Annotated in this window: 54 protein-coding genes, 2 pseudogenes and 1 riboswitch (1 of these 57 cut by a window edge); of the genes and pseudogenes, 31 read left to right on the forward strand and 25 right to left on the reverse strand. The window is 63.3% G+C overall.

The features are described 5' to 3' along the window. On the reverse strand, positions 1 to 257 hold a 257-nt coding region (locus FCK22_RS11210; protein WP_136720432.1), incomplete at its 3' end, for an SDR family oxidoreductase. 9 nt (positions 258 to 266) lie between these two features. Beyond that, positions 267 to 1,496: a beta-ketoacyl-ACP synthase I gene (gene fabB / locus FCK22_RS11215; protein WP_067261394.1), complete on the reverse strand. Its 1,230-nt coding sequence runs from the start codon at positions 1,494 to 1,496 to the stop codon at positions 267 to 269. 163 nt (positions 1,497 to 1,659) lie between these two features. Between fabB and FCK22_RS11220 the strand changes: the two genes are divergently transcribed. Together FCK22_RS11220 and FCK22_RS11225 are read left to right on the forward strand one after the other, a co-directional pair. Continuing rightward, a complete protein-coding gene (locus tag FCK22_RS11220) occupies positions 1,660 to 3,039 on the forward strand; it encodes an NAD-dependent succinate-semialdehyde dehydrogenase (protein WP_067261396.1) in 1,380 nt (459 codons plus the stop codon). 71 nt (positions 3,040 to 3,110) lie between these two features. After that, positions 3,111 to 3,707: an SDR family oxidoreductase gene (locus tag FCK22_RS11225; protein ID WP_067261467.1), complete on the forward strand. Its 597-nt coding sequence runs from the start codon at positions 3,111 to 3,113 to the stop codon at positions 3,705 to 3,707. 59 nt (positions 3,708 to 3,766) lie between these two features. On the opposite strand, the gene fabA is transcribed toward FCK22_RS11225, so the two are convergent. Then, a complete protein-coding gene (gene fabA, locus FCK22_RS11230; protein WP_067261401.1) occupies positions 3,767 to 4,276 on the reverse strand; it encodes a bifunctional 3-hydroxydecanoyl-ACP dehydratase/trans-2-decenoyl-ACP isomerase in 510 nt (169 codons plus the stop codon). Positions 4,277 to 4,439: 163 nt separating this feature from the next. Here fabA and irrA point away from each other — a divergent pair, with 163 nt between their 5' ends. Further along, positions 4,440 to 4,859, forward strand: a complete 420-nt coding sequence (gene irrA, locus FCK22_RS11235) for an iron response transcriptional regulator IrrA (protein ID WP_067261468.1) — start codon at positions 4,440 to 4,442, stop codon at positions 4,857 to 4,859. Between the two features lie 31 nt (positions 4,860 to 4,890). Here the strand turns inward: irrA and FCK22_RS11240 are convergent, their stop codons facing one another. From FCK22_RS11240 to FCK22_RS11255, 4 genes are all read right to left on the reverse strand, one after another. After that, positions 4,891 to 5,508: a class I SAM-dependent methyltransferase gene (locus tag FCK22_RS11240; RefSeq protein WP_067261403.1), complete on the reverse strand. Its 618-nt coding sequence runs from the start codon at positions 5,506 to 5,508 to the stop codon at positions 4,891 to 4,893. A 1-nt stretch (position 5,509) separates the two neighbouring features. Continuing rightward, on the reverse strand, positions 5,510 to 6,289 hold the full coding sequence (gene pssA / locus FCK22_RS11245) for a CDP-diacylglycerol--serine O-phosphatidyltransferase (RefSeq protein WP_067261404.1): 780 nt from the start codon (positions 6,287 to 6,289) through the stop codon (positions 5,510 to 5,512). Positions 6,290 to 6,299: 10 nt separating this feature from the next. Continuing rightward, positions 6,300 to 6,992 carry a phosphatidylserine decarboxylase gene (locus FCK22_RS11250; RefSeq protein ID WP_067261406.1) on the reverse strand — a complete coding sequence of 231 codons (693 nt, stop codon included), beginning with the start codon at positions 6,990 to 6,992 and terminating at the stop codon, positions 6,300 to 6,302. Between the two features lie 331 nt (positions 6,993 to 7,323). Then, positions 7,324 to 8,193 carry a hypothetical protein gene (locus FCK22_RS11255; RefSeq protein WP_067261472.1) on the reverse strand — a complete coding sequence of 290 codons (870 nt, stop codon included), beginning with the start codon at positions 8,191 to 8,193 and terminating at the stop codon, positions 7,324 to 7,326. A gap of 122 nt (positions 8,194 to 8,315) precedes the next feature. On the opposite strand from FCK22_RS11255, the gene miaB reads away from it, so the two are divergent. Then, entirely contained in the window at positions 8,316 to 9,620 is a 1,305-nt protein-coding gene (gene miaB / locus FCK22_RS11260) for a tRNA (N6-isopentenyl adenosine(37)-C2)-methylthiotransferase MiaB (RefSeq protein ID WP_067261470.1), read from the forward strand. A 55-nt stretch (positions 9,621 to 9,675) separates the two neighbouring features. Here miaB and FCK22_RS11265 read toward each other — a convergent pair whose 3' ends face one another. After that, on the reverse strand, positions 9,676 to 10,020 hold the full coding sequence (locus tag FCK22_RS11265; RefSeq protein ID WP_067261407.1) for a hypothetical protein: 345 nt from the start codon (positions 10,018 to 10,020) through the stop codon (positions 9,676 to 9,678). A gap of 424 nt (positions 10,021 to 10,444) precedes the next feature. Here FCK22_RS11265 and FCK22_RS11270 point away from each other — a divergent pair, with 424 nt between their 5' ends. The 7 genes from FCK22_RS11270 to metK all read left to right on the forward strand — a co-directional run bounded on the left by FCK22_RS11270 (position 10,445) and on the right by metK (position 16,706). Beyond that, a complete protein-coding gene (locus FCK22_RS11270) occupies positions 10,445 to 11,020 on the forward strand; it encodes an OmpA family protein (RefSeq protein ID WP_136720426.1) in 576 nt (191 codons plus the stop codon). 13 nt (positions 11,021 to 11,033) lie between these two features. Further along, positions 11,034 to 11,357 carry a hypothetical protein gene (locus tag FCK22_RS11275; protein ID WP_197470808.1) on the forward strand — a complete coding sequence of 108 codons (324 nt, stop codon included), beginning with the start codon at positions 11,034 to 11,036 and terminating at the stop codon, positions 11,355 to 11,357. 147 nt (positions 11,358 to 11,504) lie between these two features. After that, complete coding sequence (locus FCK22_RS11280; RefSeq protein ID WP_067261409.1) at positions 11,505 to 12,494, forward strand: PhoH family protein; 990 nt, start codon at positions 11,505 to 11,507, stop codon at positions 12,492 to 12,494. A 4-nt stretch (positions 12,495 to 12,498) separates the two neighbouring features. Beyond that, positions 12,499 to 13,014 carry an rRNA maturation RNase YbeY gene (gene ybeY, locus FCK22_RS11285; protein WP_197470809.1) on the forward strand — a complete coding sequence of 172 codons (516 nt, stop codon included), beginning with the start codon at positions 12,499 to 12,501 and terminating at the stop codon, positions 13,012 to 13,014. Between the two features lie 27 nt (positions 13,015 to 13,041). After that, entirely contained in the window at positions 13,042 to 13,944 is a 903-nt protein-coding gene (locus FCK22_RS11290; protein WP_067261410.1) for a hemolysin family protein, read from the forward strand. Further along, complete coding sequence (gene lnt, locus FCK22_RS11295) at positions 13,941 to 15,440, forward strand: apolipoprotein N-acyltransferase (RefSeq protein ID WP_067261412.1); 1,500 nt, start codon at positions 13,941 to 13,943, stop codon at positions 15,438 to 15,440. Before FCK22_RS11290 ends, lnt begins: the two co-directional genes overlap by 4 nt. Before the next feature lie 31 nt (positions 15,441 to 15,471). Beyond that, positions 15,472 to 15,520: riboswitch (SAM-SAH riboswitch) on the forward strand. Between the two features lie 4 nt (positions 15,521 to 15,524). After that, positions 15,525 to 16,706 (forward strand): methionine adenosyltransferase, encoded by a 1,182-nt coding sequence (metK, locus tag FCK22_RS11300; protein ID WP_067261414.1) that lies wholly within the window; start codon positions 15,525 to 15,527, stop codon positions 16,704 to 16,706. A gap of 45 nt (positions 16,707 to 16,751) precedes the next feature. Here metK and FCK22_RS11305 read toward each other — a convergent pair whose 3' ends face one another. From FCK22_RS11305 to trmB, 4 genes are all read right to left on the reverse strand, one after another. After that, a complete protein-coding gene (locus tag FCK22_RS11305) occupies positions 16,752 to 17,378 on the reverse strand; it encodes a d(CMP) kinase (protein ID WP_067261415.1) in 627 nt (208 codons plus the stop codon). After that, on the reverse strand, positions 17,375 to 17,878 hold the full coding sequence (locus FCK22_RS11310; RefSeq protein WP_067261417.1) for a hypothetical protein: 504 nt from the start codon (positions 17,876 to 17,878) through the stop codon (positions 17,375 to 17,377). The genes FCK22_RS11305 and FCK22_RS11310 overlap by 4 nt, the downstream gene beginning before the upstream one ends. Then, a complete protein-coding gene (gene aroA / locus FCK22_RS11315) occupies positions 17,875 to 19,227 on the reverse strand; it encodes a 3-phosphoshikimate 1-carboxyvinyltransferase (RefSeq protein ID WP_067261419.1) in 1,353 nt (450 codons plus the stop codon). Before aroA ends, FCK22_RS11310 begins: the two co-directional genes overlap by 4 nt. 106 nt (positions 19,228 to 19,333) lie before the next feature. Next, complete coding sequence (gene trmB / locus FCK22_RS11320; RefSeq protein WP_067261420.1) at positions 19,334 to 20,035, reverse strand: tRNA (guanosine(46)-N7)-methyltransferase TrmB; 702 nt, start codon at positions 20,033 to 20,035, stop codon at positions 19,334 to 19,336. Between the two features lie 130 nt (positions 20,036 to 20,165). Here trmB and FCK22_RS11325 point away from each other — a divergent pair, with 130 nt between their 5' ends. From FCK22_RS11325 to FCK22_RS11345, 5 genes and pseudogenes are all read left to right on the forward strand, one after another. Then, on the forward strand, positions 20,166 to 20,918 hold the full coding sequence (locus FCK22_RS11325) for a response regulator (protein ID WP_067261422.1): 753 nt from the start codon (positions 20,166 to 20,168) through the stop codon (positions 20,916 to 20,918). 397 nt (positions 20,919 to 21,315) lie between these two features. Then, positions 21,316 to 23,010: pseudogene (gene rpsA / locus FCK22_RS11330) on the forward strand (30S ribosomal protein S1); the annotation flags it as partial. A 284-nt stretch (positions 23,011 to 23,294) separates the two neighbouring features. Continuing rightward, the gene (ihfB, locus tag FCK22_RS11335; protein ID WP_067261426.1) at positions 23,295 to 23,579 is read left to right on the forward strand and encodes an integration host factor subunit beta; all 285 of its coding nucleotides are present in this window, start codon (positions 23,295 to 23,297) and stop codon (positions 23,577 to 23,579) included. Next, entirely contained in the window at positions 23,579 to 23,929 is a 351-nt protein-coding gene (locus FCK22_RS11340) for a lipopolysaccharide assembly protein LapA domain-containing protein (protein ID WP_067261428.1), read from the forward strand. The genes ihfB and FCK22_RS11340 overlap by 1 nt, the downstream gene beginning before the upstream one ends. Positions 23,930 to 23,938: 9 nt before the next feature. Then, the gene (locus FCK22_RS11345; protein WP_136720427.1) at positions 23,939 to 24,583 is read left to right on the forward strand and encodes a phosphoribosylanthranilate isomerase; all 645 of its coding nucleotides are present in this window, start codon (positions 23,939 to 23,941) and stop codon (positions 24,581 to 24,583) included. Between the two features lie 75 nt (positions 24,584 to 24,658). On the opposite strand, the gene FCK22_RS11350 is transcribed toward FCK22_RS11345, so the two are convergent. The 5 genes from FCK22_RS11350 to FCK22_RS11370 form a co-directional block, all read right to left on the reverse strand. Next, the gene (locus FCK22_RS11350; protein WP_067261431.1) at positions 24,659 to 26,155 is read right to left on the reverse strand and encodes a phosphomannomutase/phosphoglucomutase; all 1,497 of its coding nucleotides are present in this window, start codon (positions 26,153 to 26,155) and stop codon (positions 24,659 to 24,661) included. Positions 26,156 to 26,182: 27 nt separating this feature from the next. After that, on the reverse strand, positions 26,183 to 27,016 hold the full coding sequence (gene kdsA / locus FCK22_RS11355; protein WP_136720428.1) for a 3-deoxy-8-phosphooctulonate synthase: 834 nt from the start codon (positions 27,014 to 27,016) through the stop codon (positions 26,183 to 26,185). Next, positions 27,013 to 28,749 (reverse strand): capsule biosynthesis protein, encoded by a 1,737-nt coding sequence (locus tag FCK22_RS11360; protein WP_067261435.1) that lies wholly within the window; start codon positions 28,747 to 28,749, stop codon positions 27,013 to 27,015. The genes kdsA and FCK22_RS11360 overlap by 4 nt, the downstream gene beginning before the upstream one ends. Continuing rightward, complete coding sequence (locus FCK22_RS11365; protein WP_067261436.1) at positions 28,727 to 29,386, reverse strand: ATP-binding cassette domain-containing protein; 660 nt, start codon at positions 29,384 to 29,386, stop codon at positions 28,727 to 28,729. The genes FCK22_RS11360 and FCK22_RS11365 overlap by 23 nt, the downstream gene beginning before the upstream one ends. Positions 29,387 to 29,617: 231 nt before the next feature. Continuing rightward, positions 29,618 to 30,241 carry an acyl-homoserine-lactone synthase gene (locus FCK22_RS11370; RefSeq protein ID WP_067261478.1) on the reverse strand — a complete coding sequence of 208 codons (624 nt, stop codon included), beginning with the start codon at positions 30,239 to 30,241 and terminating at the stop codon, positions 29,618 to 29,620. Positions 30,242 to 30,706: 465 nt separating this feature from the next. Between FCK22_RS11370 and FCK22_RS11375 the strand changes: the two genes are divergently transcribed. Next, positions 30,707 to 32,110, forward strand: a complete 1,404-nt coding sequence (locus tag FCK22_RS11375; RefSeq protein ID WP_231886275.1) for an ATP-binding protein — start codon at positions 30,707 to 30,709, stop codon at positions 32,108 to 32,110. A gap of 128 nt (positions 32,111 to 32,238) precedes the next feature. On the opposite strand, the gene FCK22_RS11380 is transcribed toward FCK22_RS11375, so the two are convergent. Together FCK22_RS11380 and FCK22_RS11385 are read right to left on the reverse strand one after the other, a co-directional pair. After that, positions 32,239 to 33,270, reverse strand: coding sequence for a permease (locus tag FCK22_RS11380; protein WP_067261440.1), 1,032 nt, complete (start codon positions 33,268 to 33,270; stop codon positions 32,239 to 32,241). After that, positions 33,263 to 33,604, reverse strand: coding sequence for a metalloregulator ArsR/SmtB family transcription factor (locus FCK22_RS11385; protein WP_067261442.1), 342 nt, complete (start codon positions 33,602 to 33,604; stop codon positions 33,263 to 33,265). The genes FCK22_RS11380 and FCK22_RS11385 overlap by 8 nt, the downstream gene beginning before the upstream one ends. Before the next feature lie 109 nt (positions 33,605 to 33,713). Between FCK22_RS11385 and FCK22_RS11390 the strand changes: the two genes are divergently transcribed. Together FCK22_RS11390 and FCK22_RS11395 are read left to right on the forward strand one after the other, a co-directional pair. Beyond that, positions 33,714 to 34,313: a uracil-DNA glycosylase family protein gene (locus tag FCK22_RS11390; RefSeq protein ID WP_136720430.1), complete on the forward strand. Its 600-nt coding sequence runs from the start codon at positions 33,714 to 33,716 to the stop codon at positions 34,311 to 34,313. Next, positions 34,294 to 35,100, forward strand: a complete 807-nt coding sequence (locus FCK22_RS11395; protein WP_067261445.1) for an SseB family protein — start codon at positions 34,294 to 34,296, stop codon at positions 35,098 to 35,100. Before FCK22_RS11390 ends, FCK22_RS11395 begins: the two co-directional genes overlap by 20 nt. A 76-nt stretch (positions 35,101 to 35,176) precedes the next feature. Here the strand turns inward: FCK22_RS11395 and FCK22_RS11400 are convergent, their stop codons facing one another. Further along, positions 35,177 to 35,797: a GcrA family cell cycle regulator gene (locus FCK22_RS11400; protein ID WP_136720431.1), complete on the reverse strand. Its 621-nt coding sequence runs from the start codon at positions 35,795 to 35,797 to the stop codon at positions 35,177 to 35,179. Between the two features lie 363 nt (positions 35,798 to 36,160). Between FCK22_RS11400 and FCK22_RS11405 the strand changes: the two genes are divergently transcribed. The 3 genes from FCK22_RS11405 (at position 36,161) to FCK22_RS11415 (ending at position 39,346) form a co-directional block, all read left to right on the forward strand. Continuing rightward, positions 36,161 to 37,336: an aspartate aminotransferase family protein gene (locus FCK22_RS11405; RefSeq protein ID WP_067261448.1), complete on the forward strand. Its 1,176-nt coding sequence runs from the start codon at positions 36,161 to 36,163 to the stop codon at positions 37,334 to 37,336. A 73-nt stretch (positions 37,337 to 37,409) separates the two neighbouring features. Next, the gene (argF, locus tag FCK22_RS11410; RefSeq protein ID WP_067261450.1) at positions 37,410 to 38,315 is read left to right on the forward strand and encodes an ornithine carbamoyltransferase; all 906 of its coding nucleotides are present in this window, start codon (positions 37,410 to 37,412) and stop codon (positions 38,313 to 38,315) included. Then, on the forward strand, positions 38,312 to 39,346 hold the full coding sequence (locus FCK22_RS11415) for a 2-dehydropantoate 2-reductase (protein WP_067261452.1): 1,035 nt from the start codon (positions 38,312 to 38,314) through the stop codon (positions 39,344 to 39,346). The genes argF and FCK22_RS11415 overlap by 4 nt, the downstream gene beginning before the upstream one ends. Positions 39,347 to 39,365: 19 nt before the next feature. Here the strand turns inward: FCK22_RS11415 and FCK22_RS11420 are convergent. Next, positions 39,366 to 40,846 (reverse strand): annotated as a pseudogene (locus FCK22_RS11420) (inorganic phosphate transporter). A gap of 160 nt (positions 40,847 to 41,006) precedes the next feature. Then, positions 41,007 to 41,435: an NUDIX hydrolase gene (locus FCK22_RS11425; protein ID WP_231886276.1), complete on the reverse strand. Its 429-nt coding sequence runs from the start codon at positions 41,433 to 41,435 to the stop codon at positions 41,007 to 41,009. Between the two features lie 169 nt (positions 41,436 to 41,604). Here FCK22_RS11425 and gndA point away from each other — a divergent pair, with 169 nt between their 5' ends. Then, a complete protein-coding gene (gene gndA / locus FCK22_RS11430; RefSeq protein WP_067261218.1) occupies positions 41,605 to 43,053 on the forward strand; it encodes an NADP-dependent phosphogluconate dehydrogenase in 1,449 nt (482 codons plus the stop codon). 176 nt (positions 43,054 to 43,229) lie between these two features. On the opposite strand, the gene truA is transcribed toward gndA, so the two are convergent. Beyond that, on the reverse strand, positions 43,230 to 44,003 hold the full coding sequence (gene truA / locus FCK22_RS11435; RefSeq protein WP_067261216.1) for a tRNA pseudouridine(38-40) synthase TruA: 774 nt from the start codon (positions 44,001 to 44,003) through the stop codon (positions 43,230 to 43,232). Between the two features lie 89 nt (positions 44,004 to 44,092). On the opposite strand from truA, the gene FCK22_RS11440 reads away from it, so the two are divergent. Genes FCK22_RS11440 through FCK22_RS11450 form a run of 3 tightly spaced genes read left to right on the forward strand, consistent with a single transcriptional unit; the run spans position 44,093 to position 46,985 of the window. After that, positions 44,093 to 45,520: a YcjX family protein gene (locus FCK22_RS11440; protein WP_067261215.1), complete on the forward strand. Its 1,428-nt coding sequence runs from the start codon at positions 44,093 to 44,095 to the stop codon at positions 45,518 to 45,520. Then, entirely contained in the window at positions 45,517 to 45,981 is a 465-nt protein-coding gene (locus FCK22_RS11445; protein ID WP_231886446.1) for a GNAT family N-acetyltransferase, read from the forward strand. Before FCK22_RS11440 ends, FCK22_RS11445 begins: the two co-directional genes overlap by 4 nt. Continuing rightward, positions 45,981 to 46,985 carry a TIGR01620 family protein gene (locus FCK22_RS11450; protein WP_067268031.1) on the forward strand — a complete coding sequence of 335 codons (1,005 nt, stop codon included), beginning with the start codon at positions 45,981 to 45,983 and terminating at the stop codon, positions 46,983 to 46,985. The genes FCK22_RS11445 and FCK22_RS11450 overlap by 1 nt, the downstream gene beginning before the upstream one ends. Positions 46,986 to 46,989: 4 nt before the next feature. Here the strand turns inward: FCK22_RS11450 and FCK22_RS11455 are convergent, their stop codons facing one another. Next, the gene (locus tag FCK22_RS11455) at positions 46,990 to 47,769 is read right to left on the reverse strand and encodes a sulfotransferase (RefSeq protein ID WP_067268029.1); all 780 of its coding nucleotides are present in this window, start codon (positions 47,767 to 47,769) and stop codon (positions 46,990 to 46,992) included. Between the two features lie 152 nt (positions 47,770 to 47,921). On the opposite strand from FCK22_RS11455, the gene FCK22_RS11460 reads away from it, so the two are divergent. The 4 genes from FCK22_RS11460 (at position 47,922) to FCK22_RS11475 (ending at position 53,199) form a co-directional block, all read left to right on the forward strand. Next, a complete protein-coding gene (locus tag FCK22_RS11460) occupies positions 47,922 to 49,973 on the forward strand; it encodes an HAD-IIB family hydrolase (RefSeq protein WP_067268028.1) in 2,052 nt (683 codons plus the stop codon). Beyond that, a complete protein-coding gene (locus tag FCK22_RS11465; RefSeq protein ID WP_248646504.1) occupies positions 49,970 to 51,028 on the forward strand; it encodes a glycosyltransferase in 1,059 nt (352 codons plus the stop codon). The genes FCK22_RS11460 and FCK22_RS11465 overlap by 4 nt, the downstream gene beginning before the upstream one ends. Before the next feature lie 72 nt (positions 51,029 to 51,100). Next, on the forward strand, positions 51,101 to 52,045 hold the full coding sequence (locus tag FCK22_RS11470) for a galactosyltransferase-related protein (RefSeq protein WP_067268024.1): 945 nt from the start codon (positions 51,101 to 51,103) through the stop codon (positions 52,043 to 52,045). Next, a complete protein-coding gene (locus tag FCK22_RS11475) occupies positions 52,042 to 53,199 on the forward strand; it encodes a glycosyltransferase (protein WP_067268022.1) in 1,158 nt (385 codons plus the stop codon). The genes FCK22_RS11470 and FCK22_RS11475 overlap by 4 nt, the downstream gene beginning before the upstream one ends. Here the strand turns inward: FCK22_RS11475 and FCK22_RS11480 are convergent. Continuing rightward, the gene (locus tag FCK22_RS11480; protein ID WP_082852161.1) at positions 53,196 to 53,945 is read right to left on the reverse strand and encodes a Crp/Fnr family transcriptional regulator; all 750 of its coding nucleotides are present in this window, start codon (positions 53,943 to 53,945) and stop codon (positions 53,196 to 53,198) included. The two genes, FCK22_RS11475 and FCK22_RS11480, sit on opposite strands and share 4 nt — an antisense overlap. A 373-nt stretch (positions 53,946 to 54,318) precedes the next feature. Here FCK22_RS11480 and ileS point away from each other — a divergent pair, with 373 nt between their 5' ends. After that, positions 54,319 to 55,858, forward strand: partial view of an isoleucine--tRNA ligase gene (gene ileS / locus FCK22_RS11485; protein WP_067268020.1) — the 5' portion only. 1,430 nt of this gene lie beyond the right edge of the window; 1,540 of the gene's 2,970 nt are visible here — the first part of the coding sequence; the start codon lies at positions 54,319 to 54,321; its stop codon lies off the right edge, out of view.

The following is a 55,858-nucleotide window of genomic DNA, read 5'->3' on the forward strand; positions in this document are numbered from 1 at the left end:
ATGGTGGGCCAACGCGCGCCCAGCTCCTCGAAGGCGCGGTCGAGCGAGGCATCGTCGGTCACGTCCACATCGACCATGAAGTCCGAGCCGACGCTCTGCGCCAGCGGCTCCAGCCGCTTGCCAAAGGCCTCGCCCTGATAGGTAAAGGCCAGTTCCGCCCCGGCCTCGGCCATCGCCTTGGCGATGCCCCAGGCGATGGAGCGTTCATTGGCCACACCCATGACGAGGCCGCGTTTTCCTGCAAGCAATCCAGACATGCCCAACCCTCAGCCTTGGTACTTCGACAGGATCATCGACCCGTTGGTGCCGCCGAACCCGAAGGAGTTCGTCATCACCGAGTCGAGACCCGCGTTGTCGACCCGCTCCAGCGCGATCTCGGACGGATCGAGCGCGGGGTCGAGGTTCTGCACGTTGATTGACTTGGCGATGAAATCGTTGTCGAGCATCAGGAGCGAGAAGATCGCCTCCAGCGCGCCGGCAGCGCCTTGTGCATGGCCAGTCATCGACTTGGTGGAGCTGACAGGCGGGGTGTTGCCCTGACCGAAGACGCGGCGCACGGCCTCGATCTCGCCCACATCGCCCACCGGGGTCGAGGTGCCATGGGCGTTGATGTAGCCAACCTTGCGGCCCTCGGGCAGGGTCTCCAGCGCCAGTCGCATGGCGCGCTCGCCGCCCTCGCCGGAAGGGGCGACCATGTCATGGCCGTCGCTGGTGGCGGCATAGCCGGTCACCTCGGCGTAGATTTTCGCACCGCGCGCCAGCGCGTGGTCGAGGTCTTCCAGCACCAGCATGCCGCCGCCGCCGGAGATCACGAAACCGTCGCGGTCCGCGTCGAAGGCGCGGCTCGCCGTCTCGGGCGCGTCGTTGTACTTCGAGGACATCGCCCCCATCGCGTCGAAGAGGCAGCTGAGCGTCCAGTCCAACTCCTCGCCGCCGCCGGCAAACATCACGTCCTGCTTGCCCAGCATGATCTGCTCGGCCGCGTTGCCGATGCAATGTAGCGAGGTGGAGCAGGCCGAGGTGATGGAATAGTTGATGCCCTTGATCTTGAAGGCGGTCGAAAGGTTCGCACTGACGGTCGAAGACATGCACTTGGGCACGGCGAAGGGCCCGATGCGCTTGGTGGCCCCGGTGTCCTTCACGATGTTATGCGCGGCGAACATGGCGGAGGTCGACGGCCCGCCGGAGCCTGCCACCAGACCGGTGCGCGGATTGCTGATCTGCGCCTCGTCGAGGCCCGCATCCTTGATCGCCTGATCCATGGCGACATAGGCATAGCCCGCGCCCGGCCCCATGAAACGCAAGGTCCGCTTGTCGATGTGATCGGCCAGATTGATCTTCAGCGTCCCGGCGACGCGGCTGCGGAACCCGTGTTCGGCCATCTCCGGGCTGGCTTCGATCCCGGAGGTGCCGTTTTTCAGTGCTTCGAGCACTTCTTCGGCGTTGTTTCCGATGGATGAGACAATCCCCAACCCTGTGACGACGACGCGGCGCATGCGCAGCACTCCTTTGTTTTGGCAGCCCCGGTGTATGCCAGCACGCCCATACGGCGCAAGCGGTTTGCCGATCCTCTGCGCGCGAAGGTCGCGGTCAAGGTTCTGTGATGGAACGGGGCAATGGCAGGCGGTGTTGGCTTCACGAGACATAAAGGAGATTAGAATGCCCAAGATCAATACGGTAAATCCCGCCACTGAAGAGGTGCTCGACACCTATGACGTGATGTCCGAAACCGAAGCGACCCAAGCGGTCGAGGCCACGCATGAGGCGTTCAAGGAATGGCGCAAGCTGACCCATGAAGAACGCGCGCCCTATCTGAAAAAGATCGCCGAGAAGCTGCGCGAGAATAAGGAAAGCCTGTCGGAATTGATGACCCGAGAGGTCGGCAAGCTCTACAAAGACGGGCTGACCGAGGTCGAACTCTGCGCGCAGATCTTTGAATACACCGCCGAGAACGGCCCCGAAATGCTGAAGGACGAAGAGCGCAAACACGCCGGCGGCAAGAAGCGCGGTGTGGTGACCTATCAGCCCATCGGCGTGATCTATCAGATCCAGCCGTGGAACTTCCCCCTCTACCAGCCCGTGCGCGTGCTGGCCGCGAACCTGATGACCGGCAACGGCTGCGTCCTGAAACACGCGGAAATCTGCACCGGCAGCGGCTTGCGTTTGAAAGAGCTTTGCGAAGAAGCGGGCCTGCCCAAAGACCTGTTTAACGTTATCATCATCGACCACGATACCTCCGACAAGCTGATCGGCCATAAGCTGGTGCGCGGCGTGACCATGACCGGCTCTGACAGCGCGGGCAGCCATATCGGGTCCGAGGCCGCGAAACATCTGAAGAAATCCGTGCTCGAACTGGGCTCGAACGACGCCTATCTCGTGCTGGACGACGCCGATATCGAAACGGCGGTGAAATTCTCGACCATGGGGCGGCTTTATAACAACGGCCAGACCTGCGTCTCGGCCAAGCGTTTCATTGTGACCGAGAAGAATTACGACGCTTTCGTGAGCGCCTATGTCGATGCGATGAAGGCGATCCCGATGGGCGATCCGATGGACGAAGACACCAAGCTCGGGCCGCTGTCGAGCCAAGAGCAGTTCGAATCCGTCCGCGATCAGGTGAAAGAGAGTGTTGAGAAGGGGGCCAAGGTGCTCTGCGGTGGCGAAGTGCCCGACCGCACGGGTGCCTATTATCCCGCAACCGTACTGGCCGAGGTCAAGCCGGGCATGCCAGCCTATGACGATGAGATCTTCGGCCCCGTCGCCTCGATCATCCGGGCGAAGGATGACGAAGACGCGATGCGCATTGCCAATGACAGCCGCTATGGTCTGGGCGGCGGCATCTTCTGCACGGATGAAGAACACGCCCTGCGCCTTGCGCGGGATGAGTTCGACACCGGCATGGTGCGGATCAACAACTTTGGCGCCGCCGATCCGAATATGCCCTTCGGCGGGGTGAAGAATTCCGGCTATGGGCGCGAACACGGCGGCTTTGGCATGAAAGAGTTCGTCAACGCCAAGTCGATTTTCCTGCCGTCGTAACCGGCAAAGGGCGGGCGGGCGAAATGCCGCTCGCCCGTATCAAACTAAATTCGGAGAGGTTCCATATGACCATGAAAGTACTTGTCGCCGGTGCGACCGGCAAAACCGGGCGTCTGCTCGTCAGTGAATTGAAAGACCGCGGGGCCGAGCCCATCGCACTGGTGCGCGACGGCTCCGATACCTCTGTTCTGCCCGAGGGCACCGAAGAGCGGAAAGGCGATCTGACCAACCTGCAAACGGGCGTGTGCGACGGTGTCGACGCCGTTGTTTTCGCCGCCGGGTCGGGCGGCAGCACGGGGCCGGAGATGACTGAGAAGGTCGACCGCGAAGGCGCGCAGCGTCTGGTCGATCTGGCCCGCGAGGCCGAGGTCGACCGCTTTGTAATGCTGAGTTCCGTGGGCGCTGACAACCCGCCGGAGGATCATGAGATGACCCATTACCTCAAGGCGAAACAGGCGGCGGATGAACATCTGCAAGCCTCTGGCCTGACCCATTCGATCCTGCGGCCCGTGGCGCTGACCGATGACCCCAAGACCAATGCGGTCAATCTGGGCGAGGGTGTCGATCAGAAGGGCGAGGCGCATCGTGCCGATGTGGCAGCCGTGCTGGCCGAGGCCGCAGTGACCGGGCGTCATGACGGTAAGGTTCAGGAAATGCAGACGCTTTGAGCGACAATGCCAAAGGGGGCCGTGTGGCCCCCTTTTCATATCCGTAAAGTCGCAGCGCTTCAGCTCTCGCTAAGGGCGACTTTCATGTCTTTCACCTGATAGATCACCTCACCATCGGCTTCGACGATGCCGTCGGCCACGCCCATGGTCAGGCGGCGGGTTTGGATCGCCTTGGTGAAATCAATCTTATAGGTCAGCATCTTGCGGTCCGGACGCACCATGCCGGTGAGCTTCACCTCGCCCACGCCAAGCGCATAGCCGCGCCCCTGCCAGCCGCGCCAGCCGAGGTTGAAGCCGGTGAGCTGCCACAGACCGTCGAGGCCGAGGCAGCCGGGCATGATCGGATTGCCGGGGAAGTGGCACTCAAAGAACCACAGGTCCGGGGTGATGTCGAACTCGGCGGTGATATGGCCCTTGCCATGGGCGCCGCCATCGGCCGAGACATCGGTGATCCGGTCCATCATGAGCATCGGCGGGGCGGGAAGCTGTGCGTTGCCGGGGCCAAAAAGCTCGCCGCGGGCGCATTTCAGCAGATCTTCCTTGTCGAAACTCGTGGGGTAGTCGGCCATCCTGCGGCTCTCCTGCTGCTCTGTTATAACATCCGGCCCCGTTTAGCACCCCGCCGCCGCGTGCCGCAAGGGCGCGGCAGGGACGCTGCGACGATTGGTGCGAGGTTTTCAATTGAAAACCGGGGATTTCCTCCTTTATATGACCCTGAAAGGCAGGGAACTGATGTCCGCAGAGGTACAAGAGGTCGGAACGCGCTGGTTGGCTCAGGCCGGGCTGCGCCCCACGCGCCAACGTGTCACGCTGGCAAGTCTTCTGGTAGGCGATGGGCAAGACCGTCACGTCACCGCCGAAAGCCTGTTCGAGGCTGCGAAGGGGCAGGGCGAGGCCGTGTCGCTGGCCACGGTCTACAACACGCTGCGGGCGTTCTGCGATGCGGGGCTGTTGCAGGAGGTGACCGTGGATGGCTCGAAAAGCTATTTCGACACCAACACCCACGATCACCCGCATTTCTTTTGGGAAGACGACAGCAAGCTGACCGATGCGCCCTCGGAAGAGTTGGTGATCGCGCAGCTTCCCGACGCGCCCGAGGGGGCCGAGATTGCCTCGGTCGATGTGGTGATCCGGCTGCGCCGGAAGACCTGAACCGGCGGGGCAGGCCCTGCCGCCTGCGTGATCAGCCGCGTTTTCGCAACACCAGGAAGGTCATCATGCCCATTGGCGGCAGGGCGCGTTCGTCCTCGACCTCCAGCGCATCTTGTTGCAGCACGGTTTCCATCTCGAAATCCGAATGCCAGCCGAGCGTATTCGCAAAGGGGGCCGAGACTTTTTCCAGAAAGCCCAGCAGCCCCGTGGTGCGCATGAAATGGTTGGCGATGACCACCTGACCGCCGGGTTTCAGCACGCGGGCGATTTCCTCCATCACCCGCTCTGGCTCGGGCACCACGGACAGCACATGCATCGCGGCGATCGTGTCGAAACTGGCATCGGGGAAGTCGAGGTCGCGCGCGTCCATCTGGCGCAGGTCAGCTACATGTTGCAGCCCTTCGCGGGTGACGCGCTGGCGGGCCTTGGCAAGCATTTCATCGCTGAAATCGATGCCCGTGACGGAGAGATGCGGCGCGTAGTGGGGCAGGGACAGGCCGGTGCCGACCCCCACTTCGAGGACAGAGCCGCTGCCCTTGTTGATATGGGCCACGACATGGCGGCGACCGCCGCTGGTCAGCGCGCCGAAGGTCTTGTCGTAGATCGGTGCCCAACGGGCATAGGATGTCTCGACCGCCTTGATGTCCATTTCAATTCCTTTTGGTTAAACTCGTTTTCCGTGCTCTCAAAAGCCCCCAGATCACCATGCCGATATAGGCCAAGCAGAGCACGACGAGCGTGGTCCAAGCGTAGGTGGCCAGGGCGGCGGCGAAAATTGCCACGCCTACCAGCAGGTATTTCACATGACGTCGGGAGACTTTGGTGGTTTTGAAAGACCATGTGGGGATGCGGCTGATCATCAGAAAACCGATCAGCACCATATGCAGGCAGATCATCCAATCCGGCAGAATGGGCCGGTTGTGAAAGGCAAAGGACAGGGTCATCGGCAAGAGCACCAAAAGCGCGCCTGCGGGTGAGGGGATGCCGGTGAAGAAGGAGCCGGATTCGCCCACCGCATCGCCGTTCTTGGCCTTGGCGGCTTCGGCCTTGTCGTTGACGTTGAACCGCGCCAGCCGCACCACGCAGCAGACCGCGTAGACGAGCACGGAAATCCAAGCCGCGCTGCGCATGTCTTGCAGCGCCCAGAAATAGAGGATCAGCGGCGGGGCCACGCCGAAGTTCAAAAAATCGGCCAGCGAGTCCAATTCCGCCCCCATCGGGCTGGAAGACCGCAAGAGCCGCGCAAGCCGCCCGTCCAACCCATCCAGCACGCAGGCCAAAAGGATCAGCTGCACCGCCAGCACGTAGTTGCCCTGCACCCCAAAGCGGATCGCCGAAAGCCCTGCGCAAATCGCGGTGATCGTCAGCGCATTGGGCAGAAGCTGGATCAGCGCAAGGTCTGCGCCGGTCTTTTCAGAAGGGGGGCGCATGGGGTCTTTCCTAAAGCGGGGCGGTCTCTATGACCGGCTGTTTCAACTCGGCCAGCACGGTTTCCCCGGCGACCATGGTCTGCCCGATGCGCACCATCGGGTCGACGCCTTCGGGCAGGTAAACATCTAGCCGCGAGCCGAAGCGGATCAAGCCGAAGCGTTCGCCGGCCTCAAGCCCGTCGCCGGATTTCACGAAACAGACGATGCGCCGCGCCACAAGGCCCGCGATCTGCACCACGGCAATGTCGCGCCCGTCGCCCATGCGGATGCACAGGCTGTTGCGCTCATTGTCGGCGCTGGCCTTGTCGAGCGAGGCGTTGAAGAACTTGCCCGGCCGGTAGGCCACGGCCTGCACCTTGCCCGCGACGGGGGCGCGGTTGATGTGGCAGTTAAAGACGCTCATGAAGACGCTGACGCGGGTCAGCGGCACATCCGGCATCCCCAGTTCGGCGGGCGGCACCGCAGGCTCGATGAGTGAGACGATTCCGTCGGCAGGGCTGACGATCAGGTCGGGCCGGTCGGGGGTGACGCGCTCGGGGTCGCGGAAGAAGTAGTAGCACCAGATCGTCAGGCCGACGCCGATCCAGCCGAGGACTTCTTCGATGGCAAAGAGCACCAGCGTGACAGCGGCGAAGATCGCCACGAATTTGATGCCCTCGCGGTGCATCGGTTTGATGAATGTATCGAGCAAGTTGACGGCCATCGGACCCTCCCGTTCAGGCTGTCTTCCGTCATAGGTGCATGGCAGGTGAGTGCAAGGAGGTTTTGGACGGGCGCGGGTTTTGGGCGGTTGCGGGCTGAACGGTGAGGGTAGCGGATACCGGCGGCGTCTTGTCCGGGCATCGAAAATGTTAGCCGCCATGCGCTGAGGGTGTCGCCCTCCCTGGGGGGCGATGAGCGCTTGCGTGATGTAGGGACAGTCATTCTGGACCCTGACTGGCCCGTCCACCGAAACGTTGCAAGATCGCCCTCCGGGGGGAGGGAGGGCGATGCCCGGTGTGCCACCGGGCGGGTCAGTTAAAAGGGGGAGCCTGTCAAAACCACTGCCCCGGCTCCATCAAACCCAGATCCATCAACTGCCGGGAATGCCACTCGAACGGTTCGGAGTTGTGCCATTGGAATGTGGGGATGTCATAGCGGCTGCCGGGATTGCGCTTCAGCGCCTTGGCCGTGCGGAACGAGCAGATCGCCGCCGTGACGTTGTGATGCCACTCGCAGGCGTAGGTGTTGTATTCCTCGTCGTTGAGCGTGTGGTCGCCGCGCAGCTTCAGCCCCGGTTTGGCGCGAAACAGCGGAATACGGTCGATCTTGCGGCTTTGCAGCGGCACATGTTCCTCGAACCGCCAGCGCAGCCCGCCAAAGAAATCAAGCTGCCGTTCCTTGGGGTGCCCCTGCCGGGCCGCATCCTTGCGCGCCAGCGCGTAATAGCCCGATCGGTCCAAATGCGCCTGATCGAGTGAAACGGCATCGGGGTATTGCTTAAGGTCCAGCGCATAGAGGTCCACCACATAGCCCAGCATGGCATCGCGCCGCTCTTCGCTATGAAAGGCCAGCAATTCCTTGACGTTGCGTGTCTCGCTGAAGGGGTGGAACAGATATTCGGCGTTGTAGCAGTAATAAATCCATTGCCCCGGCACCGCCGCGATCATGCGGTTCACTGCCCGCTCCAACGCGGCTTCGGCGGTGGCGTCATAGTCGACCCGCAGCACGCTTTCCTCTAAGTCGCGGGGCAGGTCGAAACCGGGGGGCATCAGCGCCACGACGCTGTCGAACCCCGCCTGTTGGTGGTGACGCAGGGTGGTGTCGACCTCAACCTTATCCTCGACCAAGATCATGGCGATAGGGCCTGTGTTCAACGCCGTGCGGCCCTCTTGGATAAGCTGGTCGAGATCGCGATACCGCATAGGCCCCCGCTGGAATTTGCCGCCGGTAAAGTCGGCCAATTCCGGGTGCATTGCAAGACGCGGCCACCGCTGTTAGACGACGCCATCTGCCCGAAATCCGTCAAAACCCTTGGATGCCCGCCATGACCCAACCGAAAAAGCTGTTCATCAAGACCTATGGTTGCCAGATGAACGTCTATGACAGCGAACGCATGGCCGAGAGCCTGGGCGGGCAAGGCTATGTCACCACCGACCGCGCCGATGACGCGGATATGATCCTGCTCAACACCTGCCACATTCGCGAGAAGGCGGCGGAGAAGGTCTATTCCGAACTGGGCCGTCTGAAACCGCTGAAAGACGCGCGGCCCGATCTGAAGATCGGCGTGGCGGGCTGTGTGGCCCAAGCCGAGGGCGAAGAGATCATGCGCCGCCAGCCTGCCGTCGATCTGGTGGTTGGCCCGCAAAGCTACCACCGTCTGCCCGAGATGGAGGCGAAGGTGCAGGGCGGGCAAAGCGCGCTCGACACCGATTTCCCGGCGGAAGACAAATTCGACCACCTCAAGGGCCGCCCCAAGGCGAAACGCGCCCCCGCCGCCTTCCTGACCGTGCAAGAGGGCTGCGACAAGTTCTGCGCCTTCTGCGTGGTGCCCTATACCCGCGGCGCCGAAGTCTCCCGCCCCGCCGAGAAGGTGTTGGACGAGGCGCGCGATCTGGTCGAGCGCGGCGTGCGCGAGGTCACCTTGCTGGGTCAGAACGTCAACGCCTACCACGGCGGCATGACGCTCGCCGGGTTGATCCGTGCGCTGGCCAAGATCGACGGGCTGGAGCGTATCCGCTACACCACCAGCCACCCCAACGACATGGGCGATGACCTGATCGCGGCCCATGGCGAGGTGCCCGAACTGATGCCCTATCTGCATCTGCCGGTGCAGTCGGGCAGCGACCATATCCTGAAACGGATGAACCGCAGCCACACCGCCGAGAGCTACCTCAAGCTGCTCGAGCGCATCCGCGAAGCACGGCCCGACATCGTGCTGTCGGGTGATTTCATCGTCGGCTTCCCGGAAGAAACCGAAGCGGATTTCGAGGCCACGATGGAGCTCGTCCGGCAGGTGCGCTACGGCTATGCCTATTCCTTCAAATACTCGACCCGCCCCGGCACGCCGGCCGCCGAACGTCCGCTGGTCGATCCAGCCGTGGCCGATGACCGGTTGCAGCGTCTGCAAGGGCTGATCACCCAGCACCAGCAGGAAATCCAGCAGTCGATGGTGGGGCGCGAAGTCTCGGTTCTGGTTGAGAAGAAGGGCCGTCTACCCGGTCAGATGCTGGGCAAGTCGGAGTATCTGCATGCGGTGCATATCGAGGATAGCACAGCGCAGATCGGTGACATCCAGCGCGTGCGGGTGACCGAGGCCAAGACGAACTCTCTGGCCGCCGTTCTGGTCTGATCCGCAGCCCCAAAGGGTCTGCAACGGGTGCGCGTCGCCGCGCACCCTTGGCTTGTCAGTAGTTGTGTTTGCGGTGCGATGCGGCATCCGCAAAGATCCGCTTCATCGTCGCTTTCAGCCCCTCGGGGTTGCCGACGAGTGTGTGATCCCGGCAGACCCGTTCTGCCACGGCATGGGCGGTGGCAAAGTCATAGCCCACGGCCACGAGGCTATCCACGAAGACCGAGTTTGGCCGGTCCCAGATCACGTCGTTCCACGGGCCACGGTAGCAGCTGACGTGGATCACATTGCCCGTGGGATGGGCCACACCTTGGTTGTGATAGGCGTATTTCACACCCCCCGCGAAAGCGGGCAGGGCAAGCAGGCCGGTGACGGCGGTGGCGAGTAGCGTTCTCATCATAAGTTGGTCCCCCAGTTCTCATTGCAGCAATCAAGATCGGCAAAGCCGCGCGAAGTCCCACCCTCGCGATCCGATGGAAAGAGGTTTAGGTCTAAAGGTGCGGTTTTCAAGAAGATTCAATGGCAGGGGCCGGTGTTTGCGAACAATCCCAGGTGCTTGCGTGGGATTGTCGCCAAGCCGTCTTCAATGGCCCGTTTTCGGCGGATCGGGGCAGGGTGAAATGGCCGCGCTCCGAAGCCCTTTTGCCGCTACCCCGCGGCGGATTCGTTGTAAGCCGCTAAGGTTCGGCCACAAAATGTTGATTTCACAGCTTCACAGCGAGACCGTTTTTACCTAACCTGACCCTATACTCAAAAGGCGCGGGTCCGGGGAGGGGTCGCATTTGCCAAAGATAAGAACCAGAAATTAGAATAGGACAAACGCTGTGGGACCCACTATTTCCAAAGCACTGCGCGCCATGGCCAGCCTGACGATGGCAGCGGCGCTGACCGTGGCCAGCACCTCGGTCGATGCGCAGACACCCTCGCAACAGGGCCGTGACAAGGGCGTTTACACGCCGACCATCTGGGTCGACCCGGATGGCTGTGAACATTGGGTTATGGATGACGGGGCCGAGGGCTATATGACCCCCCATGTCACCCGGCAGGGCATTCCGGTGTGCCGCCGCGGCGATGTCTGCGGCGTGATGGAGGCGGATCAGTTCTTTGCCACCGACAAATACAGCATCTCGCCGCAAGGTCGTGCGCGTCTGGCGAACTTCTTCCAATCGACCGGGGCGGTGTCCTACATCATCACCGGCCATACCGACAGCCGCGCGTCGGACGCCTATAACATGCGCCTGTCCTACAACCGGGCCAATGCCGTGGCGCGCATCGCCAATCAAGTGGGTGCCAAGATCGCCGATGTGCGGGGCTATGGCGAACGGATGCCCGCCGTGCCGAACAATTCCGCTGCGAACATGGCCAAGAACCGCCGTGTCGAAATCATCTGCATTCGCTGAAGGGACCGTAAAAGTGATTAAGACGAAACTTCTCATGGTCACAGCCTGTGCCGTCGGCCTTTCGGCCTGTACCGATTACGAAGGCGGTCTGGGCCGGGGCTACCCTTCGGACAAGACCTTTGACCGGGGCATCGACAAAAAGCACCTGAGCAACCTTCAGGCGGGCATCTGGGTCGATCCCAACGGTTGCGACCACTGGATCATCGACGACGGGGTCGAGGGCTATCTTTCGGCGCGGCTCGATAAATTCGGCAAGCCGGTCTGCTCGGGCGTGGCGCCACCGACACATACCGCGGGCCACTTCAAGGGTGGCTCCAACATCAAAGACCCGAACTGACCTTGGCGGGCCATATCACAGACCCCGGGCCGGAGCGCGTTGCGCTTCGGCCCTTTTTGTCGCGACGGGTTGGTAAATCGATCTGGTCTGACTATTTCAACATTTAGTGCTTCACAAAGGATACGCGCATTGCCTTCAACTGATCTGATGACACCGGAAACCGCGGCCGAACGGGTGGTGGAATTTCCCGACAACCGCCTTTTGATCGACCTCTGCGGCGCCTATGACGCGCATCTGGCGGCCATCGAAAAATCGCTTGAGGTGCAGATCATAAGGCGTGGCAACCACTTGCAAATTCTGGGCGAGGGCGAGGCTGTTGAGAAGGCCGAGAGCCTGCTCAATGCACTCTATGTCCGGCTGGAAAGTGGCCGCGCGGTTGAACCTGCGGATGTGGACGGGCTGCTGCGCATGGGCAACTCCGGCGCGGGCACCGGCGTGCGTCAGGGCGACCAGTTGGAGATGCCGATCTCGGACGCGATCGAGATCCAGACCCGCAAAAAACGGGTGGAGCCGCGCACCGATGCGCAGAAAGCCTATGTGCAATCGCTCTTCGACAACGAACTGGCTTTTGGCATCGGCCCTGCGGGCACCGGCAAGACCTATCTGGCTGTCGCCGTGGGCGTGTCGATGTTCATCGGCGGCCATGTGGATCGGATCATCCTCAGCCGCCCCGCGGTCGAGGCGGGCGAGAAGCTGGGCTACCTGCCGGGCGACATGAAAGACAAGGTCGACCCCTATATGCAGCCGCTCTACGACGCGCTGAACGACTTTTTGCCGAGCAAGCAATTGGCCAAACTGCTGGAGGAAAAGCGCATCGAGATCGCGCCGCTGGCCTTCATGCGGGGCCGCACGCTGTCGAACGCTTTCGTGGTGCTGGACGAAGCGCAAAACGCCACCTCGATGCAGATGAAGATGTTCCTGACCCGGCTGGGGCAGAACTCTCGCATGGTGATCACCGGCGACCGAACCCAGATCGACCTGCCGCGCGGGGTGCAGTCGGGGCTTCAGGATGCGGAGCGCTTGCTCAAGCAAATTCCCAGCATCAGCTTCAACTACTTCTCGTCCAAGGACGTGGTGCGCCATCCGCTGGTCGCCGCGATTATCGAAGCATATGAGGCCGATAGCGGTGCCGCTTGACGTGATGCTGGAAGATTTCGCCATCGTGATCGAAGACGACCGCTGGGCGGCGGTCGACCTTGAGGCGCGCGCCCATGCCGCGGCGCGGGCTACTCTGGGCCATCTCGGCCTTGATGCCGAAGCCGCTGAGATGACCCTGCTGGCCTGCAACGACAGCCGCATCGCCGCGCTGAACGAAGACTTTCGCGGCAAAGCGCGGGCGACCAATGTGCTGAGCTGGCCTGCGGAGGAACGCGGCGCGGTCACCCCGGGCGGCGATCCGCTGCCTGTCGCCCCCGGCATTGACGGGATGCTCGAACTGGGCGACATCGCCTTGGCTTTCGAGACCTGCGCCGCCGAAGCCGCGGCGGCGGAGAAGCCATTAGATGCCCATGTGACCCATTTAATCGTGCACGGGCTGTTGCATCTTCTGGGCTATGACCATGAAAATGACCCCGACGCGACGTTGATGGAGGGGTTGGAGCGCGAAATACTTGGCAAAATGGGTTATGATGACCCATATAAGGAAAATGGGCCTTGAGGGGCTTTGTAACACAGACGGGACCCAATGGGCGATACAGACGGATCATCTGACGCGGCGCAGAGCGCGCTGACAGATGAAGACAGACATGAGCAGCCGGATGATGGCGCGATGCGCACCGGTAATTTCTTTTCTCGGGTGTTCGAGGCGCTAAGCCCATCGGACAGCGAGGACGACACGCCAGAGACCTCGGCAGAGGCCGAGCGGCCCACGGGCCATGGCATGATGAACCTGCGCCGGATGCGGGTCGATGACGTGGCGATCCCAAAGGCGGATATCACCGCCGTGCCGGTCAGCGCCACGCTGGATGAGCTGGTCTCGGTCTTCAAGGAAAGCGGGATGACCCGCCTGCCGGTCTATGATGGCACGCTCGATACGCCCGTGGGCATGGTCCACCTCAAAGACCTGGCGCTAAACCACGGTTTCAACGGCAAAAACACCAAGTTCGATCTGCGCACCCTGCTGCGGCCCTTGGTCTATGTGCCGCCGTCGATGACCATCGGCGTGCTGCTCACCAAAATGCAGGCCGAGCGGCGGCATATGGCGCTGGTGATCGACGAATATGGCGGTGTCGACGGGCTGGTGACCATCGAAGACCTGATCGAACAGGTCATAGGTGAGATCGAAGACGAACATGACGTCGACGAGGGCACCTATTGGACGGTCGAAAAGCCCGGCACTTATCTGGCACTCGCCAAGACCCCGCTGGGGGATTTTGAGGCTGAGATTGGCCATTCCCTGACCGATCATGAAACCGTCGACGAAGAAGAGATCGACACGCTTGGCGGCTTGGTCTTCATGCTGTCGGGCCGCGTGCCTGCGCGGGGCGAGGTGGTCTTGCACCCCGATGGGCCGGAGTTCGAGGTGATCGACGCCGACCCGCGCCGCATCAAACGGTTGCGGGTCCGCACCCAAGGGGCCGGGGGATGAGGCAACGGCTGGCGATGCGGGGCCGGTTGCTGCTGGCCCCCCTCGCCGGGGCCATCGCAGCCTTCGGGCAAGCGCCTTATGAACTGCCTATTCTGCTCTTTGCCGGGCTGGTGGCGGCGTTTTGGCTGTTTCGCGCGCAATCTGGCGGGCCAATGCGCGCGGCGCTTTTGGGCTGGGGCTTTGGCTTTGGCTATTTCCTGCATGCGCTGCAGTGGATCGTCTCGCCCTTCATGGTCGATGTGGCGCGGCATGGGTGGATGGCGCCTTTTGCGCTGATCCTGCTGGCCGCTGGCATGGCGCTGTTCTGGGGGCTGGCCTTTGGCCTCGCCCGTTGGATCGCGCCGAAGCGTGAGCTAGCGCTGGCGCTGACTTGGGCGGCGGTGGAACTGCTGCGGGCCTATATTTTCACGGGCTTTCCATGGGCCATGCCCGCTCAAGGACTGGTCGGCGTGATGGCGGGGCAGGGCCTTGCTTGGGTCGGCCCCTATGCGCTGAACCTCTGGCTATTCGCCATCGCCGCGATCTTGCTGCTGCGCGGCCCTTTGAGCCTGCGGTTGGGGCAGGGGGCGTTGGCCTTCTCGACGGTGCTGCTGTTGCTGCTGCCCCCGCAAGCGACGCCCGCGGTGCTGACCGAGAACGTGGTGCGTTTGGTGCAGCCCAATGCCGCGCAACGCGACAAGTGGAACCCCGATACCTTTGAATTCTATTTCTCCCGCCAGCTCGACTACACCGCCGCCGCGCCGCAGGACAAAGGCGCCGCCCCCGATCTGGTGATCTGGCCCGAGACCGCGATCCCATGGTCGTTGGACATGGCGGGGAGCGCCTTGGATGAGATCGGCGCAGCCTCGGACGTGCCGGTGGTGCTGGGCGTGCAGCGTCGGTCGAACATGCGCTATTACAACTCGCTTGTTGTGTTGGACGAAGGCGGCGCGGTCGATCAGCTTTATGACAAACATCACCTCGTGCCCTTTGGCGAATATATGCCTTTGGGCGATCTGATGGCGCGTTTCGGGATCCACGGCCTCGCCGCGCAGGAGGGGAACGGTTTTTCCAGCGGGCCGGGCGCGCAGGTTTTGGATCTGGGGCCGCTCGGCGCCGCATTGCCGTTGATTTGCTACGAGGCCGTCTTTGCCCATGACGTGAACGCCGCGCCAGCGCGGCCCGCTTTCCTGATGCAGGTCACCAATGACGCATGGTTCGGCAAGGCCGCAGGCCCGCGCCAGCATCTGGCCCAAGCGCGGATGCGCGCGATCGAGCAGGGGTTGCCCATGGCCCGGGCGGCCAATACCGGGATCTCGGCGATGATTGACCCGCAGGGGCGGGTGATCGCTTCGCTGCCGCTCAATTCCGCAGGCTTCATCGACGCGCCGCTGCCGGCGCCACTGGCGCCCACGCTCTACAGCCGCAGCGGTGATTTGCCTTTGATCCTGCTTCTGACCCTCTGCCTTGCCGGGCTTGCCGTGGCCCGCCGTCGCAGCCCGGGGAATGCCGATTGACCATCCACCAGCGGTTGTCTAAGCCGTTGGGAGAGCACCACAACGGCTTCCTGACGTGGTGCGTAATTTTTATTGGAGCACTACATGTCCCGTCAGAACTATACTTTCACTTCGGAATCCGTTTCCGAGGGGCACCCGGATAAGGTCTGCGACCGGATTTCCGATGCCATCCTCGACGCTTTCATCAGCGAGGAACCCGAAGCGCGGGTCGCCGCCGAAACCTTTGCCACCACCAACCGCGTCGTGATCGGGGGCGAGGTCGGGCTGGCCAACAAGACCAAGCTCGATGAATATCTGGCGGGTGTCGAGGATATCGCCCGCGCCTGCATCAAAGACATCGGTTACGAGCAGGATGAGTTCCACCACGCGACATGTGAGATCACCAATCTGCTGCACCCGCAGTCGGCGCATATCGCCCAAGGCGTCGATGCCTCCGATGGCAAGGAAGAGGGCGCAGGCGATCAGGGCATCATGTTCGGTTTTGCCACCGATGAGACGCCCGAGTTGATGCCCGCGCCGATCCACTACGCCCATGCGATCCTGCGCCGTCTGGCCGAGGTGCGCAAAGACGGGACCGAGCCGACCCTGCGGCCCGATGCGAAAAGCCAACTCTCGGTGCGTTACGAGAACGGCAAACCGGTGGGCGTAAGCTCCATCGTGCTGTCGACGCAGCATGAGAGCGAAAGCCAGACCAGCGCCGATATCCGCGAGATCGTGGAGCCCTATATCCGTGAGGTGCTGCCCGAGGGGTGGATCGACGCCGACACCGTCTGGCACGTGAACCCCACCGGCGTTTTCGTGATCGGCGGGCCGGATGGCGACGCGGGCCTCACCGGGCGCAAGATCATCGTCGATACCTATGGCGGGGCCGCACCGCATGGCGGCGGCGCGTTCTCGGGCAAAGACCCAACCAAGGTCGACCGTTCGGCGGCCTATGTGGCGCGCTATCTGGCCAAGAACGTCGTGGCGGCAGGGCTGGCGAACAAATGCACCATCCAGTTGAGCTATGCGATTGGCGTGAGCGAGCCGCTGTCGATCTATTGCGACACCCATGGCACCGGTGACGTGCATGACGCGGCGATCGAAAAGGCGATCCGCCAGATCATTGACCTGACCCCGCGCGGCATTCGTGAGCATTTGCAGTTGAACAAGCCGATCTACCAGCGCACGGCGGCCTATGGCCACTTTGGCCGCGCGCCCGACGCGGATGGCGGTTTCAGCTGGGAGCGCCGCGATCTGGTCGATCAGTTGAAAACGGCTGTGTAAGTATTGAGGGGGTGGGCGACAGCGCCCACCCTTTTCGCAGCGGGGTTAGCCCCGTTTCGCCTCGACCAAGGCCACGGCGGCGGCCACCGCATCTTCGATCGCCATTTCCGTTGTGTCGATCTGTTTGGCGTCCTCGGCGGGTTTCAGCGGCGCTTGGTCCCGGCTCATGTCGCGCAGGTCGCGCTGGCGTACATCTTCCAACACATCTTCATAGCTGGTCTCGATCCCCTTGCCCGACAGTTCGGCGAAACGGCGCTGTGCGCGCACTTCGGGGCTGGCGGTGATGAAGAGTTTGACCGGCGCGTCGGGGCAGATCACCGTGCCGATGTCGCGCCCGTCGAGCACCGCGCCGCCCGCGCGGGTGGCAAAGCTGCGCTGGAACCGCACAAGGGCGGCACGCACTGCGGGGATCACCGCCACTTTGCTGGCCTCTTGGGCCACCTCGGGGCTGCGCAGAGTAGGGTCTTCCAGATCGACGGGGGCGAGGGTCTGGGCCGCTTCCTCGGGGTCCATCCCGGTGAGGGTCTTGGCCGCGACCGCGCGGTACAAAAGCCCGGTGTCGAGATGCGCAAAGCCGAAATGCGCCGCCACCGCCTTGGCCACGGTGCCTTTGCCCGCAGCGGCGGGGCCGTCGATGGCAACGGTGATGCCGTTGGTTCTGTTATCTGTCATTGCAAATTCCTTTTGTTCCGGGCCCGTAGGCCAAGCAGCAGGGCCGCCGTGAAACAGCCCGCCAGTATCACCCATTTCGCCTTTGTGAACAGGCTCGCCGTTGCGACGGCCTGTGCGGTGATCCGGTCCGGCCCCAATTCGACCAGCCGCCCGATCAGCATGTTTTCGGTGTAATCCGCCCCCAGATATAGTGCCACGGCCAGCGTCAGCCCCAGCCGCAGCCCGCCCGACGACCAGCGCCGGAACCACAGCAGCAGGGCAAGCGCCAAGAGGGCAGGAAACGCGGTGTCGGCCAGCCGGAACTGGCCGAGATACAGCGCCGTCTGTTCGGGGCTGAGTGCTGACAGATAGGCGCGCGCCCCGGGCAGATCATAGCCCAGAAGCCGCCCGTCCAAGACGCCCATGCCCGCCGCGCGCAGATCTGTCTCGGCAAAGCCCGCAAGGGCTGCAAAGGCCAGTGCAGCGCAAAGGCTGAGCCAGATCAGCCGGTTGCCTGTCACGCAGGCAACCGTTCGACCTGTGCACCCAAAGAGGCCATCAGCGGCTCGAAAATCGGGAAGGAGGTGGCGATGGGCCCGCCATCGTCCACCTGCACCGGCTGTTGTGCGACCATGCCAAGGATCAGGAACGACATGGCGATACGGTGGTCGAGATGGCTTTGGCAGGTCGCACCCCCGGGGATATTGCCATGGCCCAGCCCTTTGACAGTCCACCAATCCGGCCCGTCTTCGACCGCGACCCCATTGGCGCGCAGGCCGCTGGCCATGGCCTCGATCCGGTCGCTTTCCTTGACGCGGAGTTCCTTGACGCCGCGCATCACGGTCTCGCCCGTCGCACAGGCTGCAACGACAGAGAGCACGGGGTATTCGTCGATCATGCTCGCCGCACGTTCGGGGGGGACTTCGATCCCCTTGAGGTTGGGCGAGAACTTTGCGCGCAGGTCGGCCACAGGCTCGCCGCCCTCGGTACGTTCGTTTTCATACGTCAGATCCGCGCCCATTTCGCGCAGGGTGGTGAACAGCCCTGCGCGGGTCGGGTTCAACCCGATGCCCGGCACCAGCACGTCCGAGCCGGGCACGATCAGCGCGGCGCAAACCGGGAAAGCGGCGGAGGAGGGGTCGCGCGGCACGTCGATATGCTGCGGCTTCAACTCGGGCTGGCCGGTCAGGGTGATGACGCGGCCCTCGTCGGTCTCTTCAACCGTGATCTCGGCGCCAAAGCCCGCCAGCATCCGTTCGGTATGGTCGCGGGTGGCTTCGGCCTCGATCACCACGGTTTTGCCCGGCGCATTCAGCCCCGCCAGCAGCACCGCGGATTTCACCTGCGCGGAAGGCACGGGCACGGTGTAGCGCACCGGCACAGGCTCGGCGGCGCCGACCAGTGTCATCGGCAGGCGGCCCCCGGCGCGGCCCACGGATTGCGTGCCAAACAGCGCCAGCGGATCGGTCACCCGCGCCATCGGGCGGCTGTTGAGGCTGGCATCGCCCGTGAAGGTCACGCTGATCGGAGAGGTCGCCATCGCCCCCATCAACAGCCGCACACCAGTGCCGGAATTGCCGCAATCGATCACATTGTCCGGCTCGGCAAAGCCGCCGACGCCCACGCCATGCACGGAATAGGAACCGCCGCCGTGGTCGACCACCTCGGCCCCGAAAGCGCGCATGGCTTTGGCGGTGTCGAGCACGTCTTGCCCCTCCAAAAGCCCGGTGATCGTGGTCTCGCCCACAGCCATAGCGCCAAGGATCAGGCTGCGGTGCGAGATCGACTTGTCGCCGGGCACTTCGGCGGTGCCGCTAAGCGGCCCGCAGGCGCGCGATGACATGGGAATGGGGCTGCCGTGACTGGACATGAGGTACCTCTGATCTGCTCAAGGTTCCTATTATCGCAGGCGGGCGGCAGCGTCCATCGCCGCGCGTGCGATGGATTGGAAACGGGGTGGTATCAGCTGCAAATACTTAGCGTTTGCGAAAGGTCAGGTAATGCGGGGTGCGCCCTTCGCGCAGCGCCTTTTGCTCATAGCGGGTCGAAATCCAGTCATCCCAAGGCGCGCGCCAATCGTCAGGCCCTTCGGCCAGCCAATCAAACCCATGCTGCGGCACCTGTTCGAGCGTCTGGCGAACGTAGTCTTCGATATCCGTCGCCACGCGGAAGATCGCGCCGGGTTTCAACACGCGGGCCAAGGGCTCCAGATGCTCGGGCGTGACAAAACGGCGGCGGTGGTGACGGGTTTTCGGCCAAGGATCGGGATAAAGCAGGAACGCCCGGTCGATGGAGGCTTCGGGCAGCACGTCGAACATATCGCGCACGTCACCGGGATGAATGGCGAGGTTGTCCACGCCCGCGCGCCGGATTTTGCCCAGCAACATCGCGACGCCGTTGATATAGGGCTCGCAGCCGATGATGCCCACATCGGGGTTCTGCCCGGCCTGATGCACCAGATGCTCACCGCCGCCAAAGCCGATTTCCAGCCAGACCTTGCGCCCGCCAAACAGCGTATCGAGGTCGAGGGGCCTACGGTCGGGATTGCTCTCCCAATCGACGGCCCCCGGCGACAATGCGTCGAGGTCTTCGTCAATATAGGTCTTTTGCGACTTCTTCAGCGCTTTGCCTTTGAGGCGGCCATAGAAGTTGCGGCGGGGGCGTGTTGTATCACTCATGGCGGCTCATGTAGCGGCCCCGCCGCGCCACCGCAACATTCCTCTGCAAGGCTGGCGGCGAATAGGGGCGGGTTAACCATTTGTTAGGCTCCGTGGGTCTAAATGCCGAGGCAAAGCAGGGGGACGGCTGATGAGCGTGGCAAGGCGCGGAAGCGGTGCAGGCGATAGGGCGGATGGCGCGGCGGGGCCTTTGGCGGCGGCGCGTATCCTGATCGTCGATGACCAGCGCTTTGATCGGATGCGGATCAAACGGCTCTGCGGTGGCTTGGACTTTCCGGTTTCTTTGACCGAGGCAGAGAGCGTCGCCGCCCTTGCTCAGCAGTTGGATGAGGGGGCGTTTGACCTCATCTTGCTGGACTACAACCTGCCCGATGGGGATGGCCTGCGCGGCTTGCAGATGATCCGCGCCCACCCGCGCAACGGCGGTGTGGCCACGGTGATGGTCACCGGGACGGAGCAGAGCGACGTCGCAATCGAAGCGCTGCGCGGCGGCTGTAGTGACTATATCGCCAAGGATGAACTCTCGCAAAGCACGCTGAGGCGTTCCGCCTTTCACGCGCTTCACAAGACCGCGCTGCAACTGGGCGTGGCCACGCAGGAGCAAAAACGGTCTGAACTGCGAAGCGTTCTACGGCGGTTCACCGAGGAATGCGCGCAGGATATCAAGCCGATGATGAATGAGAACATGCGCGCGCTATGCGCCTTGGACCGGTCGAACCCCGCCGCCGTGGCGGAGGCGTTGGGGAAGGTCGACTATACTTTCTTGCGTCTGTGGGAGTTTGTTGAGGACCTTGCCAGCTATCAAGGCAGTGACCTTGCCGAAGGCGATCTTGCCGATCCGCCGAAACCCGCGCCGGGGCTGGGCGCGGGCTGGGGCGGGTGAGCGGCAGGCTTACCGCGGCGGAGGCCGTGCAGATCGCTATGAAGAGGTTGCAGCGCCGCGATGGCCCTGATCAGTTGTGGTGCCCTCTATCCCCGGGCGTGCTATGGAACCCTTGCCCGGCAGAACCCCGCATATCCCCCGGCCAGCACGCCATAGCCCTTGCAGGAGCGTCAAAATTCGCCTATACGCGCCTTGTCTAAGGGGCGGTTACAGCTTCGGACGCGATATAGCGGGCAGGGTCGGTACTAACCGGCCCTCTTTTGTTTGCGTTCGGCTGCGGGTCAACCGCTGTGCTTTTATGTCGGAGCTTCTCTGACAAGAACGGCACGGTGCCACCACAACGACCAATTGCAACTCCAGACCGGCGGAGACAACCGCGCGGCCAGAAACATTTGATAAGGATACGAAAAGCTACATGACTAAAGCAATGGACGAATTCGAAGCGCTTCTTAACGAAAGCTTTGAAATGGACACGCCCCAAGAGGGCACAGTCGTCAAAGGCAAGGTGATCGCTGTCGAAGCGGGCCAAGCCATCATCGACGTCGGCTACAAAATGGAAGGCCGCGTTGAGCTGAAAGAATTTGCTGATCCCGGCGAATCCCCCAAAATCGAAGTTGGCGACGAAGTCGAAGTTTTCCTTCGCCAAGTCGAAAACGCGCGTGGCGAAGCCGTCATCAGCCGCGAAATGGCCCGCCGTGAGGAAGCCTGGGATCGTCTGGAAAAAGCCTATGCCGCAGAAGAGCGTGTCGAAGGCGCGATCTTTGGCCGTGTCAAAGGTGGCTTCACCGTCGACCTCGGCGGCGCAGTTGCATTCCTGCCCGGCTCCCAAGTCGATGTGCGCCCCGTGCGCGACGCAGGCCCGCTCATGGGTCTCAAGCAGCCGTTCCAAATCCTCAAGATGGACCGCCGTCGTGGCAACATCGTTGTATCGCGCCGTGCGATCCTCGAAGAGTCCCGCGCCGAACAGCGTGCCGAAGTCATTGGCAACCTGACCGAAGGTCAGACCGTCGATGGTGTGGTCAAGAATATCACCGAATACGGTGCGTTTGTTGACCTTGGTGGTGTCGACGGCCTGCTGCACGTCACCGACATGGCATGGCGCCGCGTGAACCACCCGTCCGAGATCCTGTCGATCGGCGAGACCATCAAGGTTCAGGTCATCAAGATCAACAAAGAGACCCACCGCATCAGCCTCGGCATGAAGCAGCTGCAGGAAGATCCGTGGGATCTGGTTGGCGCGAAATACCCGCTGGGTTCCGTGCACAGCGGCCGCGTGACCAACATCACCGACTACGGCGCATTCGTCGAGCTGGAGCCCGGTGTCGAAGGTCTGGTCCACGTCTCCGAGATGTCCTGGACCAAGAAGAACGTGCACCCCGGCAAGATCGTCTCCACTTCGCAAGAAGTCGAAGTCATGGTTCTGGAAATCGACAGCGCCAAACGTCGCGTTTCCCTTGGTCTGAAGCAGACCATGCGCAACCCATGGGAAGTCTTTGCTGAGACCCACCCCGAGGGCACCGAGGTCGAAGGCGAAGTCAAGAACATCACCGAATTCGGTCTGTTCGTTGGCCTGCCCGGTGACATCGACGGCATGGTTCACCTCTCCGACCTCAGCTGGGACCAGCGCGGCGAAGAAGCCATCCAAGACTACCGCAAAGGTGACGTGGTTCAGGCCGTTGTCTCCGAAGTGGACGTCGAGAAGGAGCGCATCTCGCTGTCGATCAAGAACGTCGGCGGTGACAAGTTCGCCGAAGCCGTGGGCGGCGTGAAGCGCGGCTCGATCGTGACCGTGACCGTGACCTCCATCGAAGATGGCGGCATCGAAGTCGAATACGAAGGCATGAAGAGCTTCATCCGTCGTTCCGACCTCAGCCGTGACCGTGCCGAACAGCGCCCCGAGCGTTTCTCGGTCGGTGACAAGGTCGACGTGCGCATCACCAACGTCGACGCGAAAGCACACCGTCTGGGCGTCTCCATCAAGGCACGCGAGATCGCGGAAGAGAAAGAGGCGGTACAGCAGTACGGTTCCTCCGACTCCGGCGCGAGCTTGGGCGACATCCTTGGTGCGGCGCTGAAAGGCGACGACGAGTAAGCATATTCCACGTTGAATATGTGACCTTAGCGAAGGCCCCGCATGGCGACATGCGGGGCCTTTTGCTGTTCCGGGGGCGGGGTCGAATCGCGAAGCGGGTTTTAGCCCTTATGCCCAATCCCTACGCGCCTTGGCCTTCAGCGGCGGCAGGCGGCGGAAAAGGGCCGAAATAACAGGGGTTTCGCTGCGAAAAATCTATCGCGGCGCTGGTGGAACACCTTCCCGTGTGGGGCGTTATTTCCTATAGTCGGGTAAGACATCAATAAATTCTCGGGGGACGTGCCATGATCCGGTCGGAACTGATCCAGAAGATCGCTGACGACAATCCGCATCTTTATCAACGTGATGTTGAGCGGATCGTAAACACGGTCTTTGATGAGATCACGGGCGCCATGGCGCGTGGGGACCGGGTCGAATTGCGCGGCTTCGGTGCTTTTTCCGTTAAGAAACGCGATGCCCGAGTGGGGCGCAACCCGCGCACCGGTGAGACGGTGAATGTCGAAGAAAAGCATGTGCCCTTCTTCAAGACGGGCAAGCTCTTGCGTGACCGGCTGAACGGGAAAAGCTGATGCGTTACATTCGTTATGCCTGCATCGCGCTTTTCGCGATTGCGCTGGTTTCCGTTGCTCTGGCGAACCGGAACATCGTGACACTTCAAGTGCTTCCGACCGAGATTTCAGGTTGGTTTGCCGTAAACCCCTCTATCGAACTGCCGCTCTTTATCGTGATCCTTGGCGGGATCATCGTAGGGCTTTTGGTGGGCTTCGTTTGGGAATGGATCCGCGAACACGGCCACCGGGCCGAACTGGCGCGGCAGGCACGCGAGCGGCGCCGGTTGGAGCGTGAGGTGATCCGCCTCAAGGAAGAGAAGCATCAGGGCAAGGATGAGGTGCTGGCGCTGCTCGACGAAGCAGGCTAAACCCCACCCATGCCTGAGAACGTTAACGTAAAAATCTGCGGTCTGACCGACCCTGCCGATGTGCCCGCCGCCCTTCTGGCGGGCGCACGCACGCTGGGGTTCGTCTTTTCGAAAATCCCCCGCCATCTGTCGCTGGAGGCCGCGGCGCATATGACCGAGGCGGTGCCTGACGGCATTTGCAAGGTCGCGCTGACCGTCAATGCCGACGATGCGGCGCTGGATGCGCTGCTGGCCGCGGTGCCCTTTCTGGACATGCTACAGCTGCACGGCAGCGAAAGCCCGGCGCGGGTGGCCGAGGTCAAGGCGCGCTATGGACTGCCGGTGATGAAAGCCGTCGGCGTGGCCGATCGCGATGATCTGGCGCTGCTGAACGACTATGTCACCGTCGCGGATCAGCTTTTGCTCGATGCCAAACCACCCAAGGATGCCGTGCTGCCGGGGGGCAACGGGCTGGCCTTTGACTGGCGGCTAATCGCCGGGCGGCGCTGGCCGAAGCCTTGGATGCTCGCCGGGGGGCTGAACGCCGAGAATGTGGGGGAGGCGATTGCCCTCACCGGGGCGCGACAGGTTGATGTCTCTTCGGGGGTTGAGAGCGCGCCGGGGATGAAGGATGCCGAACGCATCCGCGCCTTCTGCGAAGCGGCGCTGAAGTAAGACCTTCTAGTTCAAAGAAAAAAGGCCCGGTGGCGATGCCCCGGGCCTTTGTCGTTCTGGTGCCGTAACTGGCGATTAGATCGATTGATCGTAATCGCCCACGCCCGGCTCTGTGCGGATCACCGCATCGATATCAGCGAAGATCGCGCGCATTTCCGCGTCAGATTCGGGGCTTTCGCAGACCACGACGAGGTTCGGCGTGTTGGAGGAAGCCCGCACGAGGCCCCAGCCGCCGTTGTCCAGCATGACGCGCGCGCCATTGACGGTAATGACCTCGGCAATCGCGCGGCCGCCGATCTTGTCCCCGGCCTCGGCCTTGGCGGTGAGCTTTTGCACGATCCGGTCGAGGATGGCGTATTTCTCGGTGTCCGAGGCATAGGGCGACATGGTGGGCGTCGAATAGGTCTGGGGCAGGGCGCGGCGCAGGTCCGACATGGATTTGTCGGGGTTGCGGTCCATCAACTTGCAGATTTCCACCGCGACGCGCATGCCGCAGTCATAGCCCCGGCCAATCGGCTCGGCCAAGAAATAGTGGCCGGACTTTTCGAAGCCCGCCAGCGCGCCCAGTTCTTTGACACGGCGTTTCATGTGGCTGTGGCCGGTTTTCCAATAGTCCGCCTTGGCCCCGTGCTTCTGCAACTCAGGGTCCGAGGCGAAGAGCCCGGTGGATTTCACATCCGCGACGAAGGTGCTGGTTGGGTGCAGTTTGGCCAGATCGCGGGCCATGATGACACCCATCTTATCGGCGAAGATCTCTTCGCCCTCGTCATCCACCACGCCGCAGCGGTCCCCGTCACCGTCGAAACCGAGCGCCAGATCAGCGCCGGAGGCGCGGACGCTGTCAGCCATGTCATGTAGCATCTCCATGGCTTCGGGGTTCGGGTTGTAATGGGGGAAGGTGTAGTCGAGCGTGTTGTGGCTATCGACGACCTCGACCCCCAAGCGGCGGAACAATTCGGGCGCGAAGGCCGATGCGGTGCCATTGCCGGTGGCGCAGACGACCTTCAGTTTGCGGGTCATCTTGAAGTCACCGACAAGGTCATCCAGATAGGCTTCGCGCACGCCCTCGACGAACTCGTAGGCCCCGCCCGGACGCCGTTCACCACGGCCATTCAGGACGATGTCGCGCAGTTCGGCCATCTCGTCGGGGCCGTGGGTCAGGGGGCGTTGGAAGCCCATTTTGACGCCGGTCCAGCCGTTCGGGTTGTGGCTCGCCGTGACCATGGCAACGGCGGGGGCATCGAGGTGGAACTGAGCGAAATAGGCCATTGGGGAAAGCGCCGGGCCGATATCCTTGACCGTGATCCCGGCCTGCATCAGCCCCAGCATCAGCGCGTTTTTGATCGAGAGCGAATAGTCGCGATAGTCATTGCCCACGGCGATGACAGGCTCAATCCCACGCGCATGCATCTGCGTGCCAAGCCCAAGGCCAAGGGCGGTGATGCCGGGCAGGTTAATGTCATCGGGGTATTTCCAACGCGCGTCATATTCGCGAAAACCTGTCGGGGTGATCATCGCATCGCGCAGAAATTCCCAAGTGTTCGGGGTCACGGTGGAGGCCGGTTTACTCACGTCAAATACTCGCTTTTTAAGATAAATTTAGAAAGTCAGCGGATGGCTTTTGGCCAGCGCGTCGAATTGCATCAGCAGGTTGATCAGCCCCGGCATCTGGTCGAGGTAGATCATATTGGGCCCGTCGCTAGGCGCGCGGTCGGGGTCTTCGTGGGTTTCCATGAAGATCGCCGCAACGCCGATGGCGGCAGCACCGCGGGCCATGACCGGGGCAAACTCACGCTGGCCGCCCGAAGAGCCGCCCTTGCCGCCGGGCTGGGCGACGGAATGGGTCGCGTCCATCACCACCGGGTAGCCGGTCTGAGCCATCTGCGGCAGGCTGCGCATGTCGGCAACCAGCGTGTTGTAGCCAAAGGTGGTGCCGCGTTCGGTCAGCAGGATGTTGCGGTTCCCGGTGCTTTCGATCTTGTCGACGATGTTCTGCATTTCCCAAGGGGCGAGGAACTGACCCTTCTTCACGTTCACCGCCTTTCCGGTCTCCCCGGCGGCGAGCAGCAGGTCGGTTTGGCGGCAGAGGAAGGCGGGGATTTGCAACACGTCGACCACGTCACCGGCCTGCGCGCATTGCGCCTCATTATGCACATCCGTCAGCACCGGCACTTCATTGGCGCGGGCCACAGATTGCAGGACTTGCAGCCCCTTTTCGATGCCCAAACCGCGTTTGCCCGAGAGGGAGGTGCGGTTGGCCTTGTCATAGCTGCCCTTGAAGATGAACTGCGCGCCTGCGGCGTCACATGCCTCTTTCAACACCCCCGCGACCATCTGCGCGTGGTCTTCGCTCTCCAACTGGCAGGGGCCAGCGATCACGGTGAGGGGACGATCATTGCCGACGGTCAGATTGCCAATGCGCAGCTGGGTCATGAAGTTACCTGTTCTCTTAGAATGGACGCTGTCAGAGACAACATCAGGTAGATGCCTGCAAAGATAAGGAAAGCCAATATCGTGTTTTCGAACTTGCGGGGGTAGGTCGCCTCGTCCGGGGCCACGGGGTTGACCGCCACGGTGAGGTAGCGAACCTGCCGCCCGGCCTCGGTTCGGGCCTGTTCCATTGCGGTTTGCGCGCTTTGCAGCACCATGTCGGCAGAGGCCAGATCGGCCTGCGCAAGCTGGGCGGCGACCGCCTGTTGCGCCAGCGAGTTTTCGCCTTCGTTGGCGGCGGTCATCCGCTCACGCAGTTTGGTGAGCTGCTCGCGTAGCCGTCGCACATCCCCGCGCGCGCCATCGACCTTGGCTTGGTTCGGGCGCTGGTTGTCGAGCAGGGCGGCGAGTTCAAGTTCCTTTTCGATCAACAGGGTCTCGTAATTGGTGATCTGCGTGCGGATCGAGGCGATCATCGCCTCGGGGTCGACGTTGTTGTCGACCTGCAATTTGATCAGCGCCTCCTGCGCTGCGCGGCGGTTCTCCAGCGCCGTTTCATAACCCTCCAGCGCGTCGCGCATGCCGTCTTCGCGCTTTTGCTTGCTCAGGTCATTCACCCGCTCTTCGGCATAGGTCAGCAGACGTTTCGAGAATTCTTCCGAGACCTCGGGATCGGCGGCGATCACCTCCATCCGGATCACGCCTTCGGTCGGGTCGTAACCGATTTTGACGTTCTTCTTGTAGGACTTATAGGCTTCTTCGTTGCTGGGGTTTTCCGAAAGCCGTTGGATGGCGTCGATCTCAGGGTCGGCGAAATGGGCGCGAAACCCTGCGTCTTCGTCGAGCCGCAGCATCGCGTCTTTCGATTGCAGATAGGCCTGCGTGGCGATGCTGTCGGCGCTATTGGCGAATTGCGTGGGCAGCAGCCCGCCAAAGGGGCTGGAGCCGCCGCCACCCTCGTTCTGAATGATCAGAAACTGGCTTTCGGTGGCATACATCGGTGTGGCGATTTTGTAGAAATAATAACCCGCGGCGATGGTCGGCAGCATGACGAAAAAGGCCAGCCGGACCAGCAGCATGGCCGCTTTGCGGCGGCGGCGGCGGGTGATGTCGCGCTGAATGTCCGAGATCTCGCGCTGTCGACGTTCGGCGGGGCTGACATCGGTCGAGGGCAGACCGCGCGGGCCGCGGGGCGTGGTCTGGGGCAGTTGCACCTTTGGATCGCCGGGCTGGCCGCGGGTGGCGGGCAGGCCGCTGTCCGCCGGATCGCCCGATTGCGGGACCACGAGTTCCAGCATGTTGGACCGTTGAAACGGGTCGATCCCCTTGGCGCGCAAAAGGCGCACCGCGTCGAAATCCGAGGTCGGCGCCAGCCCGTGTTTCTGCGCTACGCGACGCGCCATGCGCAATTGGCGGCCTGTCAGCCCCTCGCGGCGGATCGCGTCAATGTCCTGCTCGGCTGAGACTTCATTGGCGGAAGACACCTCGCCCGAGCGGGCGCTTTCGGAGTGGGGGGCTTTGCCGCTGCGCGCAGCATGTTCCAAGGCTTCCTTGCTGTGCGAGGGTTCCACCTCGGTCGCATCGGCGACGGCGCGCAGCTTGGCCTTGCGCGCGGCCTTTTCGGCGTCCGTCTGGCCCGCTTGCGCCTTCTCGGTGCTGCTCGGCGCGGTGCTGCTGCCCGAGGGGGGCGGCGCCTTGCGGATGCGGAATTTTCTAGCCTTGGGTTTCGTAGTCATAGAGCTGTTTCGCTTCTTCCAAGGTGTCGAACATATGTAGCTTGCCGTCCAAAAGGACAGCGGCGGAGCGGGCAAATTTCTCAAGCGTATGGGCCTGATGCGAGACGATGATGATCGTGGTGGTCCGCAGCCGTTCTTTCAGAATATCACCCGCCTTGCGGTTGAATTCCACGTCTGTCGTGCCGGGCATGCCTTCGTCAATCAGATAGATATCAAAATCCAGCGCCAACATCAGCGCGAATGAGAAACGCGCCCGCATCCCGGCGGAATAGGTGCCGAGCGGCTGGTCGAAATATTCCCCCAAACCGCAGAGCCAGCGGCAAAAGCTTTCCACGTAATCGGGGTCAAGCCCATAGAGCCGCGCGATATAGCGGGCGTTCTCCATGGCTGAGACCTTGTTGACCACCCCGCCCATAAAACCCAAAGGAAACGAGATGTTACAGCCGCGCCTGATCTCACCTTCGTCGGGTTTTTCTAGCCCGGCCATCATGTTGATCAGGGTCGTTTTGCCGGTGCCGTTGGGGGCCAGAATGCCCAAGGAGTTGCCAAGCTCCACGCGAAAAGACACCCGGTCAAGAATGACCTTGTGCTGCGATCCCGTCCAAAAGGACTTGGACACATTTTCAAATTCCAGCATTCGCTGCTCCGGTTGGTGCTAAGCGGGGCGTCGCGGCGCCTCTGGTATCAGAGGTATCTTAACCGTTTATTCACGGAATTTGACCACAATATGTCGAAACGCGGGCGTTCGCTGGGGCAGGGCGCCGTGAGGGGCTGTTTGGTAACGGTAAAACCTGCTGCCCGCAGGACGGGTATCCTGCGGGGGAGGGGGCATAAGGGAAGGGCATATCGGCCCGCGCCCGCGCGGGGGTCAGTGCAGCGTGTGGGTGCTCTCGGTCGGGGCCATCTCGCCGATGTAGCTGACGTTCATCAAGGCCGCCTGCGTGCGGTCTCCGTCGATGTTTTGCACCGGGCCCACGGGCACGGCGCTCATCAAGCCGAGCCGGGTCATCCAGCGGCTGAAGGTGGCGGGCACGATGCCCAGAACATGGCTTGCGCCCATGGCATAGGCGGCACCGGCCATCTGGTTCATCAGCATACGTTGCACGGCAATGCGGCGTTGGGCGGGGACTGCGCTGGTCAGGAACAGGCGGGTGGCTTCCCAGATGTCGTCGCGCACGGGCGCTTTGAAAAACAGCACGTCCTGCGGAATGTCCGGCAGCATCCCCAGTTGCGCATCACGCAGCATGTAGCTGTATTGCGCGCAGGTCGAGGTGGTGGGCATTAGGCGCACGCCGCCCATGACCTCCCCATATTCATGCAAAACGATCCAACGCGCGCGGGGCGTGTCGTATTGGTCAAACTCCATCCCATCAACCTGAGGGAGATCCCATTGCTTGTCGTCGATGAAGATTCGGCGCCGCGCCCGGAGGAAGTTAACGAATAATTCCCCGTGCTGATGCATGTTCAAAAATGACAAAGTTGTGGCACGCATATAGGGGTTGGCCCGCGCAAGGGCTTCGGGGCTATAGGGATCAGTCTCTGTCGATTTGCTGCCAAGCAGCTTTCGCGGAAAGCGGTTGTTCTTTACTTCCAGCGCCTTAGCGTCCTGTGGCGTCAGTTCGGGAAGAACATCCTGCCAAGATTTTCCACTGAAGCTCCGTCCTTGCAGACTCATGTTGGACCTCGAAAATTCGCTGTAAAAATACCTCTTATCAAGAGGCTAACCTCTAGTTGCATGAAATGGCCATACTTATGTCCCATTTCCGGGTGTAGAAGGGAAGATGATCGCGTCTAACATGTGCTTCGATGCCTAAATGCAACATGTTAAGGGCGTTTGTCGGCAGAATGCCGGCATTCGAGCAGCCGACCGAAGAAAACGAGAGCGATGTCGCAGGAAAAAGTAACATACGGCCCGATTCAAACGCCGCATCTGGCAGACGCGACAAAGGTACAGCAGATGCGGGACTACTCCCAAGTCGGTGTTAACCTTTTCTGGCAGCGGCAGATGATCTTTGCGGCGGCCATTTTCCTGTCTGCGTTCTATTACGATCTGTGGCTGTCGATCTCGACCGTGATCCTGATCGCGATTTCTGAGACTTTTGACTATCTGCTTTTCCTGCGCATCACCCGCTGGCGGGGGCGCAGCCCACGTTTGGCGCGTTTGTTCATGAACCGCATCTATATCGGCACGGTGCTGAGCGCCGGGGTGATCAGCTATTTCGCCCTTGGGATCGCGCTTCAGCAGGGGGCGACGACGCATTTCCTGCCGCTGTTCTTCCTTTTTGCCGCGGCGCTCTTCGCCTCGATGAACAACCACCATATCCTGCCGGTGCTGATGCTGCGGCTTGCGATCTATGGCGCGACATTCCTCTTCATCCCGATCTGGGATATCGTGCGCACGGGGGCGAGCATCGAATCCGAGCTTTGGACCCAGTTGTTCACCGTGGTCTTCGTCCTCTATTTTATCGTCGATTGCTCTCGCATCTTCCTGAAGATGTACCGCACCAATCTGCGCCAGCTTGAAGAACTCAAGGTCGAGCATGAGAAAACCAAGATCGCGTTCAAGGTGAAGACTGAATTCGTCTCGACCATCAGCCATGAGCTGCGCACGCCGATGACCTCGATCAAAGGGTCGCTTGATATGGCCTGCGCCGGGGTTTTGGGCGAAATGACCCCGCAGATGGAGAAAGTTCTAAAGATCGCACAGCGCAATTCGGCGCGGCTGACGTCGATCATTAACGAGATTCTCGACCTGCAAAAGTTCGAGGCGGGCAAGATCAGCTTTGATATCGAACCGCTTGAGGTGCAGACCATCATCGAAGATGCGATTGAGTTGAACCAATCCTTTGCAGGCAATCTTGGCGTGACGCTGCGCTATGCCAAACCGTCGGAGCCTGCAGGGATCGCTACGGACGAGAAACGCCTGCAACAGGTGATGTCCAACCTTCTGTCGAACGCGGCCAAATTCTCGCCCGCCGGGTCGACGGTCAAGGTCACCTCGGTCAACCTTGGCGACAAGGTGCGGATCAGCGTGATCGACGAGGGGATCGGCCTTGCCGAATCCGAGCGCGAGAAGGTCTTTGATGAATTCTCGCAAATCGATTCCTCGGACCAGCGGGCCGTTGGCGGCACCGGGCTGGGGATGAACATCTCCAAACGGATCATCGAAGCCTTGGGCGGGCAGATCGACTATTTCAAGAACGATGGCCCCGGCACGACCTTCTATATCGATATGCCCTTGGGCAATGGTACGGGGAAGGAATTGCCCCATGGGATGGCTGTCAAAGATATGGTGAATGGCGAGGGGCCGATTGGGGATGAGGCTTCTGACAAGCCAGATGGGGAGCGCGCGGCGGCGTAAGTCGCGAGCGCCTCGCTACCCGGCCTCTCGGCGTGGGCGGCATCTGCCCTCGCCTCAGTAACAGTCGAAACGAAAAAAGGGGGCGGCATTTCTCCCGCCCCCGCATTCGGGTCGTCAGTTTGATTCGGTCACGCCACCAACTGCCAGATCACACCCGCAAAGATCGCTCCGACGAAGGCAAAGCCGATATAGGCGGCGAAGACATGCGGTTTCACTAGTGCCCAGACCGCGATGGCCGCCGGAATGCAGCTTACCCCGCCCGCCACGACAAAGGACATGGCCGCGCCTTGGGTCATCCCTTGCGCCAGCAGCGCGTCGATCAGGGGCACGGCGGCATAGCCATTCAGGTAGGCCGGCGCGCCGACGAATGCGCCCAGAATGATCGGCATGATCCCGGTGCCGCCCAAGACATTGGCAATCCATTCCGCGGGCACATAGGTCAGCATGAGGGCTTCGACCACATAGGCGAGGGTCAACCATTTGACGAGGAACAGCGCATTGGTCAGTGCCGTGTCGGCAAAGCTCGCGCGGCGCTCGGCCTCTTGCCAGAACTTCCAGACCGGCGCGCCGGAAAAGGGTTTGGCCGAAGAACAGCAGCTGCTTTTCGCAGGCTGCGGGCGCAGGGGGGCGTTGAAAATCGGCGTGCGGGACAGGGCCATGACGGTGAAACCCCCGAACATGCCGACGCCAAGCGCCGCGATGGTTTTCGCCAAGGCGAAGTCGAAGCCGAGCGTGCCCGAGGTGATCGCGAACATCGCCGGGTCCATCAGCGGGGAGGCCAGCCAAAAGGCCATCACCGCGCCGAGCGGGGCGCCGACCGCCAGCAGCGCGGCGATGAAGGGGATCACCTCGCAGCTGCAAAAGGGGGACAGGCCGCCAAGCGCCGCTGCCATTACCACCATCCGTGCCGGGTTGCCCTCGAACGCGCGGGCAAGCAGGCTCTCGGCTCCGCTGGCTTTGAGATAGGCCACGGCCAGCACCGCGAAGGCGATGAAGGGCGCGGTGTGCAAAAGCGCCTCGGACGCGAAAATGACTGTTGGCATGACCTGCGGCGGATCCAGCAGCGCAATCAGCGCCAAGAGCGCCAGCGTGATGCCCCAAGCGCCTTTCAGAAAGGCCAAGCGGTGCAACGCGGGGAGGGTTTGTGTGGTATCAGCCATGGGTATGCTCCGTGCAGCCGTCGATTGCGTCCGCGCAGCATTCGGTCAGCAGGAAATTCGCCAAGGCTTGCACTTCTTCATAGGCGACGGCGGCGCAGATGGTGCTGCGGCCTTGTTTTTCCTGTTTCACCAGACCGGCAGAGGCCAAAAGTTTCAGATGATGTGTCAGGGTCGAGCCGGTCACGCCGGTGCGTTCGCCCAGCGTGCCGATGTTCAGCCCCTCTGATCCGGCGCGCACCAGCGTGCGCAGCACCAGAAGGCGTTGTTCCGATCCAAGCGCCGCAAAGCTGCTGGCGGCAAGGGTGAGTGCGGGGGTTGAGGATTCTTGTTTCATGATTCTAGAAATATCGAAACGTCAGCGCGATGCAAGGTTTATTTCGATAATTGTCGAAGTGACGGCTCGCCGCCCTTTATCTTTTGGCCCTATCGCTTATCTCCTGCTCATGAAGGATATCCGAGATGATCTGGCGGCCTGCCGCCTTTGTGCCGAGCGTTTCGCCGTGACCGCCACCCAGCATCGCCCGCGGCCCATCGTCTGGTTTAAACCCGGCGCGCGGCTGCTGATCGCCAGCCAAGCGCCCGGCAAGCGGGTGCATGAGGCGGGCAAGCCGTTTTGGGATATGTCCGGCACCCGCCTGCGCGACTGGCTGGGGCTAGATGAGGCGACATTCTATGACCGCGACAGGGTCGCCATCGTGCCGATGGGCTTTTGCTTTCCGGGCTATGACGCCAAGGGCAGCGACCTGCCACCGCCGCGTATCTGTGCGCAGACTTGGCGCAAACCGGTGCTGGAGATGCTGCCCGATCTGCGGCTGACGGTGTTGATTGGGGCCTATGCGATGAAATATCACCTCCCCGGATTTCGCAATGTGACCGAGGCCGTGGCGGGCTGGCGGGATCATCCACCGGGGGTCTTTGCCTTGCCTCATCCGTCGTGGCGCAATACCGGATGGTTGAACAAGAATCCCTGGTTCGCGGAAGAGGTCTTGCCCCGTCTGCGCGCCGCCGTGTCCGAGGTGATGAATGACCGACCGCCAAACTGACCCCAAGACCGAGCCGACCCCGCTCGACCAAGCCCATGCTGCGATGACCTCCGCCCCTGACGACGACGCGGCGCGGCTGCGTTTTTACGAGCGTATCGCGGATGTCGAGCTGTTCATGTTGCTTGAGGATGAGCCGCAGGGCGATCAGATCAGCCCGGTGCTGCTTGACGACAGCTATGTCATGGTCTTCGACCGCGCGGCGCGGCTCTCGGCCCATGTGGGGGAGGCATCTCCTTATGTGGCGCTCTCGGGGCGTGCGATTGCCGCGATGTTGGAGGGGCAGCCCTTGGGCATGGCGGTGAACATCGGCGTGGCCCCGTCCGAGATCCTGCTGCCTGCCGAGGCGATGGACTGGCTGCGCAGCACATTGGGCCATGCGCCGGGCGAGGTGGAGGCGGGCATCGACCGTGTGTTCCCGCCGCAGGGCTTGCCTGAGACGCTGATCGCCGCGATTGACGCAAAGCTCGCCACGGCCACGGGCATGGCGGCAGGGGCCTTCCTTGTCGGTGTCGAATACAGCGGCGGCGGGCGCGGGCATCTGCTGGCCTTCGTCGGCGCGATCCCCCGCGCGCAAGACGCGCTGGTGCGCGCGGCGTCCGAGGCGCTGACCTTTTCGGGGATCGAGGCGGGGGCGATGGATGTCGGCTTCTTCGGCCCCAATGACGCGGTGGTCGAGAAGCTGGCCCGCGTCGGCCTGCGGTTTGACCTGCCACAGATGGAGCCTTTGCAGAACACGCCCCGGATGGCCCCGGGCAGCGATCCGGCGAAGCCGCCGAAGCTGCGCTGATCTTGACCTGAGGCAAAGAAAAAGGCGGGCAGGGCACTCAGGCCCGCCCGCCTTTTTTCATTTTATCCCGCCGGTCTTAGCGGCGGCGGTCGCGCCGGACGCTCATCGGTTGGAAGGCGACGCCGACATGGGCCTCGCAATAGGGTTTGCCCTGCTGCACGGGCAGGCCGCAGAACCAGAAATCATCGGTCGCCGGGTCGCCCACGGGCCATTTGCAGGTGCGTTCGGTCAGTTCCATCAGGCCGATCTTCTTGGCCTTCTTCTCAACTTCGCTGACCTTGGCAAGCGCCTCGGGGCTGATCTCATTCGCCGACGGCTGCGGCGGCAGGGGTTGGCCTGCGGGGATGATCTGCTTGCGCGCGGGCAGGTTGGGCTTGGGTGCCGGGGCTGCGGCGGGCTCTTCGGCTTCGGGCGCGGGGGCGGCTTCGGCCTCCGGCTCGGGCGCGGCTTTGGCGGCGGGCTTTGCCTTTGCCTCGGCCTTGGGGGCTGCGGGCTTGGCCTTGGGTTCCGGCTTGGCAGTCGCCGCCGCCGCGGCGGCAGGCGCGCCCGCGGTGCGGTTCGACAGGCCCAGACGGTGCACCTTGCCGATCACGGCGTTGCGCGTCACCCCACCCAGTTCCTTCGCGATCTGGCTGGCGGACTGGCCTTCGCCCCACATCTTTTTCAGTGTCTCTACGCGCTCATCAGTCCAGGACATACGGGGTTCCCCAGTTAAAAAGCGGCCCCCTAGCCCGGACCGCTTTGTCAGTGTATCGGCCCCCATTTTATCTTCTGGGGCCGCAGGTGCAAGCGCCGATGCCCTCTGGGCACGGGGCGCTGCGATTGGGGCTTTACGTGGGGGATGAAGGGCGGCTATGCAAGAGCCATGATCAAATCTGCCGCATATTCCATCCGACGACGCTTCGTCCGATAACATGGTGCCCCCCTTTGGGGCGGCGTGATGACCTGATCTCGCAGCCTGCGTGCTGCATCCTTTCAAAAACAAGCAAATCCCATTGACCCTGCGCCAGCCCCATGCCCTTTTACCGGCGTGACACGGCCCTCTTTCAAGGACAAACAGATGATCCCTTCCGTTCTGCCAACCTATAATCGCGCTCCTTTGACCTTCGTCAAAGGCGAAGGCACTTGGCTGATCGAGGCGGATGGGCGACGTTTTCTTGATCTGGGCGCGGGGATCGCGGTAAATGCGCTTGGCCATGCGCATCCGGCGCTGGTGAAGGCGCTGACCGATCAGGCGCAGGCGCTGTGGCATACCTCGAACCTCTACCACATTCCGCAGCAAGAGGCGCTGGCCGACCGGCTGGTGGCCGAGACCTTTGCCGACACAGCCTTCTTTTGCAATTCGGGGACCGAGGCCTGCGAATTGGCGGTGAAGATGGCGCGCAAGTATTTCTATGAGGCGGGCCAGCCCGAGCGGGTCGAGATCATCGCCTTCAACGGGGCCTTTCACGGCCGCTCTTCCGCCGGGATCGCGGCGGCGGGGTCTGAGAAGATGACCAAAGGCTTCGGCCCGCAACTGCCGGGTTTCGTGCATCTCAACCTTGGCGACAGCGCCGCACTTGAGGCCGCCATCACCGACAAGACCGCCGCCATCATGGTTGAGCCGGTACAGGGCGAAGGCGGTATCCGCGCCGTGCCGGATGCCGAGTTGCAACAGATGCGCGCGCTTTGCGACGCCCATGGGCTTTTGCTGATTTGCGATGAGGTGCAATGCGGCGTGGGCCGGACCGGGCGGCTCTTTGCCCATGAATGGGCCGGGATCACCCCCGACATCATGATGGTCGCCAAGGGCATCGGCGGGGGCTTTCCGCTGGGCGCGGTGCTGGCCACGGAAAAGGCGGCCTCGGGCATGACCGCAGGCACCCATGGCTCGACCTATGGTGGCAACCCGCTGGGCTGTGCCGTGGGCTGCGCCGTGCTGGATGTGGTGGCCGACGCGGCCTTTCTGGCCGAGGTGAGCCGCAAGGCGGGGCTGCTGCGTCAACGTCTCGAAGGGCTGGTTGCTGAGCACCCGGAGGTCTTTGAAGAGGTGCGCGGCGCGGGGCTGATGCTGGGGCTGAAATGCAAAGTGGCGAATGCCGATGTGGTCACCTCGGGCTATGCCCATGAGCTGATCACCGTGCCCGCCGCCGACAATGTGATCCGCCTGCTGCCGCCGCTGACCATTTCCGACGATGAGATTGCCGAGGCGGTGACCCGCCTTGACGCCATCGCGCGTGACCTGACCCCGGCCTGAGCGCCATTCACCCCAAAACATTCCTCGGGCTTTCAAGGCCGTGGCCTTGGACCCCGCAAGACAGAGACGACAGATGAACCATTTCCTCGATATCCACCAAACCGACCCCGCCGATCTGCGGCAGATCATCGACAATGCCGCCGCCATGAAAGCCGCGCGCAATGGCCGCCCGCGCGGCGCGCCGGATGATGACCAGCCGTTGAAAGATCACATGGTCGCGCTGATTTTTGAGAAACCCTCGACCCGGACGCGTGTCTCCTTCGACGTGGGCGTGCGTCAGATGGGCGGGCAGACGATGGTGCTTTCGGGCGCCGATATGCAGCTTGGCCATGGGGAGACCATCGCCGACACCGCCCGCGTGCTGTCGCGCTATGTCGATATGATCATGATCCGCACTTTTGAGGAGCAGACCCTGCTGGAGATGGCGGAATATGCCTCCGTTCCGGTGATCAACGGGCTGACCAACCGCACGCATCCCTGTCAGATCATGGCCGACATTCAGACCTTTGAAGAACACCGCGGCCCGATCAAAGGGCGCAAGGTGGTCTGGTCGGGCGACGGCAACAACGTCTTTGCCAGTTTCGCCCATGCGGCCAAGCAGTTCGACTTCGATCTTGTCTTCACCGGGCCTGAGCCGCTCGACCCCGAGCGCGCGCTCGACGGGCTTTATACCACCGAGCGCGACCCCCAGAAGGCCGTGGAGGGCGCCGATCTGGTGGTCACCGACACTTGGGTCAGCATGCATGATCCGCAATCGGCGCGGGAGCGGCGGCACAATCAGCTGCGCGGCTATCAGGTGAACGATGCGCTGATGGCGCTGGCGAAGCCGGATGCGCTTTTCATGCATTGCCTGCCCGCGCACCGCGATGACGAGGCGACAAGCTCGGTCATGGATGGGCCGCATTCGGTGATCTTTGACGAGGCCGAGAACCGTCTGCACGCGCAGAAAGCCGTCATGCGCTGGTGTCTGGGCGCATGAGCGACGGCCCCCGCATCGTTGTTGCGGGCGCGGGGGCGGTGGGCTGCTTTGTCGGCGGGCTGCTGGCCGGGGCGGGCCATGCTGTGACCCTGCTGGCGCGGCCCCGCATTCAGGCCGAAATCCGCACCCATGGGCTGACCCTGACGGATTTCGGCGGCATGGCGCGCTACCTCTCGCCGGATGATCTGAACCTTGCGGGGGATGAGACCTGCCTGCGCGATGCCGATATCGTGCTGGTCACGGTCAAATCGCGCGACACCGAAGACATGGCCCGGCTGATCGCCCACCACAGCGCGCCGGGCGTGCAGGTCATCAGCCTGCAAAACGGCATGGGCAACCGCGCGGCCTTGGCCCGGCACCTGCCGCAGCATGATCTGCGCGCGGGGCTGGTGCCGTTCAACGTCGTGGCCATGGGGCAGGGCTGCTATCACCGGGCAAGCTCGGGCGATCTGGTGATCGAGGCGGGCCCGGCTGATCTGGCCGCGCGCCTCTCGCTGCCGGACCTGAAGGTAGAGGAACGCGCCGATATCACCGCCCTGCAATGGGGCAAGTTTCTGATGAACCTCAACAACGCCCTGAATGCGCTGAGCGGCTTGCCGCTCCAAGCGCAGTTGCAGGATCGGGCGTGGCGGCGTCTGATGGCCGATCAATGGGCCGAGGCGCTGGCGGTCCTGCGCGCCGACAAGATCCGCCCCGCCATGACCACGCCGATCCCGGCGCGGCTGGTGCCGACACTCCTGCGCCTGCCGACGCTGATTTTTACCCGCGTCGCCGCCACCATGTTGCAGATCGACCCGCAGGCACGGACCTCCATGGCGCAAGACCTCGCCGCCCGCCGCCCGACCGAGATCGACGCGCTCCAAGGCGAGGTGCAGCGCCGCGCAAGGGCGCTTGGCCGCGCGACGCCGGTGACGGATATGGTGCTGCGGGTGATGGGCTGGGCAGAGCTTGCGGATGAAGGGCTGCCGCATTTGCCGGTCACCGCCCTGCGGGCCGAAATGGCGGCAGGGCAGGACCGGCAAGAGGGGTGAGGCGCGCCCGCGCCTGACCTTAGTTTACGAAGGCGTTCAGCACCCAAAAGACGATGCCAGAGAGCAGCGCTGCTGCGGGCACGGTGATCACCCAAGCCGCGACGATGGTCATGAAATGCGAGCGGCGCACCAGCTTGCGGCGGCGGCGCTCTTCCTTGGCGATACGCTTGACCTCACCGGTCTTGGCCCCGATCCGGCGCAGGCGCGCTCCATATGCCATTCACGGTAAAAGCCCACGCCAAAGACCCCGCCCACAGCGATATGGGTGGAGGACACAGGCAGGCCGAGCCAGCTTGCCACGATCACCGTGATCGCCGCCGAAAGCGCCACGCAATAGGCGCGCATCGGGTTCAGTTTGGTGATCTGGCTGCCGACCATGCGGATCAGTTTCGGCCCGAACAGGAACAGACCGAAGGAGATGCCGAAGGCCCCGATGATCATCACCCATGTGGGAATGCTCACCTTATCCTCGAAACCGCCGAACTCGGTCGCATGGACGATTGCCGCCAGCGGGCCGACCGCATTGGCCACGTCGTTGGCCCCATGGGCAAAGCTGAGCAGCGCGGCAGAGAGGACCAGCGGCAGGCCAAAGAGCGTTTTGACCGAGCGGTTGCGGTTCTCCATCCCTTCCGAGGCGCGCCGGATCAGCGGGGCGGAGATGGCATAGACCACCAGCCCGGTTACAAGCCCGATGATCAGGGCGACCGGCATATCGATGCTGATGATCTTTTTGAGACCCTTGAGCGCCAGATAGGCGGCAAAGACCCCGGCCATTAGCCCCACCAGCACCGGCACCCAAGTGCGCGAAGCGGCGATCTTGTCATCTTGGTAGAGGATGCGCGCCTTGATAAAGGCCAAGAACATCGCCGCTACGGCGCCGCCCAATACGGGCGAGATCACCCAGCTTGCGGCGATCATGCTCATCGAGCTCCAGTTCACCGCGCCAAGGCCCGCTGCCGCGATCCCCGCGCCCATGACCCCGCCGACGACCGAATGGGTGGTCGAGACCGGCGCGCCGACCCATGTGGCAAGGTTGACCCAGAGCGCGGAGGAGACCAGCGCCGCCATCATCGCCCATATGAAGATGCGCGTGTCCGCGACACTCGCCGGGTCGATGATGCCCTTGGAAATGGTCGAGACGACATCGCCCCCCGCCAGCAAGGCCCCGGCGGATTCGCACAAGGCCGCGATAACGATGGCGCCGCCCATGGTCAGCGCATTAGCCCCCACGGCGGGGCCCATGTTGTTGGCCACGTCATTCGCGCCGATGTTCACCGCCATATAGGCGCCAAAGACCGCCGCGGCGATCACGACAAAGCTGGAGGGCTGTTGCCCGAAGATTACCGCCGCAACGGCACCTGCCACCACGATAAAGGCCAGCGCGATGCCCGGCGCCACGAGGGGGCGGGCGACATAGGTCGCGGCCAGTTCGACTTGCGAAATGCGGTTGAGGTCCTTGTCCAGTGTCTTCCACTGGCTGCCCTGCGGTTCCGTTGCCATTCCTGTATGATCTCCGATCCTAACGTTCAGCGGGGGGTGACATAAGGCTACCGAGGGCGCAAGTCACCCTGTCACAAAATTGTAACATCCCGAAACGGGCAGGGGCGGCAATGGGGCAGGGGGGATATGGCACCGGACAGCGGCCCGGTGCCGAAGGGGCTTAATGGAAGGCGGATAAGATTGCTTTAAGATCAGGCTCATCCACGAGTTCCGATGCCTCTTGCGGGGTGAACCACGCGCGTTTGCGCATGCCCGCTTCGGGGTATTCCTCGCTCAGATCGCGCACGCGGGTGAGGTAGACCTGTGTGGTCACGGGCACGGTCAATCCTTCGCCGAGGCCCTTGTCATAGTCGAAAATACCCATCGGATCGGATTCGATATCGGCTTTCGTCACCCCGGCCTCTTCCCATGCTTCTTGCAAGGCGGCTCCGGCGCCGTCCAACCCGTCGATCGGCCAGCCCTTGGGCAAAATCCAGCGGCCCGTGTCGCGGCTGGTGATCAGCAGGACCTTTTTACCCGCCTCGGTGTCGCGGTAGCACAGGGCGGCAACCTGCACACGGCGGGGACGTTTAAAAATAGGAAGGACCATATCCTCCCATGCGCGTCTAAATACTTGTGTCATTACAGAACTATGCCTCGGTCGGGTGTTTTTCTTGTTATCCGCACATTATATAGTCTTCCCGAACGCAAATCAAACTGCGGCCTGCCGGATGGGCGGGCTTGGCAGTATGACAGGCTAGAAATGAGGCATGATCGTTATGGCAACTGGCACGCAGGCGGACGGGGGCGCGGCACAGGGCGCAGGCGCCGATATCGGGGTATACGGTCTGGGCACCATGGGCTCGGCACTGGCGCTGAACTTGGCCGATAATGGATTTACTGTGGCGGTGAGCAACCGCGAGGCCGATTGGATCGCGCCGTTCCTTGATGAGGCCGGACCGCTGGCCGAGCGCCTGATCGGGGCTGAGCAGCTTGAGGAGTTCGTCGCCGCCATCGCCCGCCCGCGCAGCATTCTTTTCATGATCCCCTCCGGCGCGCCGGTCGATGCGATGATCGAGGCGATCAAACCGCTGCTGGATGAGGGCGACACTTTGATCGACGGCGGCAACGCCGATTTCCACGACACCCGCCGCCGCAGTGCCGAACTCGAAGGCACGGGGCTGCATTTCGTCGGCATGGGCGTGTCGGGTGGCGAGGCCGGGGCGCGCAATGGTCCGTCGATGATGGTCGGCGGCAGCGCGCATTCTTGGACCCAGTTCAAACCGATGGCCGAGAAGATTGCCGCGCAATTCGAGGGCACGCCTTGCGTGGCGCATCTCGGCCCCGACGGGGCGGGGCATTTTGTCAAAACGGTGCATAACGGCATCGAATATGCCGACATGCAGATGATCGCCGAAGTCTACGGCCTGCTGCGCGATGCCGGCGGGCAGGGCGCGGTGGAAATTGGCAACCTCTTTGCCGATTGGCGCAAAGGGCCGCTGAACTCCTATCTGATCGAAGTCTCGGCCGCGGCGCTTTTGTCGGTCGACACCCAGACCGGGACGCCGATGGTCGATGTGATCCGCGATCAGGCCGGGCAAAAGGGCACCGGGCGTTGGACCTTGATCGAAGCGCTCAAGATGGGGCAATCGGCCAATACCATCGAAGCCGCCGTCGGCGCGCGCGGATGGTCGAGCGAGAAGGCTGTGCGCGAAATGGCCGAGCCGCTGTTACCCGAAGGCGTGCAGGACGCGCCGCTGCCCGAGGTGGCGGATCTTGAGATGGCGCTTTTGGCGGGGCGGATCATCGGCCACGCGCAGGGCTTTCGCATCCTGTCGGCGGCGTCGGAGGAGTTTGACTGGTCGCTCGACATGGCGCGTATTTCTGAGATTTGGCGGGCAGGCTGCATCATCCGCTCGGCGTTGTTGGACGAATTTGCCGATGCCTTCCGGGGCGAATTGCCCGGCGGGCATCTGATCCTCGCCCCCGCCATGCGCAAACGCTTGGAAGAAAGCATTCCGGCGTTGCGCCGGGTGGTGGCGGCGGGCGCTCTGCTCGGTGTCGCGCTGCCCGCGCTGTCGGCGGCGCTGGCGTGGTATGACAGCATGCGCCGGGCGCGGGGCACGGCGAATATGATCCAAGCGCAGCGCGATTTCTTTGGTGCGCATGGGTTTGAGCGGATCAGCGAAGAGGGTAAATTCCACGGGACGTGGACGCCTCTGCCGTAAGAGGGCTTATAGGTCCGGAATCAAGCTGAAGACGCCGGACCATCGCCTGCCCGCCCGGTCGGGGAGGCGAACTCGCCAAGGGCGGTGTCCTCTGGGCAACGCGCCCCGAGGCTGCACGATAAAGTGGCATGAACCGACTGAAGCATCGCCACCCCGCGGGCAGGCGATGGTCCTCGTCACGCCTTGCCGAACGGGTCCACCGGATAGCTCACATGCGCCAAGTATAACCCCTGCGGCGGGCAGACCGGCCCGCAGGCGGCCCGATCCTTCGCCGCAAGTGCTGCACCCATATCCGCCACGCTCCAAGACCCCGCGCCGACCCGCTCCAGCGAACCGACGAAACTGCGCACCTGATTGTGCAGGAAGGACCGCGCGCGCACGTCGAAATGATACTCCGTCCCGACCATGGTCTCGACCTGCGAGACCTGTAACCGGTCGAGTGTTTTCACCGGGCTTTCCGCCTGACAAACGGTCGAGCGGAAGGTGGTGAAATCATGTTTGCCCACCAAAATATCCGCCGCCGCCTGCATGGCCGCGACATCTAGGCGGTGTTTGATCTGCCAGACCAGCCCCGCTTGATGCACCGCCGGGGCACGGCGGCTGAGAATGCGGAAGTGGTAGCGCCGCTCAAGCGCCGAAAAGCGGGCGTGAAAATCCTCGGGCGCCAGCACGCAATCGGTGATCGCGATGGGCTGCGGCTTAAGGTGGTAGTTCAGCGCCTCGCCCAGCCGGAAGGGCGACCAATCGCGGGCCATGTCGCAATGCGCGACCTGCGCCAGCCCATGCACCCCGGTATCGGTGCGCCCGGCGGCGGCGATGGTGTGGTCACCGGGTTCCAGCTTGGCCAAAGCGGCTTCGATTGCGCCTTGCACCGTGGGCTGGTCAACCTGACGCTGCCAGCCGTTGAAGGGCGCGCCGTGGTATTCGATTTTCAGGGCATATCTGGGCATGACCGGGGCCTTAGCGCGGGCGGGCGCTTCTGGCAATCCCTGCCTGCCGGCCCTATGTTGAGGCCAAAGAAAGAAGGACGGGCGCAGCTTTGGGTATCACAGGCATTGCCGACGGGATTTGGCGGCAGTTTGAGAATGTCACCGACACGGTGGGCGAGACGTTTTTCGAGCCGGTGATCCGGCTTGGGGTCACGGGGCTTGCGCGTTCGGGCAAGACGGTCTTCATCACCTCGCTGGTGGCCAACCTGCTGGACCGGGGGCGGATGCCGGGGCTGCTCGCGGCCTCTGAGGGGCGGATCGAGGCGGCGTTTCTGCAGCCCCAGCCCGACGATACCGTGCCCCGGTTCGAGTATGAGACCCACCTTGCCGCGCTGACCGGGAAGACGCCTCATTGGCCCGAGAGCACGCGGGCGATTTCGGAACTGCGGCTCTCGCTCAAGGTGCGGCCCAATGGGTTGCTGGCGGGCTTTCAAGGGCCGCGCACCCTGCATCTGGATATCGTGGATTACCCCGGCGAATGGCTGCTGGATCTGGCGTTGATGGATATCTCCTACGCCGAATGGTCGGCGCAGGTCATTGAACGCATTGCGTCGCGTGAAGAGGCGGCGGGCTACCGCGCACTGGCCGAGCAGACCGATCCCCATGCCGAGTTGGAGGAGACCACCGCCCGCAGGCTTGCCGACAGCTTTGCCGACTATCTGCAAACCGCCCGTGCCAATGGCTATTCCGATTGCACGCCGGGGCGGTTCCTGCTGCCCGGTGACCTTGCAGGCTCACCGGTGCTGACCTTTGCGCCGCTGCCGGGATCGGAAGGCGCGCCGCGCAAATCGCTGATCCGCGAAATGGCGCGGCGGTTCGAGGCCTATAAGAAACAGGTGGTGCAGCCCTTCTTCCGCGATCACTTTTCGCGGATCGACCGGCAAGTGGTGCTGGTTGACGCCCTTGGCGCGATCCACCAAGGGCCGCAGGCGGTCGAAGACCTGCGCGGCGCCATGGCCGATATTCTGGGCGCGTTCCGGCCGGGAACGAATAACTTTCTGACCACCCTCCTGCGGGGCAAACGGGTCGAGAAAATCCTCTTTGCCGCGACCAAGGCCGACCATCTGCACCACAGCCAGCATCCCCGGCTGAGCGGGATCATGCAGGCGCTGATCCGTGAGGCGCGGGACCGGGCGCAATATGCGGGCGCGGGCACGCGGGCCATGGCCATCGCCAGCCTGCGCGCCACGACCGAAGACGTGATGACCCATGGGGGAGAGCCGCTCGACGTGGTGCGCGGCACGCTTTTGAACGAGGATGAGACGCGCGGGCGGCAGGCAGCCTTCTATCCCGGTGAACTGCCCGAAGATCCGGCGCACCTGCTGACCCCCGCGCGGCAGGGCGCGCAGGAATGGCTGGGGGCGGATTATCAGATCATGCGCTTTGCCCCTGCGGTGTTGGACCTGCGGCCCGGCGATGGGCCGCCGCATATCCGGCTCGACCGCGCGGCGGAATTCCTGATTGGGGACCGGCTTTGAGCGCGGTTGTGACAGGCCCCGCCACCCTGCGCCCGGCGCAGCCTCTCGACGCAGGCGCCGTGGGCGGGATCATGAGCGATTTCGCCCGCGATACAGCCTGGTTGCCGCGCATTCATACCGGTGCCGAGGATATCGCCCATGCGGATGCGATGATCGCCCGGGGCTGGGTCACGGTGGCCGAGCGGGAGGGCCGCGTGGCCGGTTTCGCGGCTTGTGAGGGCGGCGCATTGGACGCGTTATTCGTGGCGCAATCGGCCCGGGGGCAGGGCATCGGCTCGGCCCTTCTGGGCGCGTTAAAGACACGGCATAAGTCGCTGACCTGCTGGACCTTTCAGGCCAATGCGCGGGCTATCGCCTTCTACCGCCAACACGGGTTTGCCGAGACCGCGCGCAGCGATGGCAGCGCCAATGACGAAGGGCTGCCCGATTTGACATTGCACTGGCAAAGGGAGGCTGCCTAATGGCCCGCGGACCGATCCTGTTCGACCTTGAGGAAGACACCAAGCCGCAGCCCTCGGTCGCCGATGCGCCCGCCGTGCCCGAGTTGGACGTCGAGGCTCCACCGCCCAAGGGCCAAGCGATGCAGATCGCCGCCCGGCTTGCCGCGCGCAAGCCGTCGCGCTTGGTACGGCTGTTCTGGGCGCTGGCGGGGGCATTGGTCACCGCGCTGGTGTCGATCGCGGCTTGGACTTTCGTCACCGACCTGATGGCGCGCTACCCGTTGCTGGGCTGGGCGATGACGTTGCTGATCGGGGCGTTTCTGCTGGTCCTCTTGTTGCTGTCGCTGCGCGAAATGGCGGCCTTTGGACGGCTCGCGCGGCTCGACGGGCTGCGCCATGACGCGGGCGAAGCGCTGGCGCAGGGCGATCTGACCGCCGCGCGCAGCGTCACGGACCGGCTTGAGGCGCTTTACAAACACCGTGAGGATACCCGCTGGGGCCGCGACCGGCTGACGGAGCTGCGGGGCGATCAATTCGATGCCGAAGCGCTTCTGGGGCTGGCTGAGAGCGAGGTTCTGGCCCCGCTGGACCGTGCCGCCACCCGCGAGGTCGAGGCCGCAGCCCGGCAGGTCGCCGCCGTGACCGCGCTGGTGCCTCTGGCGCTGGCCGATGTTGCCGCCGCCCTCAGCAGCAACCTGCGTATGATCCGATGCATCGCCGAAATCTACGGCGGGCGCTCAGGCTTTTTCGGCTCGTGGCGGCTGACCCGCGCGGTGCTGTCGCATCTGGTGGCGACGGGCGCCGTGGCCGTGGGGGATGATCTGATCGAGCCGCTCTTGGGCGGGTCCATCGTCGCCAAGCTGAGCCGCCGTTTCGGCGAGGGGCTGGTGAACGGGGCGCTGACCGCGCGGGTCGGCGTGGCCGCGATCGAGGTTTGCCGCCCGCTGCCCTTTGCCCGCGAAAAACGCCCCGGGGTGCGGGGCATCATTAAACGCGCGCTGACCGGGGTGCTCGGCGAGGGCTGACCGATCAGGCTGCCTCGACCGCTTCGCGCACGGCGCGCAGCGGGTGCTGGACCAGACCGGGCCAAGGCGAGACCTGCAACCCGGGGGCATAGCCCCATCGCGCGGCCTCAGCCGCCTGTGCCTTCGTCATCTGCGTAGCTCCGGCGTAGGTCTGGTTTCCATCCGCGATGCCTTCGGGCAATGCCGCCTCAGGCAAGTCGACGAAACGCGCGATCCGGCGCAGGGCGCGGGGGGCGTCGGCGACGATATCCTCGTAGCGCAGAACCATCACCGCATGCAGATAGGGCAGGTCATCCAGCATCTGGGCTTGCGCCGCGATCCAATGATCGATCAACGCCTGCGCCGGGGCATCGACCCATGACGCGACCGAGCCGGCGACGGCCTCGGGGTGGCGCAGGACCACGATGAATTGCGACATGGGAAAGAGTTGCTGCATCAGCCGCATGCGGGTCAGGTTCACCGGCGACTTCTCGACCCGCCAGTGCAGGTCCGGGGCGAACCACGGCGCCCAGTCCTGCGCCAGCCGGGTCTTCGTCTCCAAACTGTTGAGCGGATGCGCCTCGGTCAGATGTTCCTCAGGGTTGGTCGCGAAATGCATGGGCCGCCCGGATTGCGCCGTATGGGGAATGGCCCCTTGCAGGTAGGCCCCCTCATTCTCGGGCGCCGCCGATCCGGTGATGCCGCCCGCGCCGGGCAGGGCATTGGCCAAGCGGTTGACCAGCGAGGTGCCAGAGCGGTGCAGCCCGCCGATGAACAGGTAGCGCGGGGGGATTTCTGAGGGCATCACGACGGCTCTGATTGGGGGGGAGAGAGGCGGGGTTCAATGGCAGGCAGCTAGGACGTCCAACCGCGCTGTCCAGCGATGTATGCATTAACATTTGTTATCGGAACGGATGGCCCGTGAGGGGGGTCACCCCTCCATAAGGAGACCCATTCATGTTCATTTGTCACATTGCCCTCGGGGGCTGCCTCACGGCGCCGTCTGTCAACTATGGCGTGACCGAAGATACCGGCGGTCACATCGCCTATATCTTGGGGGCGGCCCGCGCGCAGGCGGCGCGGGGCGATGTGGATGCGGTGCAGATCGTGACCCGTGCTTTCGATGAACCGAGCCTTGGGGCCGTGCATGCCCAGACCGAGCAGCAGGTCAGCCGCAGCCTGTCGATCCGGCGGCTTTGGACGGCGGAGCGGGGGTATCTGAGCAAGGAAAACCTCGCCGCGGAAATCCCCGCGCTGGTTGAGGCGTTTCTTGAGGACTTGGCGCAGGCCAAACGGCTGCCGGATGTGATCCACGCGCATTTCGCCGATGCGGCGCAATTGGCGCTGGCGGCGCGGTCGCGGTTCGGCATTCCGGTGATCTATACCCCCCATTCGCTGGCTTTGAGCAAGTCAGGGGCTAAGGTGGATGCCCCGCGCGTGGCGGCGGAGCGCCGCGCGCTGTTGGAGGCCGATGCGGTGGTGCTCTCTTCGCGCGATGAGGCCGAGGTGCAGGTCGCGGCCTATGGGGCGGATGCGCAGGCGCGGGTGCACCGCGTCTCTCCGGGCGTGTCGCTGCGCCGCCCGGCTGAGGCGGGGGCGGGCCGTGCGCTTTTGGCCGATCAGTTAAGCGACCCCGACCGCCCGACGCTGCTTGCCGTGGCGCGCCCCGTGGCCCGCAAGAACCTTGCGACCCTGGCGCGGGTCTATGCGCAAAGCCCCGCTTTGCAGGCGCGGGCGAACCTTGTGATCCTTGCCGGCCAGCATGGCGATGCGCTTCAGGCGAATGCAGAGGCCCGCGCGGAGCTGATCCGCCTGCGCCAGACGTTGGAGGTGCCGGAACTGCGCGGCAAAGTGGCGCTGCCGCCGAGCCATACGCAGGGCGATGTGGCGGCCCTCTATGACCGCGCGGCGCAGACCGGTGGGGTTTTTGTTAACCTCGCACTGCATGAGCCCTTTGGCCTGACCATGTTGGAGGCGGCATCGCATGGCCTGCCGGTGGTGGCCACGCGCGAAGGCGGGCCTGCCGATATCGTGGCGGACCTTGGCCATGGTCTGTGTGTGCCGCCGCGTGACATGGATGCGATTGAAGCGGCGCTGTTGAAGCTGTTGGACGATCGCGCATTCTGGGCCGAGGCATCTGAGGCCGGGCGCGCCCATGTCGGGCGCTACGACTGGTCGAAATGGGCCGAGGACGTGCAGCACATCTGCGAAGATATCCGCCACGCCGCGCCAGTGACGACGCCTGCGCCGGTCTTGCTTGCCAGCGATATCGACAACACGCTGACGGGCTGTGCACCTTCCGCAGCCCTCTTCAACGCATGGATCGCCCGCGACCGCCCGCTTTTTGCCGTCGCCACGGGCCGCAGCCTGCCGGAAGCCCGCCGCATCCTGCGCGATTGGAACCTACCCAGCCCGCGCGTCTTTATCACCTCTGTCGGCACCGAGGTCTACCTGCCCGATGCCGAGGGGCGGCTGTGTCTGGATGAGCGTTTTGCCCAAAAGCTTGACGCCGGATGGGACCGGGCCGGGGTGGAGCGGGCGCTGAAGGACTTCGGCTTTAACTGGCAAGCGCCGGTCGAGCAGCGGCGGTGGAAGCTCAGCGGTTTCGGCGACATGCGCACGGCGCGCCGGTTGGAGCGGCATCTGGCGCGGCGCGGTGCTGCGGCGCAGATCGTGGCTTCGCATGGGCGGCTGATCGATGTTCTGCCCTTGGCGGCGGGCAAGGGGCCTGCCGTCTGTGCCGCCGCGCGGCGGTTGGGCATGCCGATGGACCGGGTTGTGGTGGCCGGGGACAGTGGCAATGATTTCGACATGTTGCAGGCGGTGGAGGATGGCCCGGGTCGGGGCATCTTGGTCGGCAATGCGATGGACGGGCTGCGCGAACGCCTAAGCGGCAAACGGCTCTACCACGCCCGCGCGGCCCATGCGGCTGGGGTCTTAGAGGGGTTGGAAACCTTCGGCTTCGCCCTCAACGCGATGGAACCGCCGGTGAAGATGGTGGCGCAATGACGCGGCCCATCGGTTACTTCGTCCACCATCAGGGCCGCGGCCATGCGGAGCGCTGCGCGGCGGTCGTCAACGCGCTGCCCGAGAGCCAGCCGGTGACCGTCTTCTGCGCGAAACCGGACATTTTCCCCACCTTCACCCGGGCGGTGGAGGTCATCACCCTGCCATCACTTTTCGAGGCGACCGGGGCCGAGGACATCAACGACACCACCAGCGCGCCGGATATGGTGCATTGCGCGCCGCTTGGCTGGCCCGGCATCCGGCAGGCCATGGCACAACTGGCCGCTTGGTTCGCCAGCGCCAATCCGGTGCTGATGATCAGCGATGTCTCGGCTGAGGTGGCGCAGCTTGCGCGGATCTGTTCGGTGCCGCATGTGAAGGTGCTGCAACACGGTCAGCGCGGCGATCCGGGGCATCGGGCGGCCTATGACGGGGCGGTCGGGTTGCTTTGTCCCGCCGCCAAGGCGCTGGCGCAGCCGGACTGGCCCGCGCGGCATATGGCCAAGACGCATTTCGCCGGGGGCTTGGGCGTCGATGTGAAACGCCCCGATCCCGCGCGGCGGGACAGGTTGCGCGAGAGGCTTGGCGTCGGGCCAGAGCAGCGCATGGTGCTGGTCATGTCGGGCGGGGGCGGCACGGGGTTCGCCTCCGCCCCCTTCGGCATCGCGGCGCGGGCGATGCCCGAGACGGCTTTCATCACCATCGGGCGCATGGCGCGTGATTGGCATGCGACCGAACCCGCCAACCTGCGCCATCACGGCTGGGTCGATAACGCGGCGGATTATCTGGCGGCGGCGGATATGGTCGTGGCCTCGACCGGGAACACCACCTGCCACCAGATCCTCGCGGCAGAGACCCCGTGGCTCGCCGTGCCGGAGTGGCGCTATTTCGACGAACAGGTCGAAAAGGCCGAGGCGCTGGCGCGGGCGGGGGCGCCGCGCATCACCTGCCGCATTTTCCGTCTTCCGCCGCGGCATGGCGCTGCGCGATTCAAGACACCTTCGATGCCCATGACCCGGCCCTGCAACGGGCCTTGGTCAATGAGGATGCCGCCGTAGAGACGGCCAATTGGCTGATCGGCCTGACCGACCAGCTGCTATTAGAAACACCCAAAGATACCGGAGACTTACATGACGTCGTTCACCCCATCCGTGCCTGAGAATACCACAGTTAGCGCGCTGACGCTCGCGCGGGGGCGGGCGGCGCATCTGCGCAATGTGATCCTTGGCCTGACCCGTCAGACCCGGCAGCCGGATGAACTGGTGATCGGGGTCATGCAGGATAGGCTTTACGACGACCTGCCGCAGACCGATTTCCCGATCCGGCAGGTTCAGGTGACGGGCAGCGAATTGCCCCTCTCACGCGCGCGCAATACCGTCGCGGCAGAGGCCACGGGCGACTGTCTGGTCTTTCTCGACGTGGATTGCATCCCGGCGCCGGAGCTGATCGCCGACTATATGGGCTATGCGGTGCCGGGCAACGGGTTGATCATGGGCGAGGTCAACTACCTGCCTGCAGGCACGGCCACCGAAGGTTGGAGCTATCCCAAACTGGAAGCCGTCGCCGTGCGCCATTCCGACCGTCAGGGGCCGCCCGCCGAGGGGCTGAAACGCTGCAACGACTACCGTTGTTTCTGGTCGCTCAACTTTGCCATCCACCGCGAAGATTGGGACCGCTCCGGCGGGTTTGACGAGCGTTTCACCGGCTACGGAGGTGAGGATACCGACTTTGGCCGAGAGTTGGACGAACGCGGCGTGCCGATCCACTGGGCGAAGGGGGCGAAGGTGTTTCACCAGCATCACCCGCATTGCATGCCGCCGATCCATCACATCCCGTCGATCCTGCGCAATACCGAGATTTTCGCCGACAAATGGGGTCACCGCACCATGAACCACTGGCTCACCGCCTTTCGCCTGATGGGGCTGGTGGGGAGCGACGGTGACGCGCTGGTGCAGCTGCGCGAGCCGGATGCGGATGACTTCGCGCTTTGCGAGCAGCAGTCGGATCAGCCTTACGCCAATACCGCGCGGGTGCTGCGCTATCTGCGCGGCGAAGAGCGGATCGCGGCGGAATGACCCGGCGCATCGCCATCGTCGGCCATATTCGCCATCCCATCGCCGCCCCCTTCAAGGGCGGGATGGAGGCGTTTACCCACGGTCTTGCCCGAATCTTGGCCGAACGCGGGCATGAGGTGACCCTATTGGCCAGCGAGGACAGCGCGGCGAGCCTGCCGCCGGGGGTGAAGCTGCTGCCGATCTGTGACGCGCATTACGACGCGCGTTTTCCATGGCATGACTTTCACGGCACCGACGCGCTGAACGACCACCTCGACGCCTGCTATGCCCGCGCTGCGCGGCTCTTGCTGGAGGGTGGCTTTGACGTGGTGCACAACAACGCGCTGCACCGCTTCCTGCCGCGCCTGTCGCGGGCGGAGCGGCTGCCGATGGTGACCTCGCTGCATATTCCGCCCTTCAAAGTGCTGCGCGCTGCGCTGATGGATGGGGCGGCGCCATGGCATCTGTCCTCTGTCGTCTCGGCCCGGCAACGCGGCATCTGGTGGCCCGAGGGCGCGCCCGACACGTCGCATGTGGTGCACAACGGGATCGACCTTGACGAATGGCCCCAAGGCGGGCCGGGGGATGGCAGCGCCGTTTGGGCGGGGCGGATCACCCCGACCAAGGGCACCCATCTGGCGGCAGAGGCGGCGCAGATCGCAGGGGTGCCCCTGCGCATCTACGGGGTGGTCGAGCATCAGGATTACTTTAACGATATGGTAAGACCGCATCTTTATGGCGATGTGGCCTATGTCGGGCACCTGGAAACGGCGGCGCTTGGGGCGGCCTATGGGCGGGCCTCGGTGGCGCTCTTCACCCCGCAGTGGGAGGAACCCTTTGGCCTTGCCGCGGTGGAGGCGATGGCGACGGGCCTGCCTGTTGCCGCGACCCCGCATGGCGCGGTTGAGGAGGTGCTTGGCGAGGCGGGTGTCATCGCGGCGGGGGATGGCGCGGCTGCCTTGGCGCAGGCCTTGCTACAGGCGCGCGATATTCCCGCCGAAGTGCCCCGCGCCCGTGTGGCACGGCTCTTTGATGCGCAGGCGATGGTGACGAAGTTCGAACGGCTCTATCACGCGGCCCGGGCGCAGAGGGATGTCGCGCTGCCGCGTAAAACCTATCCGGCGGTTGCTTTGCAGGTGGAAGGTGCGCCGCAGCCTCTGGCAGAGGCGGGCTAAAGCGCCGCTTCGGCTCGGGGCATATAGAGGTAGGCAGGCTCGAACTGGCCCACTTTATGCAGCCCCGCGCGGTCGTGGATCAGCAGTTTGCCGCCCGTCACGGCGCAGCAGCCATGCTCGCGCAGCTCACGCAGGGTGCGGCTGACATGGACGGAGGTGAGGCCGGTGGCATCGGCGATATCGGTCTGGCGCAGGCTGAAGGGCAGGCTCTGACGCTCCATCCCATAGGCGGCGGTCATGCGGGCATCGAATTCGCTCAGGAAATTCGCCACCCGCGCCAGCGCGCGCATGGCGCTGTTGCGCATCACCCAATGGCGGTGGATGGAGGCATCGACCAAGGTCATCAGCCAGAGTTTCCGGGCCATCTCGACATCGCCATTGAGCAACTCGCGCAGCGGCTCATGCGAGATGATGGCGACATGGGTATCGGTCAGCGAGATCACATCATGGTCGAGTTGTTTCAGCGGGAAGGCGTGCAGATCGACAAACTCACCGGGGAATTGGAGAGCGACGAAGGTGCTGCGGGCACGCTGTCCGCGCGGCACGCTGCGGGCGATCAACCCATCGAGCAGCAACAGGCTGTGATCCAGAAAATCCCCCCTGCGACTGATCACGGTTCCGGGCGTGAAACGCTCGTGTTGGGTCATCAGCGGGGCAAGCTTGGCCCATTGCGCGCCGCTTAGGTGGTCGACCATGCCCGACGGTTTTACGGCCATATCGTGATAAAAGGTGTCTTTGATGGTCACACGCAGGTCTTTCTGCCCATTAGAATTGTCGCGGTTTCCCCAAAACGGAGTCCGCGGTAATAAAGCTTTGTCGAATACCTTATGATGCTGTTTTCGCCGAAAAATTCAAGCGAAGGCCGGGGATCATAAAAAATGTTAAGTCCGTCGGGCGGCGACTGTGGCAGTGTTTTCAGCCCCGATTGTCGCGCGTCTTCCGGGGCTTGTCGGGGCAGGGGGGGCTGTTTATAAGCGGGCCCATGACACGCCTCACCGCGATCATTATTCGAATTATATTCCCGGCGCTCTAAGCAATTGAGACGCCGGGCCGAGGTGCTTGAGCCATTCGCACCGACCGAGATTGAATAACCCCCCAAATGCCTAAAGGACGCCCCCCATGTGCGCCGAGACCCCCGACTACAAAGCCACGCTGAACCTGCCCAAAACCGATTTCCCCATGCGCGCCGGACTGCCCAAGCGCGAACCCGGCTGGCTGGAACGCTGGGAGAAGATCGGCGTCTATGACCGCCTGCGCGAGAAGGAGGGGCGGGAGCCTTTCACTCTGCATGACGGCCCGCCTTACGCCAACGGCAACCTGCACATCGGCCATGCGCTGAACAAGACGATCAAGGACATGATCGTGCGCTCCCACCAGATGATGGGCTATGACGCGCGCTACATCCCCGGTTGGGATTGCCACGGCCTGCCGATCGAGTGGAAGATCGAAGAGCAGTACCGCAAGAAGGGCCGCGACAAGGATCAGGTCCCGGTCAACGAGTTCCGCGCTGAATGCCGCGACTTCGCCGCCAAATGGGTCGACGTGCAGCGCGAGGAGTTCAAGCGCCTTGGCATCACCGGCAACTGGGAAAATCCCTATCTCACAATGGATTTCCACGCCGAGCGGGTGATCGCCGAGGAATTCATGAAGTTCCTGATGAACGGCACGCTCTACCAAGGCTCCAAGCCCGTGATGTGGTCGCCTGTCGAGAAGACCGCGCTGGCCGAGGCCGAGGTCGAGTATCACGACAAGGAAAGCCATACCGTCTGGGTGAAGTTTGAGGTGACAAACCAAGAGCTGAGCGATGCGTCGAAAGACAACATTGCAGAAAAGCAGTCGAATACCGATGATCTGCTTAACTCATACGTTGTAATCTGGACAACGACACCTTGGACAATGCCAAGCAACAAGGCCGTGGTCTACGGCGAGGGCATCTCTTATGGTCTTTACGAGGTCACCGGTACGCCGGACGAATGCTGGGCAAACGTGGGCGACCGGTATCTTCTCGCTGATGATTTGGCGGCTGATGTGTTTTCCAAAGCGCGGCTTGGCGACGAGCATTGGGTTCGTCTTCGGGAGGTCCCGACCGATCAGCTAAAAGGGCTGAAATTGCGTCACCCGCTGGCCGGTGCCGAAGGCGCAAACGGCGAATGGGACGATCTGCGCGATTTCCGTGCCGCCGATTTCGTCACCTCGGACGAGGGCACCGGCTTCGTGCATTGCGCGCCGTCCCACGGTCTGGAGGAATACGAGCTCTACCGCGATCTCGGCATGCTGCCGCAGGTTATCACCTACAACGTCATGGAAGACGGCCGTTTCCGCGACGATCTGCCGTTCTTCGGCGGCAAGGCGATCCTTAAGCCCAACGGCAAGGAGGGCAACGCCAATGCCGCCATCATCGACAAGCTCGTGGAGGTCGGCGGGTTGCTGGCGCGCGGTAAGATCAAGCACAGCTATCCGCATAGCTGGCGCTCCAAGGCGCCGGTGATCTACCGCAACACGCCGCAGTGGTTCGCCGCCATCGACAAGGAGGTGGGCGACGGTCTGGATCAAAACGGCACAACCATCCGCGAGCGTGCGCTCACTTGCATCGACAAGGTCAACTGGGTGCCGAAATCCGGGCGCAACCGCCTGCATTCGATGATGGAGGCGCGGCCCG

The sequence above is a fragment of the Sulfitobacter sp. 15WGC genome, from assembly GCF_005068605.1.
Classification (GTDB): domain Bacteria; phylum Pseudomonadota; class Alphaproteobacteria; order Rhodobacterales; family Rhodobacteraceae; genus Sulfitobacter; species Sulfitobacter faviae.

Coding starts and splice junctions, on each gene's coding strand:
- FCK22_RS11325 (WP_067261422.1), top strand. CDS start 20,166: ATGAGCGTGGCAAGGCGCGGAAGCGGTGCAGGCGATAGGGCGGATGGC.
- FCK22_RS11450 (WP_067268031.1), top strand. CDS start 45,981: ATGGCCCGCGGACCGATCCTGTTCGACCTTGAGGAAGACACCAAGCCG.
- FCK22_RS11460 (WP_067268028.1), top strand. CDS start 47,922: ATGTTCATTTGTCACATTGCCCTCGGGGGCTGCCTCACGGCGCCGTCT.
- FCK22_RS11455 (WP_067268029.1), bottom strand. CDS start 47,769: ATGCCCTCAGAAATCCCCCCGCGCTACCTGTTCATCGGCGGGCTGCAC.
- FCK22_RS11470 (WP_067268024.1), top strand. CDS start 51,101: ATGACGTCGTTCACCCCATCCGTGCCTGAGAATACCACAGTTAGCGCG.
- FCK22_RS11265 (WP_067261407.1), bottom strand. CDS start 10,020: ATGATGAGAACGCTACTCGCCACCGCCGTCACCGGCCTGCTTGCCCTG.
- FCK22_RS11385 (WP_067261442.1), bottom strand. CDS start 33,604: ATGAAACAAGAATCCTCAACCCCCGCACTCACCCTTGCCGCCAGCAGC.
- FCK22_RS11390 (WP_136720430.1), top strand. CDS start 33,714: ATGAAGGATATCCGAGATGATCTGGCGGCCTGCCGCCTTTGTGCCGAG.
- FCK22_RS11255 (WP_067261472.1), bottom strand. CDS start 8,193: ATGCGGTATCGCGATCTCGACCAGCTTATCCAAGAGGGCCGCACGGCG.
- truA (WP_067261216.1), bottom strand. CDS start 44,003: ATGCCCAGATATGCCCTGAAAATCGAATACCACGGCGCGCCCTTCAAC.
- FCK22_RS11240 (WP_067261403.1), bottom strand. CDS start 5,508: ATGGACATCAAGGCGGTCGAGACATCCTATGCCCGTTGGGCACCGATC.
- ihfB (WP_067261426.1), top strand. CDS start 23,295: ATGATCCGGTCGGAACTGATCCAGAAGATCGCTGACGACAATCCGCAT.
- FCK22_RS11225 (WP_067261467.1), top strand. CDS start 3,111: ATGAAAGTACTTGTCGCCGGTGCGACCGGCAAAACCGGGCGTCTGCTC.
- FCK22_RS11345 (WP_136720427.1), top strand. CDS start 23,939: ATGCCTGAGAACGTTAACGTAAAAATCTGCGGTCTGACCGACCCTGCC.
- trmB (WP_067261420.1), bottom strand. CDS start 20,035: ATGAGTGATACAACACGCCCCCGCCGCAACTTCTATGGCCGCCTCAAA.
- FCK22_RS11340 (WP_067261428.1), top strand. CDS start 23,579: ATGCGTTACATTCGTTATGCCTGCATCGCGCTTTTCGCGATTGCGCTG.
- ybeY (WP_197470809.1), top strand. CDS start 12,499: ATGCTGGAAGATTTCGCCATCGTGATCGAAGACGACCGCTGGGCGGCG.
- pssA (WP_067261404.1), bottom strand. CDS start 6,289: ATGCGCCCCCCTTCTGAAAAGACCGGCGCAGACCTTGCGCTGATCCAG.
- FCK22_RS11475 (WP_067268022.1), top strand. CDS start 52,042: ATGACCCGGCGCATCGCCATCGTCGGCCATATTCGCCATCCCATCGCC.
- FCK22_RS11425 (WP_231886276.1), bottom strand. CDS start 41,435: ATGGTCCTTCCTATTTTTAAACGTCCCCGCCGTGTGCAGGTTGCCGCC.
- fabB (WP_067261394.1), bottom strand. CDS start 1,496: ATGCGCCGCGTCGTCGTCACAGGGTTGGGGATTGTCTCATCCATCGGA.
- argF (WP_067261450.1), top strand. CDS start 37,410: ATGAACCATTTCCTCGATATCCACCAAACCGACCCCGCCGATCTGCGG.
- FCK22_RS11280 (WP_067261409.1), top strand. CDS start 11,505: ATGACACCGGAAACCGCGGCCGAACGGGTGGTGGAATTTCCCGACAAC.
- FCK22_RS11465 (WP_248646504.1), top strand. CDS start 49,970: ATGACGCGGCCCATCGGTTACTTCGTCCACCATCAGGGCCGCGGCCAT.
- FCK22_RS11415 (WP_067261452.1), top strand. CDS start 38,312: ATGAGCGACGGCCCCCGCATCGTTGTTGCGGGCGCGGGGGCGGTGGGC.
- irrA (WP_067261468.1), top strand. CDS start 4,440: ATGTCCGCAGAGGTACAAGAGGTCGGAACGCGCTGGTTGGCTCAGGCC.
- FCK22_RS11360 (WP_067261435.1), bottom strand. CDS start 28,749: ATGACTACGAAACCCAAGGCTAGAAAATTCCGCATCCGCAAGGCGCCG.
- gndA (WP_067261218.1), top strand. CDS start 41,605: ATGGCAACTGGCACGCAGGCGGACGGGGGCGCGGCACAGGGCGCAGGC.
- FCK22_RS11380 (WP_067261440.1), bottom strand. CDS start 33,270: ATGGCTGATACCACACAAACCCTCCCCGCGTTGCACCGCTTGGCCTTT.
- kdsA (WP_136720428.1), bottom strand. CDS start 27,016: ATGACCCAGCTGCGCATTGGCAATCTGACCGTCGGCAATGATCGTCCC.
- FCK22_RS11395 (WP_067261445.1), top strand. CDS start 34,294: ATGACCGACCGCCAAACTGACCCCAAGACCGAGCCGACCCCGCTCGAC.
- FCK22_RS11305 (WP_067261415.1), bottom strand. CDS start 17,378: ATGACAGATAACAGAACCAACGGCATCACCGTTGCCATCGACGGCCCC.
- lnt (WP_067261412.1), top strand. CDS start 13,941: ATGAGGCAACGGCTGGCGATGCGGGGCCGGTTGCTGCTGGCCCCCCTC.
- FCK22_RS11220 (WP_067261396.1), top strand. CDS start 1,660: ATGCCCAAGATCAATACGGTAAATCCCGCCACTGAAGAGGTGCTCGAC.
- FCK22_RS11370 (WP_067261478.1), bottom strand. CDS start 30,241: ATGCGTGCCACAACTTTGTCATTTTTGAACATGCATCAGCACGGGGAA.
- aroA (WP_067261419.1), bottom strand. CDS start 19,227: ATGTCCAGTCACGGCAGCCCCATTCCCATGTCATCGCGCGCCTGCGGG.
- FCK22_RS11250 (WP_067261406.1), bottom strand. CDS start 6,992: ATGGCCGTCAACTTGCTCGATACATTCATCAAACCGATGCACCGCGAG.
- FCK22_RS11290 (WP_067261410.1), top strand. CDS start 13,042: ATGGGCGATACAGACGGATCATCTGACGCGGCGCAGAGCGCGCTGACA.
- metK (WP_067261414.1), top strand. CDS start 15,525: ATGTCCCGTCAGAACTATACTTTCACTTCGGAATCCGTTTCCGAGGGG.
- FCK22_RS11365 (WP_067261436.1), bottom strand. CDS start 29,386: ATGCTGGAATTTGAAAATGTGTCCAAGTCCTTTTGGACGGGATCGCAG.
- miaB (WP_067261470.1), top strand. CDS start 8,316: ATGACCCAACCGAAAAAGCTGTTCATCAAGACCTATGGTTGCCAGATG.
- fabA (WP_067261401.1), bottom strand. CDS start 4,276: ATGGCCGACTACCCCACGAGTTTCGACAAGGAAGATCTGCTGAAATGC.
- FCK22_RS11375 (WP_231886275.1), top strand. CDS start 30,707: ATGCGGGACTACTCCCAAGTCGGTGTTAACCTTTTCTGGCAGCGGCAG.
- FCK22_RS11400 (WP_136720431.1), bottom strand. CDS start 35,797: ATGTCCTGGACTGATGAGCGCGTAGAGACACTGAAAAAGATGTGGGGC.
- FCK22_RS11405 (WP_067261448.1), top strand. CDS start 36,161: ATGATCCCTTCCGTTCTGCCAACCTATAATCGCGCTCCTTTGACCTTC.